Raw genomic sequence first — 52920 nt, forward strand, 5'->3', positions numbered from 1 at the left:
TCCCCCCTCTCTCTCCTACCCCCCCCCCCCGCTCCCCCCCCCCCCCCCCCCCCCCCCCACCCCGCCCCCCCCCCCCCCCCCCCCCCCCCCCCCCACCCCCCCCCCCCGCCGACGTCTGCCGGCTAGACGTTCTCGCCTTCGGTCGTCGACCGGGGCTTGATCAGGAACGACGCGACCAGCGCCAGCGCCGTCACGGCCACCGAGATCCACAGCGCCGTGTGGTAGTCGCCGCCGTCGACGGTCGGCGCGACGATGCCGATGCCCAGCGAGGCGCCGATGCCGAACGCCGCGCCGTTCATGCCGGGCAGCGCCCCGGGGCTCTCCTTCGGCGAGAGCACCACGCCGAGCCCGCTGAGCGTCGTCATGACCAGGCCGTTGTAACCGATGCCGAGCCCGATGAACGCGGCGAAGACCAGCCACCGCGAGTCGGCGAAGGCCGCGGCGAAGACCAGCGAGGCGATGCTCAGCGCGAGCCCCACGCGCAGCACCAGCCGCCAGCCGACGCGCGGCGCGAGCCAGCCGGCCAACGGCCCGGACGCGAGCCCGATCACCGCGGGCGGCGCCAGGAACATCAGGGCCGACAGGGTCGCGTTCATGCCGTAGCCGAGCTGCTCGTCCTGGCTGAGCAGCACGACGGTGAAGTTGATCGCGCAGAAGACGCCGGTGAGGGCGAGCAGCGTGGTCGCCACCAGCGGCCACACCTGCCGGGACCGCAGGTGGCGGGCGGCCATCAGCGGCTCGCCGACGCGGTTCTCGACCCGCCAGAACACGGCCAGCAGCACGGCGCCGCCGATCAGCAGGCCGAGCGCGAGCGGGCTGAGCCAGCCCTGGTCGTTGCCCTGGCTGATGCCGAGGTTGAGGGCCGCGAGCGCGCCGGTCAGCGCGACCGCACCGGCCCAGTCCATCCGGCCGCCGGTGCCGGCGTGGGTCTCGGGCACGAACCTGCCCGCCATCAGCGCGGCGATCACGCCCAGGCCGAGGATCACCGCGAACACCGCGCGGAAGCCGACGGTGTCGGCCAGCGCGCCGCCGGCCAGCCCGTCGAGGCCGCCGACGCCGCCGTTGATCGCGGTGACGAGGCCGAGGGCATGGCCGAACTGCTTCGGCGACAGGACGTCGCGCAGGATCAGGTAGGTGAGCTGGAACGTCGCGCCGGACGCGCCCTGCAGCACCCGGGCCGCGATCAGCACGCCGATGTTCGGCGCGAGCATCGCGATCAGCGAGCCTGCGGACATCACCAGCAACGAGATCACCAGGACCTTGCGCCGCCCGACGTGGTCGCTCAGCCGCGACAGCACGACGCCCGCGAGCCCGCCGATCAGCAGGAACATGGTCTGCGACAGGCCGACCAGGTCGGTGGTGGTGCCCAGGGTGCGGGCGATGTCCGGCATGGCCGGGGTGACCATGGTGGCGTTGAGCTGGAAGCTCACCACACCGATGATCAGCGCTGTGAGCACCAGCCCGGTGCGTTGCCGCGTTGCCGCGGGCCGATCCACGACGGACCCGACCATGATCACTCCCGTAGTGATGGAATCGATTTCCGTAGAAGGTAGGCATCGGTCACCATAACGTCAATAATTCGCCTAACTTTTTGTTGAAACAGCTGATAGAACTAGATCCAACTGTGCGGATAACGATTGCCGCGATTTGACCAGAGTGAGGTGGCGACTTGGCCAAGATCATCTTTGATGGCGACTACGGGATCGACGACGCGCTCGCGACGCTGTTCCTCCTGGGCCGGGACGACGTCGAGCTCGTCGCGGTCGGCACGGTGCACGGCAACGCGCCGGCCGACGCTGCCGCCGCCAACGCCCTGCAGGTGCTCGACGTCGCCGGTCGGCGGGACATCCCGGTCGCCGTCGGCGCGCAGCGCCCGCTGGCGCAACCGCTGGACATCTCCGCGCTCGTGCACGGCGAGGACGGCCTCGGCGGACACGCGAGCCCCGTACCCGAGCTTCGCCCCGAGCCGGTGTCGGCGGCCGAGCAGCTCGTCCGGCTCGCGCGGGAGCTGCCAGGCGAGTGCACCGTCGTGGCCACCGGGCCGCTGACGAACCTGGCGCTGGCGCTGCTGCTCGAACCGCGGCTGCCGGAACTCGTGCGCAACGTGGTCGTCATGGGCGGCACGACGCGGGAACCCGGCAACATCGGCCCGTTCGCCGAGGCCAACATCTGGCACGACCCGGAGGCCGCCGCGCTGGTGCTCGGCGCGGGCTGGCCGCTGACGCTGGTCGGCCTGGACGTCACGATGCGCACCTGGCTCGACCAGCCCGATGTGGACCGGATCGCCGCGGCGCCCGGCCGCAAGGCCGAGTTCGCGCACGCGATCCTCCAGCACTACCTGCAGTTCTACCGCGGCAGGCACGCCAGGCCCGGCTGCCCGCTGCACGACCCGAGCGCCGCCGTGCTCGCGGTGCGGCCCGATCTCGCGCGCTGCGAGAAGGCCCCGGTCCGGGTGGAGCTCCGCGGCGAGCGCACCCGCGGCATGCTCGTCGTCGACCGCCGCGAGTTCGCCAAGCCGGACGGCCCGCTGGTCGACGTGGCGGCCGAGATCGACCGCGACGGCCTCGTCGCGGAGTTCCTCACGGGCCTGGTGGACTAGTCAGCGGCTGGCGACGCGGCGGTAGCGGGCGACCGCGAGCGGCATGAAGATCGCCAGGATGACCAGCGCGGATCCGATCGAGTAGAGCACCGCGTGCTGCGCCGGCCAGCTGTCCGGCGGCGGGCCGGTGACCCGCAGCGGGTTGCCGTAGAGCCGACGCAGCGCGTCCGCGGTGACGGTGATCGGGTTCCACTCCGCGAAGGCGCGCAGCGGCGCGGGCATCGCCTCCGCCGGCACGAACGCCGACGAGACGAAGGTGACCGGGAACAGCCAGAGCAGCCCCGCGCTCTGCGCCACCTCGACGCTGCGCGAGATCAGCCCGATGAACGCACCGACCCAGGACATCGCGAACGAGAACAGCAGCAGGATGAAGAACGCGAGCAGCGCTTCGAACAGGCTGCCGCGGATCCGCCAGCCCACCAGCAGCCCGCACACCGACATGATGACCACGGTCAGCACGCTGATCACGAGGTCCGACGAGGTGCGGCCCAGCAGCACCGCGATCCGCGACATCGGCAGCGACCGGAACCGGTCCACGATGCCCTTGTTCAGGTCGTTGGCCAGCCCGATCACGGTGAACGCGCTGTTGAACGCGACGGTCTGCACGAAGATCCCGCCGATCAGGAACTCCCGGTACGCCTCGCCGCCGAGGCTGCCGCCGAAGACGTAGGCGAACAGCAGCACGAACATGATCGGCTGCGCGGTGCTGGACAGCAGCCAGTCCGGGTTGCGCTTGATGTTCACCAGGTTCCGCCACGCGACGACGCTGCTGTCGCGGATGCTGGTGGCGAGCGCGCTCATGCCCGTTCCGCCTCTCCGCGCTTCACAGTTGTGGTTGCGTCCGGCTCGATCTCGCGTTTCGCGGTTTCTTGTGGCTGGTTCGCGTCACGTTCCCCTGAGGCGCGGTTGAGCAGGACCGGGGTTGACACAGGGCTGCTCATGGCTGCCCCTCCTGCTCCTCGGTGCGGCGGCCGGTCAGGCCCAGGAACACGTCGTCCAGGGTCGGCCGGTGCAGCGCGACGTCGTGCACCGCGACGTCTTCGGCGTCCAGCCGGCGCAGCGCCTCGATCAGCGACTTCGGCCCGCTGTCCACGGCGACGAACGCCTTCCGCAGGTGCTCCTCGACCTCCGGCTCCCCGGCGCCGACCTCGCCGAGCACCCGCGCGACGACCGGCAGGTCGGCCGCGTCCTGCACGACCAGTTCGAGGCGCTCGCCGCCGACCTCCGACTTGAGCTCGTCGGCGGTGCCGCTGGCGATCACCCGGCCGCGGTCGATCACCGCGATGCTGTCGGCCAGCTGGTCGGCCTCCTCCAGGTACTGCGTGGTCAGCAGGACGGTGGTGCCGTCGGCGACGAGTTCGCCGATGACCTGCCAGGTGTCCATCCGGCCGCGCGGGTCCAGGCCGGTGGTGGGCTCGTCGAGCACCACGACGGCCGGGGCGGCGACCAGCGCGCCGGCCAGGTCGAGCCGTCGCCGCATGCCGCCGGAGTAGCCCTTCGACGGCCGGTCGGCGGCCTCCTGCAGGCGGAACCGGTCCAGCAGCCGCCGGGCTCGCGCGCTCGCGTCGGCGCGGGTCATGCCGTACAGCCGGCCGACCATGTAGAGGTTCTCGTAGCCGGTGAGGTTCTCGTCGACCGCCGCGTACTGCCCGGACAGGCCGATCGAGCGGCGGACCGCCTGCGGGTCGGCGAGCACGTCGTGCCCGGCCACGAAGGCCCGCCCGGAGTCCGGCTTGAGCAGCGTGGTGAGGATCCGCACGGCGGTGGTCTTGCCCGCGCCGTTGGGTCCGAGCAGGCCGAGCACCTGGCCGGTCGGGATCTCCAGGTCCACGCCGTCGAGCGCGCGGTTCGCGCCGAAGGTCTTCACCAGGGCTTCCGCGCGCACCGCCGTCATCGGGACCTCCGCTGGGATAGTCGCCGGAATGTGAGCGCAACTCTAAGTGTCCGGTCCGGCACACCGCTGCTGCTTTCAGGCGATCGATCGCCCGTGAACGGGATTTTTCCGTCGGAACGCCCCTGGTCGCGGCCCGATTCGGGGAAGCCGTCCGGAAGGCCGCTTGGCAGAAGTTACCGTCAGGTAATACCCTCTTGTTACCGACGAGTAAGGGCCGGGCCGGGCCCGCCCGCACCAGCGCGCAAGAGGGAGCCTTCGATGGGCCACTACAAGAGCAACGTCCGAGACCTGGAGTTCAACCTCTTCGAGGTCTTCAAGGTGCAGGAACGGCTGGGCAAGGGCGCCTTCGAGCAGTCCGACGAGGACACCGTGCGGGGCGTGCTCAGCGAACTCAACGAGCTGGCCACCGGACCGCTGGCCGACTCCTTCGTCGAAGGCGACCGCACTCCCGCCAAATTCGACCCGGCCACCCACTCGGTGACGCTGCCCGAGGCGTTCAAGAAGTCCTACCAGCAGGTCATGGACGGCGAATGGTGGCGGCTGAGCCTGCCGGACGAGCTCGGCGGCTACGGCACCCCGCCCAGCGTCATCTGGTCCGCCGCCGAACTCATGCTCGGCGCCAACCCGGCCATCTACATGTACATGGCGGGCCCGAACTTCGCGACGATCCTGTGGCGCAACGGCACCGAGGAGCAGCGCCGCTGGGCCGAGCTGATGATCGAGCGCGGCTGGGGCGCCACCATGGTGCTCACCGAGCCGGACGCGGGCTCCGACGTCGGCGCCGGCCGCACCAAGGCCATCAAGCAGGAGGACGGCTCCTGGCACCTGGACGGCGTGAAGCGGTTCATCACCTCCGCCGACCAGGACATGACCGAGAACATCATGCACCTGGTGCTGGCCCGCCCCGAAGGTCCCGGCATCGAGGCCAAGCCCGGCACCAAGGGCCTGAGCCTGTTCCTGGTGCCCAAGTTCCACTTCGACGGCACCACCGGCGAGGCAGGCGAGCGCAACGGCGCCTTCGTCACCAACGTCGAGCACAAGATGGGCCTGAACGCCTCGGCCACCTGCGAGCTGACCTTCGGCCAGCACGGCGTACCGGCCAAGGGCTGGCTGCTCGGCGAGGTGCACGACGGCATCGCGCAGATGTTCCAGGTCATCGAGTACGCCCGGATGATGGTCGGCACCAAGGCCATCGGCACCCTGTCCACCGGCTACCTCAACGCGCTGGACTACGCCAAGGAGCGCGTGCAGGGCGCCGACCTGACCAGGGCCGCCGACAAGACCGCGCCGCGCGTGGCCATCACCAATCACCCGGACGTGCGCCGCATCCTGATGCTGCAGAAGGCCTACGCCGAAGGCCTGCGCTCGGTCTACCTCTACACCGCGACCTTCCAGGACCAGGTCTTCCAGGGCCAGCACGATGGCACCGACTTCAGCGTCGCCGAGCAGGTCAACGACCTGCTGCTGCCCATCGTCAAGGGCGTCGGCTCGGAGCGGGCCTACGAGATGCTGACCCTGTCGCTGCAAACCCTCGGCGGCTCCGGCTTCCTGCAGGACTACCCGATCGAGCAGTACATCCGCGACTCCAAGATCGACAGCCTGTACGAGGGCACCACCGCGATCCAGGCCCAGGACTTCTTCTTCCGCAAGATCGTCCGCAACAACGGCGCCGCGCTCGGCCACATCGCCGCCGAGATCCAGGCGACGCTGGAGGCCGAGGGCGCCGACGAGCGGCTCAAGGAGGAGCGCGCGCTGGTCGCCCGGGCGCTGCAGGACGCCCAGGGCATGCTCGGCACGCTGATCGAGTTCCTGACCTCCTCGCAGGAGGACGTCAAGAACATCTACAAGGTCGGTCAGCACGCGGTGTCGTTCCTGATGAGCATGGGCGACGTGCTGATCGGCTGGCTGCTGCTGCGCCAGGCCGAGATCGCCCTCGCGGCGCTGGACGCGGGCGCCTCGGCCAAGGACCAGCCGTTCTACCAGGGCAAGGTGGCGGTGGCCCGGTTCTTCGCCAAGAACGTGCTGCCGGAGCTCACCGGTCGCCGCAAGATCATCGAGGCGGCGGACAACTCCCTGATGGAGCTGGACGAGTCCGTCTTCTGACGCGCCGGGTGGACCGCAGTTTCAATTGAAACTGCGGACTCCCAGGGCACCTCGGGGTGCAGTTTCAATTGAAACTGCACCCCTTCGTCCTAAGTGGACTTGGGCTCAGTCCGAGGTGTAGTCGAAGGTGTAGGGCACCGTGAGCTCGCCGCTGGTGGCCGTGTAGCGGCCGGTTCCGCGCAGCCCGGACAGCTCGCCGGAGCCCGAGTCCGGCACCACCTCGAAGGTCGAGTGGATCGAGCCGTCGCCGCCGAAGTGACCGCGCTCCTCGATGGCGAAGGCGCCCTCGCGCCCGTCCAGCGTCCCGCGGATCAGCTGCATCCCGGTGAACGAACCGGTCAGCTCGGTGCTGTACACGAGGGTGTACTCGCAGGCGACCTCGGCCGCCTCGATGCCACCGGTGAACTTGTTGGTGATCGCGGCGCGCGCGAGCTTCGGGTGCTGCTCGCCGTCGCCGATGACGCTCTCGTCCCAGCGGACGACGGTGAAACTGCCGGTGGTCATGGACATCCCTTCGATCGGTCTTGCGACCAGCCTGAACGCCGTACCTGACATCTCCTGTCAGGTACACCGGGCAGAATCCGGCCCATGCGCGCCGACCGGCTCCTCTCCGTGCTCCTGCTGCTGCAGAACCGCGGCCGGATGACCGCGACCGAACTCGCCGAGGCGCTGGAGGTGTCGGTCCGCACCGTCTACCGCGACATCGAGGCCCTCGGCGCGGCCGGCATCCCGGTCTGCGCCGACCGCGGACCCGACGGCGGCTACCGCCTGATGGACGGCTACCGCACCCGGCTGACCGGCCTCACCGACGCCGAAGCCGACTCCCTCTTCCTCGCCGGCGCGCCCGGACCGGCCCGGGAACTCGGCCTCGGCGCGGTCCTGGCCACCGCGCAGCTGAAGGTCCAAGCCGCGCTGCCCGTCGAACTGGCCGAGCGGGCCCGCCGCATCCAGGACCGGTTCCACCTCGATGCGAAGGGCTGGTTCCGGGACGCCGACGACGTGCCGCACCTGGCCGAGATCGCCCAGGCGGTGTGGGAACAACGCGTCCTGCGCGTGCACTACCGCCGCTGGCGCGGCGAGGTGCACCGAGAGCTCAACCCGCTGGGCATCGTCCTGAAAGGCGGGATCTGGTACCTCGTGGCCCAGGCCGGCGAAGCCATCCGCACCTACCGGATCTCCCGCTTCCTGGCCGCGGAGATCACCCCGGGCGCCTTCGCCCGGCCCGCGGGCTTCGACCTCGCCGCCAGCTGGGCGGAATCCGCCCGGCGCATGGAAGCCGAGATGTACCGCGGAACAGCGCGCCTGCGGATCTCGCCGCTCGCGCAGAAACTGCTGCCCGCGAAGTTCGGCTCCCTCGGCACCGGCGCCCTCGCCGCCGCCGGGCCGCCCGACGAGCACGGCTGGGTGGAGGTCGACCTGCTCGTCGAACGGCAGGACGTCGCCGTCCACGACGTGCTCCGCCTCGGCGCCGAAGCCGAGGTGCTCGGCCCGCCCGAACTCCGCGCCGCGGTCGCCGAAGCCGTTACCGCGCTGGCGACTCGCTACGCAACCTGAACGCGCTCCGCACCGGGCGGAAATCGTCCACAGTGGAGCGCGCGGCGAGGAACGCCACGAACAGGCCCACCAGCAGCGCCGCCCGGCCCCAGACGCCGATCATCAGCGCCTGCGACGTGAAACCGTCGTGGATGCCGTTCGGTTCGCCCGCCATGTTCAGGTAGAACCAGCGGAAGATGCTGATGCCCATCGCCAGGTCCGCCACCAGGTACGCCACGATCCAGCCCCAGCGCACCGCCACCAGCACGAAGAACGGCAGCAGCCACAACGTGTACTGCGGCGAATGCACCTTGTGCAGCAACAGGAAACCGCACAACATCGCCGCCGACACCTGGATCCAGGGATACGTCCCGGTGCGCTCGTAGCGCAACCAGCCGACCGCGCAAGCCACCGCGAACGACAACAGCATCAGCAGCGGCGACACCACGCCCATCGCCGACTGGAAACCCTCGTACTCGGTCCAATGCCGGAAACCCCAGTACCAGATCGAGTTCGTGCTGATGTCCACCTGCCGCCGGGACTGGAAGTCGAACGACGCCAACCAGCCGCCGAACCCGGCCAGCATGAACGGCACGTTCGCCAGCACCGCCGTCCCGACCGCGGCCCCCACCACCTGCAGCGCGCCGCGCACGTCGAACCGCCGCTCGTCGCGGCCCTCGGTCAGCACGTACAACGCCAGCGGCAGCACGAAAAGCGCCGGGTACAGCTTCAGCGCGAAACCCAAGCCCAGCAGCACCGCGGCCGCCGTCGCCCGCCGGCGCAACGACACCGACGTCCACCGGTGCACGACGAACACCGCGGCCACCGCGCACGCCACCACCGGCAGATCCCAGTTGTGGAAGGCGTAGAGCACCAGCGGCGGGCTCAACGCCCACAACAGCGCCCGCCAGCCGCTCAACCGGCCCAGCCACCACGCGACGGCCAACCCGAACGGCGCCATCAACAACGCCGACGAGGCCAGGAATCCCGCGTCCGTGTCGGCGAACAACGCGCCCACCCAGATCAGCACGCCGGTCAGCACCGGGTACTCGACCACGCCGCCGTACAACGTCCCGTCGGGCTCGATCCCGCCGTGCACGTAGGGGAAGACGTGCCGGTCGATGTCCCGGCCGATCCACAGGTTCTGGATGTCGGAGTAGCACACGTCGCCGTACGCCCGCTCCTGGTACGCGGGCTCCGAACGCCCCGACTCGTCGAAGAGCGGGCCGGTGCAACGCGCCTTGTTGGCATACCCCAGCGCCAACGCCAACGCGGTGAACATGCACAGCGCGACCAAGCCGGAGATCGTTAACCTGCGGGCCGTCTTGACGCCGATGCCGATCACTCCCGTTCGATACCGCGAAGAAGTCGATGCGTTCAGGCGACCTTGCCGCGGAGGAACGCGATGTCGTCGGCCTGGCCCTCGTCCGGCGTCTCCACCACCACCGGCGCCCCGGCGCTCGCGCACACCGCGACCAGCAGATCCGGATCGATGTTGCCCGCGCCGATGTTGGCGTGCCGGTCCCGCGAGGAGCCGAACTCGTCCCGCGAATCGTTGAGGTGCACCAGATCGATCCGCCCGGTGATCGCCTTCACCCGGTCGACGATGTCCAGCAGCTCCTCGCCCGCGGCGTGCGCGTGGCAGGTGTCCAGGCAGAAACCCGCCCCGAACTCGCCGACCGCATCCCACAACCGCGCCAGCGCATCGAACCGCCGCGCCATCGCGTTGGCGCCGCCCGCGGTGTTCTCGATCAGGATCGGCACGTCGAAACCGCCGTCAGCGGCCTGCCGCTCGAACAGCTTCCGCCAGTTCGACACACCCTCGGCCGGGGCATCGTCCTTGGTCACGTGCCCGCCGTGCACGATCAGGCCCGTCGCGCCCACCGCGGCCGCCGCCGTCGCCTGCTGCGCCACGGCCTTGCGGGACGGGATCCGGATCCGGTTGTTCAGCGAGGCCACGTTGATCACGTACGGCGAGTGGATGAACACCTCGACGTCGCTGTCGCGCAACTGCTCCGCCTGCGGATGCGGCTTCGGGGCCTTCCAGCCCTGCGGGTCCGACAGGAAGAACTGCACGACCTCCGCGCCGCGCTCGGCGGCGGCGGCCAACGGGTCATCATCGCGAACGTGGGCGCCGATACGCATACCCGAAGTCTAGGCGGCCGACCGGACCGCCTCCCGGCGGCGTGAACGGCCCGGTCCCACAGCGCGGGAAGCCACGGGTTTTCCCCGGGGCCGTCACCAATGGCGGTGTCCGGGCGTTATTAATCTTGAGAGAGTGATCGGCATTCGCACGGCCGTGGGGAGACGAGACATGGGAGCACGGGGGAAACCCAATCCGCTGGTCCGGCCGAACGCGCTCGGCCGGAGCGTGTCCGCGGGGCTGGTCGGCTTAGCGATCACCGCGAGCACCTTCCTCGGCGCCGGCGCCGCCTACGCGGCCGACCCGCTGATCGTCGACCAGCCCCTGGCCATCGTCGACGCGGAACCCGGCCAGCAGATCACCATCGCGCCGTCCACGCTCGACTTCAAGGTCCGCGAGGCCGTGCTGCTCGCCATGCCGCTGGCCTTCGGCCCGGCCGACGACGCCGCCAAGAAGTTCGCCGCCCTGACGCCGATCCCGCTCGGGCCCGCGCGGGAAGGCCGCACCTTCTACTCCGGCAAGGACATCGCCGAGGCCGCCGCACCCCGGCTCGCCGAGATCGGCCTGCCCGAGAAGAAGGTCGACGCGGTCACCTGGCACTTCACGAACCTCGTCAGCCTCGGCAACGCCCTCACGGTGAAGGTCGCGAAGCCCGCCGTCGAACCGCCGCCGACCACGCAGCAGCCGACGCCCGAGCAGCCCAAGCCGACGCCGAAGCCGCCGCCCAGCACGAACCCGGCGCCGCCGAGCCCCAGCCTGCCGCCGCCCACGACGCCGCCACCGGCCCTGACGCCCAGCGGCGGGGCACCGGGAGCGCTCAGCGTCCTGCCGCCCAGCCTGCGGGACCTCCAAGGCGGCTCGCTGCCGTGGGCGCAGGCCCGCTACGGCCAGGTGCCGGGCCTGACGCCGGACATCGGCGACCTCCAGAGGCAGTCCCAGGAGCAGCAGAAGGCACGTGAGCAGCAGGAGGAGATCCGCGCCGCGGGCAAGGCGGAGGCGTTGCCGACGGAGGTGACGGAGCGGGTGGCGGCCCCGGTGCTGCTCGCCGCGATCTCGCTGGCGGTGGTCACGGCGACCCTCGTCCGCAGCTGGGTCCTCCGCCGCCACTGACCCCGAGCCTCCCCCCGGCCCCGAGCCTCCCTCGGCCCCACCCGGTGTCCCGCGGTTTCAACTGAAACTGCGGGACACCGGCGTGTCGCACCCCGACACGCCGACGGCTGTGGACAACTTCCGCAATTTCAATGGAAATCGGATCTTCGATTTCCATTGAAATTGCGGAACCACGAACGTCGGCGGGGGTGGGGCGGGGTGATGGCGGGGGTGTCGGTGCCGCTTGCTAGCCTTGTTCAGTTCGTCGACGCGAACGACCCTCCTGCCACGGAAAGCCCGTGGCCGTGAGTCCACAGGAGGTGAATGGTCTTCATGCGTCACTACGAGCTCATGGTCATCCTGGACCCGAGCCTGGACGAGCGCACCGTCGCTCCGTCCCTGGAGAACTTCCTCAACGTTGTCCGCAACGACGGTGGCACCGTCGAGAAGGTCGACGTCTGGGGCCGCCGGCGTCTCTCGTTCGAGATCGAGAAGAACGCCGAGGGCATCTACGTCGTCCTGGACCTCAACAGCGAGCCGGCCACCATCAAAGAACTGGACCGGCAGCTGAACCTCAACGAGTCGATCCTGCGGACGAAGGTCATCCGCAAGATCGTCGAGCCCCGCAAGGCCGCGCGCGCCGCCAAGGCCCGCGCCGCTCAGGCGTCCGCCTGACCGGCCCGATTCCGCTAACGACCAGACTGGAGTCCCCAGGTCATGGCTGGTGAAACGGTAATCACGGTGGTCGGCAACCTGACCGCCGACCCGGAGCTGCGGTTCACGCCTTCCGGTGCCGCGGTCGCGAACTTCACGGTCGCGTCCACGCCCCGGACCTTCGATCGCCAGTCCGGCGAGTGGAAGGACGGCGAGGCCCTGTTCCTGCGCTGCAACATCTGGCGGCAGGCCGCGGAGAACGTGGCCGAGTCGCTGACCCGCGGCATGCGGGTGGTCGTGCAGGGCAGGCTGCGGCAGCGTTCCTTCGAAACGAAGGAAGGCGAGAAGCGCACGGTCGTCGAGCTCGAGGTCGATGAGATCGGGCCGTCCCTGCGCTACGCGACCGCCAAGGTGAACAAGGTCAGCCGCGGTGGCAGTGGCTTCAGCGGTGGCGGGGGCCCGTCCGGTCCCCCGGCCGACGACCCGTGGGGTTCCGCGCCGCCCGCCGGCTCCGGTGGTGGGTTCAGCGACGAGCCGCCGTTCTAAACGGCGCAGCAACGCTTACGAAGTTTTCGCTCAGGAGGAAGACCGATGGCCAAGGCGCCCGTGCGCAAGCCGAAGAAGAAGGTCTGCGTGTTCTGCAAGGACAAGGCGGCGCAGATCGACTACAAGGACACGACGCTGCTGCGGAAGTACATCTCCGACCGCGGCAAGATCCGTGCCCGTCGCGTGACCGGCAACTGCAGCCAGCACCAGCGCGACGTCGCCATCGCGGTGAAGAACGCCCGCGAGATGGCCCTGCTGCCCTACACCTCGACCGCTCGCTGACCCGGAAGGAGACACGTCGTGAAGATCATCCTCACTGCTGACGTGACCGGTCTCGGCGAGTCTGGCGACATCGTCGAGGTCAAGGACGGTTACGCGCGCAACTACCTGCTGCCCCGCAGCCTGGCCATCGTGGCCACCAAGGGCGCGCAGAAGCAGATCGAAACGATCCGCCGCGTGCAGGAGAACCGCCGGGTGCGCAACCTGGAGCACGCCCACGAGCTCAAGCAGCAGCTGAAGGACCTCGGCGCGGTCACTCTGACCGCGAAGGTGTCCTCGCAGGGCAAGCTGTTCGGCTCGATCACCAGCGGCGACATCGTCGCCGCGGTCCGCAAGGCCGGTGGCCCGAACCTGGACAAGCGCTCCGTCGAGCTGCGCGGCCACATCAAGTCGCTCGGCAAGCACGTCGTCGACGTGCAGCTGCACCCGGACGTGACGGCCAACGTCAGCGTCCAGGTCGCCGGCGAGCAGTGACCCGGTAGTACCGGTTTCCACAACGCGGCATCGTCCACTCCGGCATTCGTGTGACGGGTGGACGATGCTGCGTTCGGTGCGCGCACCGGTTGTCACGGCGGTGGCCGAGCCCCGCCGAGTCCCGACACGCCGACGAGAGCGACACACCGGGACTTTTCCACGGATTTCTTCCACAGCCTTCGCACAGGGGCTGAACTGGGGTTTTTTGTCGATCATGCCGACTTGTCCCCAAGTTGTCCCCAGCTGCGTGGAAGGCTGCCGCGAGTTATCCCCAGCTCGATTCGATCTATCCACAGGTTGTCCCGAGCTTTGTCCACAGCTTGACTTGCCTGCTCCAGGCGGGCGATCTAGCTTCGCGCGCGGGCGTTCACGCACACCACGCGTGAACGCCCTGTGCCGGAGGAGGTGACGGGTCCGGTGGCGGTGCCCGACGAGCAGGAAGATCCGTACTTCGACAGCGACGGCGGGTCGAGCAGCAGCACCACCTTCGAACGGCAGCCCCCACAGGACCTCGCCGCGGAGCAATCGGTGCTCGGCGGCATGATGCTGAGCAAGGACGCCATCGCCGACGTCGTCGAGGTGCTCAGCCCCAACGACTTCTACCGCCCGGCGCACCAGGCGATCTACGACTGCGTCCTCGACCTCTACGGCCGCGGCGAACCGGCGGACGCGATCACCGTGTCGGCCGAGCTGGAACGCCGCCAGGAGCTGCTCAAGGTCGGCGGCGCGCCGTACCTGCACACCCTGATCGCCACGGTGCCCACGGCGGCGAACGCCGGCTACTACGCGGAGATCGTCTCGGAGAAGGCGATCCTGCGGCGCCTGGTGGAGGCGGGCACCCGGATCGTCCAGCTCGGCTACCACGGCTCCGAGGGCGCGGCGATCGAAGAGGTCGTCGACCGGGCCCAGTCCGCGATCTACGACGTGACGGAGCGCAAGGCCAGCGAGGACTACCACGTCCTCGAAGAGCTCCTCCAGCCGACGATGGACGAGATCGACGCCATCGCCTCCCGAGGAGGAGAATCCCAAGGCATCCCAACGGGTTTCGCGGACCTCGACGCCCTGACCAACGGCCTCCACGCGGGCCAGATGATCATCATCGCGGCCCGGCCCGGTGTCGGTAAATCGACCCTGGGGCTGGACATCGCCAGGTCGGTGTCGGTGAAGCACGGGCTCGGCAGCGTCATCTTCTCGCTGGAAATGGGGCGCACCGAGATCGTCATGCGCATGCTCTCCGCCGAGGCCCGGATCCGGCTCGGCGACATGCGCGGTGGCCGGATGACCGACGACGACTGGACGCGGTTGGCGCGGCGGATGAGCGAGATCAGCGAGGCGCCGCTGTTCGTCGACGACTCGCCGAACCTCACCATGATGGAGATCCGCGCGAAGGCCCGGCGGCTCAAGCAGCGCCACGACATCCAGCTGATCGTGCTGGACTACATGCAGCTGATGACCTCCGGCAAGCGCGTCGAGTCCCGGCAGCAGGAGGTCTCGGAGTTCTCCCGAAACCTCAAGCTGCTGGCCAAGGAACTCGAAGTGCCGCTGATCGCGATCTCCCAGCTGAACCGAGGCCCGGAACAGCGCACGGACAAGCGCCCGCAGCTCTCGGACCTCCGCGAATCCGGTTCGCTGGAGCAGGACGCGGACATGGTGATCCTGATCCACCGGCCGGACGCGTTCGAGCGGGACGACCCGCGGATGGGCGAGGCGGACCTGATCCTGGCGAAGCACCGTGCGGGCCCGACGGCCACGATCACGGTCGCCCACCAGCTGCACTACAGCCGCTTCGTCGACATGGCCCAGGAGTAGTTTCGGGTAGGTCCTCAAATCTGATGGCGGATTCTCAGTTTGAATGGCGGACCGATGGCGGATCCGCCATCGGATTGAGACGTGACGTGTGGCGGAGCTAGATCGTCACACGATCGTGTAGTGATCGACTGGAACCAGTCGAGCCGATCACGTTCCACGCCACGCTTGCCCCGATCCACCTTGTGCGGTCGTTGTGAAGGCTTGGGGTAGGCATGATCGATCAGAGCGGGCTTCGGTAACGGTCAGCTTCCAGCGTGCTGACGGTGGCACAGCGAACGGCCAGGCCTGGAGCGCTGTTGCCGCGGATGCGCTGGAGACAGCACGACTGTGGCGGCATTTCCGCTGGTACAAGGGGCAAAAGCACTACTCGGGAACTTTCTGGTCGAGCACTGAACGTGACCACGTGATCTATGAGTCGCGACTAGAACTGGCCCGATTACTGTTCGCCGACTTCGATACCTCAGTCCGGCGCATAGTGGCGCAACCCTTCCTCTTGAAACGCCGAGTTGACGGAGTCGAGCGCAAGCACATCCCGGACTACTTGCTGTTCACCGGCGACAGCCCGGTCGTGGTCGACGTCAAACCTCGGCAGAGGCTGAACAAGCCCAAGGTGGCTTCTACGTTCGCTTGAACCGTGACGCGGTGGAAGAGCGTGGCTGGACATACGAAGTCGCCTGCGGGCGCTGGCAGCACGAATTCTTCGCTACGCAGACCGGGACGACCTGAACATCTTGCCCCGGGATGTGCTGGACGCCTATGACCAGGCCCTGACCCAGCCGGCCGGATACGGGCGGCCTGCACACGCCGAAAACCGCCGCGGCACCATCACCCGGCTCTTCGACGACTACGGCATCGACCGCACTCGTCGGCGAAGGAGCATGGGACCGGCTGACCTGCTTCGCCGCCGCTTCCCGATACCGCACCATCACCGAAGCCGCCCAAGCCCTCGGCCTGAACCAACCCACGCTGACCACCCAGATCAACCGTCTCGAACACGACCTCGGCGGACCACTCCTGGAACGCGCCCAACGCGCGCGGCCTTTGCAGCTCACGCCATTGGGACGCCGGGTCGCCGCCGCAGTCGTCAGACACAAACGGTTCAAGGGCGACAGTGACGGGCAGGGGGAATCCGGCATTTCGCGTCAGCGCCCGGAAAAGAAATGCCCGGCCCCCGCGTGAGCGGGGAACCGGGTGGTGTGACCCCAGCCGAGCGCACCTTCGCCTGGCTGCATGGCTTCCGACGCCTCCGCATCCGCTAGGAACGCAGAGCCGACATCCATAAAGCGTTCCTCGGGCTGGCCTGCTGCCTGATCACCCGCAGGCAGGTCCAGTCGCTGTGTTGACCGTTCTCAGAACTTGGCCGTCCGTGCCCTCTCGTCCTGTTGCAGGACGGTGTTCAGCTCGTTGTGGCCTGGGTGCGGCGGGCATAGGCGCGGGCCGCGCGTGCGCGGTCACCGCAGCGGGTGGAGCACCAGTGGCGGCGCCCGCTGCGCAGCAGGTAGCGGCTGCACGGGGCGGAGCCGCAGGCGGTGAGGCGTTCGGCGTCGGGGCTGGCAAGAAGGTCGGCGGTGTCGGCGGCGAGGACGGCCAGGGCGTGCTCGACGATCTGGGTGGTGGGGTGGGCGGTTTCGCGGTAGTGGCCATGGGCCGGATCCCAGCGCAGCAGGGAGGCGGCGGGGGCACGGGTGAGCGCGTCGTTGACCGCGGCCAGCGCCCCGTCGGGGGCGGGCAGGCCGGCGGTGTGGGCGGCGAGGAGTGCCCGGACCTGCTCGCGCAGGGAGCGCAGCAGGGTGGCGCACATGTCCATCATGCCGGTGCCGACGGGCGCGAGGTCGCGCTCGACGAGCCACCGCTCGGCGGTCTCGGAGAAGCCGAGGAGGTCGACGTGCCCGCCGGGCAGCTCGATGGCGCTGTTGGCGAGGTCGAGGGCGAGGTACTGCTCCGCGCCGGGGGCGGGCGGCAGCGGCGCGGCGGTCGCGGGCTCCTGCATGGTTCTCATGGTACAGGTTGCGCTCATCCGTGAAGTATGCTTAGGCTGGTTCACGGATACACAGTCAACTATCCGTGAGGATGCCTCTTTATGTCTGCCACCAGTCCAGCCACCGGGCAGTTCCCCGTCCGCGTCTTCGGCGGCCCGACCGCCCTCTTCGACTACGGCGGCCTGCGGTTCCTGACCGACCCGACCTTCGATGCCCCCGGCGACTACCAGGGGGCCACCGGCTCGGTCCTGACCAAGACGGCCCCCGCCGCCGGCACCCCCGCCGACCTCGGCCGCGTCGACGTGGTGCTGCTCTCCCACGACGAGCACCCCGACAACCTCGACCACTCCGGACGCGCGCTGCTCGCCGACGTCCCGCTCACCCTCACCACACCCGGCGGCGGGCAACGCCTGGGCGAACGGGCCAGAGGGCTGGCAGACTGGCAAGCGATCGAGCTGGAGCGTCCCGACGGCGGCACGCTCACCGTCACCGGCGTGCCCGCGCTCCACGGCCCCGGAGCGCGCGAGGAGGTCGAAGCGATCACCGGCGAGGTCGTCGGCTTCGTCCTGACCGCCGAGGATCTGCCCACGGTCTACGTCAGCGGCGACAACGCGCAGCTCGCCCTGGTCGAACAGATCGCCCAGCGCTTCGCCCCGGTGGACACCGCCATCCTCTTCGCCGGCGCACCACGCTTCTCCGCCATCTACGACGGCGAACCGATCGTCCTCGACAGCGCCCAGGCCGCGGAGGCGGCGAAGATCCTCAAGGCCCGTCGCGTCGTCCCCATCCACTGCGACAGCTGGGCCCACTTCACCGAAGGCCGCGACGACCTGATCGCCGCCTTCACCACCGCCGGACTGATGGACCGCGTCGAACTGAACTGACCCCTGCACTTACCGAGTGGGTGCGCCGACGGCGCACCCACTCTCCCTCGCGCGCCCCTGCGCCCGCCCGTGATGCCGCGCCCGCTCACCGGCGCGCCCGCACCGGAGACACGATGTATTCCCACACCGCCGAGACCACCCCCACACCCCCGCACGCCGCAGCCGGGGCGCAACAGCGCATCCTGACCGTCCTGCTGATCTCCCAGATCCTCAGCGGTGTCGGCCTCGCGGCCGGAGTCACCGTCGGCGCCCTCCTGGCCCAGGACATGCTCCACTCCACCAGCCTGGCCGGACTGCCCAGCGCCCTTCTCACCGCCGGGTCCGCACTCGCCGCCGTCACCATCGGCCGCATCTCCCAGCACGGCGGCCGCCGTCCCGGACTGGCCGCCGGGTACCTCGCCGGCGCGCTCGGCGGTGCAGGAGTGATCGCCGCCGCCGCGCTCAGCAGCCCCGCCCTGCTGTTCATCGCGCTGTTCCTTTACGGCGCCGGCACCGCCGCGAACCTCCAGGTCCGCTACGCCGCAGCCGATGTCGCGCCACCCCAACGGCGCGCCCGCGCCGTCTCCACCGTCCTGGTCGCCACCACCCTCGGCGGCGTCCTCGGCCCCAACCTCACCGCGCCCGCGGGTCAGCTCGCCGCCGCGCTCGGCCTGCCCCCACTCACCGGCCTGTTCCTCATCTCCAGCATCGCCTTCGCCCTGGCCGCCGTCACCCTGCTCGCCTGGCTGCGCCCTGATCCCCTCCTGCTCGCCCGCACGCTGCCCGCAGAACCGCAGTCGGCCACGCCCGAGACCGGCTCCGGGCGCTCTGGCCCCGGCGTGCCGCTCGGCATCCTCGTGATGGTCCTCAGCCAACTCGTCATGGTCGCCGTGATGACCATGACGCCCATCCACATGCACGCCTACGGCCACGGCACCGCTGCCTCCGGCCTGGTCATCGCCCTGCACATCGGCGCCATGTACCTGCCCTCGCCACTGTCCGGCTGGCTCGTCGACCGCTACGGCTCCACCGCTATCGCCATCGCTGCCGCTCTCACCCTGCTCGCCTCCGGCGTCATCGCCGCCGCGCCCGGCAACTCCATCGGGCTGCTCGCCCTCGCCCTGATCCTCCTCGGCGTCGGCTGGAACTTCGGACTAGTCAGCGGCACCGCAATCATTACCGACGCCGTCCCCCTGGCCACCCGCGCGAAGACCCAGGGCATCGTCGACGTCGGTATCGCCATCGCAGGCGCCACCGGCGGCATGGCCTCCGGCATCATGGTCGCCGTCACCAGCTACGCCGTCCTCGCCGTCACCGGCGGCGCCCTCGCCCTCGCCGTCATCCCCGCAGCCTTCGCCACCGCCCAGAAAGGCTCCCAACGCGGGTAGCCGGCCCGCCGCCCCGCAAGCCAAGACACCTGGAGTACTGCGCACCTCGGCAAGCCTCGTTGGTCAGCACGGCGGACCACCCGCCTGCCAACCTCCTGAAGAAATGCCATCGAAGTGAGACACCGAGGTGCGCATACCGACCGAGAAACCGCGCAAAACCCCAGGTCAAACAAGATCAACATGTCACGGGATTTGAGACCCTACAGGTTCTTGTAGGTCCTCAAATCTGATGGCCATGACGGAAGCCTGGGACGACGTCCGTCGCCACCTTCATCGAAGTCGCCAGATTCGACGAGGGGTGCATCGACCTTCTGGCCGAAGCTTTCTTCTCCGGTGTCGGATCCCAGGACGAGGGCAATGCCGTCTGGGGCGCACATCTCGACGAGGCGGTCCGACGCCGGTCGGCCGCGTCGGACAGGCCGTGGCCGACTCAACGCCTTCATCTACCGCTCGATGTGCTGCGACCGGTGCCTCCGCTTCGATGGCTGGTCACGGAGAGGCGAGCGCCGGCCCGGTTCCGGTAGTGGCCGCCGTCGCCAAGGCCCGGACCATGACCGCCGAGCCGTGCTCGACGAACTCGGTGATGGGTGCGGCGAGGATGTCGGGCAGGACGTCGGTGTGCCAGACGAGTCTGGTCCGGCCGTCCGGTTCGGCGAGAGCCTGCATCCAGGCGTGGTGGTGCGAGGGGTGCAGGCTCCCGCTGACGACGGTGTAGGCGATGCGTCTGCTCGCGGCATCGAGGTCGACGAGCCTTTCGTAGACGATGGTGCCGTCGGCGAAGGTGACGGCACGGGTGTCCGAGATCACGTGGGTGTCGGTGACGAAGCCGGGTGCAAGGCGTTCGTGCACCGCGCCGTAGTCGCTGAGCACGTCCCAAACCTCGTCGGGCGTGGCGTCGATGATGAGTTCCTTGTGGATGGAGGCCATCGGTACTCCTGATCAGGCTGCGGCGATGCAGAACGGGTGGCCCTCGGGGTCGGTGAGGACGATCCACTCGCCCTCGCCGGGCTGGAAGTCGGGCTTGGTCGCGCCGAGCGCGAGTAGTGCCTCGGTCGCGGCTTCCAGGTCGGCGACGTGGAAATCGAGATGGGCGTGCTTGGCGGTGTCCGGCCAGCCAGGCCCCCGGTAGTCGGCCACCCGCTGGAAGGCGAGCTGGACCGAACCGCCGCCCAGGAAGGCCGAGTCGTCGTCGACGTGGGTGATTTCCCAGCCGGTGAGGTTCCGGTAGAACTCGGCGAGCTCCTTCGGGGCGGTGCAGTCGATGATGGTCGCGGTCAGCTCCGCGTGGACGGTCATGTCGATGACTCCTCGGTGTCGTCGCTTGCACGCCCAGCTTCGGCTCCCGGAGGCGAAACGTCTTGAAGATCCTTGCGGGCCAGTTCGTCGGCCCCGCGGCCTAGGGTTCGCAGTGTGCTGTCAGCCGCGACCCTCGCCGCCCGGCCGGAGTTCACCGTGACCGAGGTGGCGTGCCGCTCCGACCACACCCGGTGGTCGGAGCCGGAGGCACGCGACGACCACCGGGTGGTGCTCGTGCGGCGCGGCAGGTTCCGGCGGTTGAACGACGGGGCCGATGCCGATCTGGATCCGACGGTGGGCTACCTGGGTGCGCCGGGCGAGGAGGAGCGGTTCGCGCACCCGGTCGGCGGCGACGTCTGCACTTCGGTCAGCTTCGCGCCTCGGCTCTGGGAGCGGCCCGCGGGTGGGACGACGGTGTACGTCGACGCACGAGTCGACCTGGCCCACCACCGTCTGCTCGCCGCCGCGCACGGCGGCGACATCGACTACGCGCTCGCGGAGAACTTGCTCCGCCTCGTCGCGTTGGCCGCCGGGCAACCGGCCGAGCGGCCGAGGCCCGCCGACCGGGAGCTGGTCGCGGCGGCCCGCGAGGCGATCATCGAGGAGGTGCCGGAGGCGGCGGGGCTGTGCTCGCTGGCCGGATTGCTGGAGATCTCGCCGTACCGACTGAGCCGCGCGTTCTCCCGGGAGATGGGCACATCGCTGACCCGCTTCCGCAACCGGGTCCGCGTCGGCCGGGTCATGGACCGGCTCGTGGCGGGCGAATCCCGCCTCGCAGACCTGGCCGCAGAGCTCGGCTTCGCCGACCAGGCGCACCTGACGCGCACCGTCCGTGAGCACGTGGGGCACACACCGACCGCGCTGTGTCGACTGCTCGCATCGGGATGAACCAGCACCGAGTTGCTGCCCGCCGACTCGAACGCGACCTCGGCGGACAGCTCCTGGTTCGTGCGAAACGCGGGCATCCCATGCAGCTAACCCCTGGGCAAAGGCCATCGCGGTCATCGAGGCGCACTTTCCGCTGCACTTTCTCATGTGCGACTGGACTTGTGCGGTGGGTTGCGAGATTGGACCATTCATCGTGGCCCTTCTGGTGGGCCGGGGGCCGCTGGTGCCCCCCGGAGCCCGACATTTCGTGGAGTCCAGTGCTCGGTGCGTCAGGCCAACTCGACCAGTAGCCCGGCGAGTCGTTCCGGCGCAGACCAGAACGGCGAGTGTCCGGCGTCGATCTCGCGGACCGCGGCACCGAGCAAATCCTGGGCCACAGCGGCGTTCCATCTACGGCATCACGTTTTGCCCGAACGGGCACACCTGCGCCCGAACAGTCGACGGCCTGTGGAAGGTCTTCCGCGCTCGTTGCCTGGTCCTTGGATCCACCGCGCACGATGGCTGGCTCCGGCGAACGGAAGTGCTCGCGGGTGACGAAGGCGAGCGGTAAGGGGCGGCATCGGCCAGGGCCGATGCCCGTTGGCCCTCATTCTTCGGTGCGCCGGGGTGGGACGTCGGTGCGGGTCGCGGTGAGGCCCCAGGTGGCGTACGGCAGCGTGACGATGCCGCCCAACTCGTCGACCGCCGTACCCAGGACAGCCAGCACCTCCGCCACTTGGTCTGGTGGCAGGTTGGTGAGGCTGCCGGAGGTCGGTACCAGGTCCAGCAGTTCGTCGCGGCTGTACGTGCGCTCCCAGTCGTAGCGCCACAGCACGGGCTCGTCGAACCCGCCCGCCTCGCGGATTCCGTCTGCGGCCCTGGCGTACAGCCCCTGGTAGGCGTCCAGGATCGACGCCCCGGACCGGCCGTTGAAGCCCACCGGCGAGTCGGGAGCCACCCGCCGGTATGCCGCGGCAAGGGCATCCGCCACAGTGGACGGAAGCTGGTACACGTGCCCGAACGGTGCCAGCACACCTCCCGGCCGCAGGACTCGCGCCGCCTTGGCCGCGCCCGCGACCGGGTCGACCCAGTGCCAGGCCGTACCGGAAACGACCGCGTCGAAAGCGCGTCCGGCCGGCTCCCACGCCTCGAAGGTCGCTACCTCGACCTCAACGCCGGTACCCCGCGCGAAGTCGGCCATCCGCGGGTCGGGCTCGACACCGAGCACCGTGCGGCCGGCGGCCCGGAACTGACGGGCCTCGATGCCGCTACCGCAGCCGACGTTGAGGAAGTCGGGGCCGGGACTGGCGGCCACGACCCGCTCGATCATGTCCTCGGGATACGCGGCCCGGGTCCGGTCGTACCGTTCGGGGTCGACCCCGAACGACTCTGCCATGCGACGGTGCAGGTGCGGTTCCGGCGTGGCCGGCGGCGGTATAGTGGTCATGTGCCCACTCTAATGGGCATGTGCCCACTAGGGCGGCGACGTTCGCTTTCGGTGAAAGGAGGGGATGCGCGGTGCCGACTGGCGTGGCGCTGCGTGACCCGCGCCAGCAGCTCTTCGACGCGGCCGAGCGAGTCCTGGTCCGAGACGGGGTCATCGGTCTGACCAGCCGAGCGGTCACCACCGAGGCGGGCGTCGCCAAAGGGGTCCTGCATCGGTACTTCGCTGACTTCGACGCTTTCCTCACCGAGCTGGTGCTGGACCGCATCGCGCGGATCGAGGTCCACGCCACCGCCCTGCGGGACGCGGCCGGGACCGGCATCGTCGCCGACAACCTGACCAGCGCTCTGGTGGCCAGCTTCGATCCGGTCATGGTGGCGATCGTGGTCCTCATCACCGCCCGGGACGAGCTGCGCAAGCAGCTGCGCGCGGCCGGCACCGCCCGGTTCCCGCTCATCGGCGAGGGCGCGGCCATGATCGTTGGGTACCTGACGGCCGAGCGCGACCTCGGCCGGATCGCGCCCGACGCCGACATCGACACGCTCGCGCCCACATTGATCGGTGCCGCGCACCTGCTGTTCACCGAGCGGGCGGACGGCCCGCCGGACCCCGAGGCCGTGCGGAAAGTCGTGACCACAGTCCTGGCCGGCGCCATGCGGTAGTCAAGACGAGGTCAGGCCGGGGATGGCCGGAAGAAATGCCATGAACCTGAGACCGATCTTGACGATGTCACTGTGAGGCAAGCTGAGAACCGCAGGCCGAACAAGATCGACACCTCGCGCGAGCCGCGGCCCTGCAGTTCTGCAGTTCTGCAGGGTTGCACGGCTGACTCCATCTCAACCTCATTCATGAAGTGGTCGTGAGGCGCTGCCTGGTGCGGTGTCGATGGGAAGTGGTTCGCGGTGGTCGGGGCGCAGGCCGTCGAGGGAGATGTGCAGCAGCCTGTTCCACATCTGTGGGCGGCACTCGTCGGTGAGCTGGACGGCGTGGCCCAGCGAGACCAGCAGGAGCAGCAGGTCGTCGGTGGTCACGCCGGGGCGCAGCAGGCCCGCCGCGGTGGTGCGGGCGCACAGTTCCTCGATGACGAGGCGGAGCTGCTGGATGCCCTCCAGATCGGGGACCGACCAGGTCAGCGCGAAGTTCTCCATGATCGCGCGGTGGCGTGCGTAGCCGGTCAGGGCCTGCTGGTAGAAGTCGGTCAGTGCCGCCCAGGGGTCCTCGGAGTCGATCGCGGCCTGGCGCGCGGATTCCGCCCATTCCGAGAAGTCCTTGCGCAGGACCGTGTGGACGAGATCTTCCTTCTTCGGGAAATGCCGGTAGAGGGTGCCCATGCCCACCCCGCTGCGGCGGGCGATCTCGCGCACGTCCACTGCGGTGCCCTGCTCGGCCAGCACCTCGGCGGCGGCCTCGACGATCGCTTCCCGGTTGCGGATCGCGTCCACGCGCGGCGCGCGGCGCCGGGCGGTGCTTTCCGGTTCAGCCGCTGTCATGAGGCCCAGCATACCGTCTTATGCGGAGCAGTTGCTCCTCTCCGTGCTATTTTGAGGAGCAAGTGCTCCGTATAGTGAAGGGGATGTGCATGTCCGACCCGTCCACGACCACCGCGACCGAGGCCAAGGCCCCCGCCATCGACAGCTGGAACGACCGGATCATCGCCGAGTTCCGGGCGAACGCCGGGTACGTCTCTTGGAGCAGCGAAGAGGATTTCGCGGCGGGACGGCCCGTGCCGCCCCGGATTCCCGGGTTCGACGAGCAAGGCATGCCGCTGATCTTGGTGCACCACACCGGGGCCAAGACCGGACGCGAGCGGATCAGCCCGTTGTTCTTCCAGCCGGTCGGCGATGGCTGGGCCGTCTTTGGAACCCACGGTGGCAGTCCGCGTCATCCGGTCTGGTACCACAACCTCATGGCGAACCCGCAGACCACAGTCGAGGTGGGCACGGAACGAGTGCCGGTCGTAGCCCGGCTCGCGGAGGGCGCGGAGCGCGAGCGGATCTGGGCGAAAGAGGTAGCACTCGTCCCGAAGTTCGCCGAGTTCGAGGCAGCCGCCGGCAGGCAGATCCCCGTCGTCGTGCTGGAGCGTGTCCCCGCACAAGCCTCCGCCCCGCCCACCGCCGAGAAATGACCCCGCCAACCTGCTCGGCACCCGACCACCCCGCTGGAGCGACCTGAACCAGCTACGCCACCCAACCCCCGTCCACGCGGAGAACTCGCGACACCGCAATTCGCGATACCCTCAGAAGTCGTTATCTCACAGCCGATGTCGTACGGATGTCGCGTACGACATCGCGGTGAGATTCTGCAGTTTCCGCGCCGGTTTGAACATTTCCGCGTGTATGTGAGCACCGCGTGAGCATGAGCTCGAGTGCCGCGGAAACCTCGGCAGGTGAGTCCGTGGCTGGTCAGCCGCCGAGCAGGCCCTCCGGGACGCCCAATTCCTGCGGTTTCCGGTCGGTGTGCATGGTCCAGAGCAGTTCGGCCAGTTCGACCGGGTCGGCGACGGTTCCGATGATGCGTGCGCCGATGTACAGCGTGCCGACGTACACGCCCTGGTCGGCGACTTCGGCCGCGAGGGACTGGAGGTAGTTGCGCTGGGCGGCCAGCGCCGGCGGCCAGCCGCTCATGTGTGGGCGGCCTTGGACAGCGGCGGCTCCCTGGGCGTTGAGGATCGCGCCGTCCCCGCGTTCGAGCATGGCGGGGAGGAACTCGTTGACCAACGCGAGCAGGGTGTAGAGCGTCATCGGCATCAGCTCCTGCAAGCGTTCAGGGCGCAGGTCGACGGCATCGGTGAACTCCGGGACCGCGCAGGTGCGGGACCGTAGTAGAGGGCAGTGGGGTCACCGACCTGCGCGCGAATGCGCTCGGCGAGTGCGGGGACGAGGCCGGTCTCGGACAGATCGGCCGTCACCACGTGCGCGGTGATTCCGGCCAGTTCCCCGGTGAACTGGTCCGCGCGCCGGTGGACGGTCGCGTAACTGGCCGCCAACTTCGGCCTGTCCCGCGCCGCGTTCGCCGCCCGGTTCGCCTCTCTGGTCGGCGAACCCCCACTCACGTACCTGACCGGCTGGCGAATGACACTGGCGGCGGATCTGTTGCGGGACACCGAGAAGACGGTCGCCGTGGCCGGCGAGGCCGGCTACGCGGACGCGTTCGCTTTCAGCGTGGCGTTCAAACGCGCCCGCGGCGTCAGCCCCTCAACCTGGCGCCGCCAGGCGCGCTGACCAACAGCCCGGGCTCTAAGGGCAAGCACGTCGTTGAAGCGTTCCACGTGGTCGAGAGCGCGATGACATCCCACCTCGCACTCTGCAACATGTCGCGCGCAACATGTCAGGCGATCTGGGAACCTGCAGATTTTGCAGGTTCTCGCGGCTGGCTTCAGTTCTCAGCAGCGATTTCACCTGACTTCGTTTGTGCAGCGGGCCAGAGCGATCCCTGATTGGCCGGGCCCTCGTCCGAAGACTCCGGAGAGATCGCGAGCGTTGTGCTCACCGATGCGGTTCTGCGTACCGCTCGCTCGCGCGAGCAGTACGCGTCCGCGGGTTGATGCGCGGGGTGCGGTGAGGCTGGCCACGAGAGTTCAGCGGTCCGGGCCAGCCCCACGCGATGTCGTCGACCGCGAGAAACGGCTCGTTGACCACGGCCGTGGGGGTCAACGAGGTGAACGCCACGACGTCCCGATGCAGGTGGGACTGGTCGACGTAGCCGCCATCGGCCGCGACTCCGGCCGCGTCCTGGCCCGCGACCAGGCTGTGGACAGCGTGGTCGAAGCGGACCAGCTTCGCGGCACGCTTGGGCGGCAGACCGATCTGCGCGCAGAACCGGGACCACAGGCGTTTTCGACTCCAGCCGAGTTCGGCCGCGAGGTGCTCGATCCGCCCCATGCCACGGTCGGCGACGATCCGGCGCCAGGCCCAGGCCACCTCCGGGTCGACCCGCGAGGCCGCCGCGCACCGGCGAGCGAGCCACGCGTCGGTCCACGCGAAGCGTTCGTCCCAGGAGGAAAGGTCGCCCAGCCGCTCACTGAGCCGTGCCGCCTCCCGTCCCCACAGGTCATCAAGGGTCACCGCGGCATCCAGGTCGGCCGTGGCGGCACCCAGGACCGCGTGTGCGACCACCGGTGACAGGCGCACCTGCAGGCAATCGAAGGTCTCCACCCGCAGCACGCGGAGGACATCGCCGAACCCGAGCCCGGTGACGAAGCTGCCCTGCCGCTGCCGCCCGGCGGCGTCTTCCACGGCAATCGTGCCGCCGAACACCAGAATCAGGGTCACGGCCGGGTGCGGGATCAGCCGGAGGCCGGGAGGGGTGATGCCACGGTCGCTGAACCCGGCCATGGTGACACCGGGCACGCGGCTGGGCCGTTCCGGGCATGCGATGTCCCACAACACCCCGTCGTCCCGCCCGGACCCGCCAGACCACACTCCGCCATGCTACGCAGCGTCGGCTGAGGAAGAACATTTGTCCAAGCCGCCGGCACGCGCCGGCGGCGACAGTGCACTCATGACTGTTTCCAACGGCAAATCGCACGCCGAGGCCACGCAGGAGTCGACCCTGCGGCTGGACGACGGCGAGATCCACGTGTGCCAGGACGGCCCCCGCGACGCCCCCGCACTCCTGCTCATCCACGGGACCGCCGTATCGGCTCGCTCGTGGGAGCCGATGGTCCCGCTGCTGACCGGATCCCATCGCGTCATCCGGATCGACCTGCTCGGCTGCGGCCGGTCGGCCAAACCGAACGGCGCGAGCTACGCGGTCCCGGACCAGGCTCGCCGGGCCGCCGCGGCACTGGACCGGCTCGGCGTCGAGCACGCCGTCGTCGTCGGCCATTCCAGCGGTGGGACGGTCGCCACCGCCCTCATCGAGCAAAGACCCGACCTCGTGACCGCGGTCGTGCTCATCAACACCGGACCCGACATGGCCGCCTGCATCGCGAAGGAAGCCAACCTCCGGGCGGCATCGTCGGCGGATCTGACCGACGAACAGATCCGTCAGGCCATCAGCGACGGATTCCGCCCGGGCTACGAGATCCCCCAAGCGTTCGTGGACCAGTTCCGCGACATCGACTTCCACGTGTTCGCCGCGACATCGCAGGCGGTCCGCGCATACCTGGACGAGCGGTCGATCCCGGAACGGCTGGCGCCCCTCGGCAAGCCGCTGCTGGTGATCTTCGGCGAGGAGGACCGCAGATGGCGCCCCTCGTCCGCCGCCGACTACCGCGTCGTTCCCGGCGCGACAGTCGCGATGCTGCCCGGTGTCGGGCACTCGCCCACCCTCGAGGACCCGCCGCGGACCGCCGTGCCCCTCCTGGCCTTCACCGCGAACCACACCCCGCAGGCCGGCTGACACCGGAGAAACCGGATCACCGGCACCGCCGCAGCACGCGGATCGTCACCGCTGCCGCGCGCCTCCTGCAGCGCCAGGGCTACGTGGCACGGGTATCAAGCAGATCGCCAGGGAGGCGCAGGCCACCCTCGGCTCGGTCTACCACTTCTTCCCAGATGGCAAGGGGGCCGTCGCCGCCGCCGCTATCGAGCACAGCGGTCAGGAGTTCGAGGCCCGGATGAGCTGTGCGTGCTGAAGAAGCGCCAAGATTTTGAGACGCAACCTGATGGGACAACGTCAAACCGGCTGGTCGCTCAATCGTGGTTGGTCGTCCTTGCGTCACGGTCGCTGTGCGGCGGCGCACGTCTCGATCCACGTCGCGAGGTCGGGCACGTCATCGATCGTGAGCAAGGAGTACGGCGGGCAGCCCGGCAGGGGTGTTACTCCGGTGAACGCGTGGTCCTGCGCGAAGAGCAGGAGCTGACCGTTCTGACGGTGGGCCAGCGTCAGTTTTCCGTTGGCTTCGGTCGCGACGATGTAGTACTCGTCGGGCTGAATGGGGATGTCCAGCCCCTCGTCGTCCCAAAGCCAGATGCAGGCGGCGAGTACTTCGGAAAGCCGTATGCCCGTAGCGGAAACGGTGAGCACCTCATCCTGGTTGAGCCACCAGGCACCGGGCTCGCCGAACCACTCGGTGATCCCGCCGCATGCGGTCCAGAAAGCCTGGTGAGCCGGGTGGACCTCCTCGCCTCCCTCTTGTCGAGGAGGGCGGCAGAGCCATCCGCGCCGATCGTCGCGTGATCCCCACGCCAGTAGCTCGTACGTCTCTCCGTCCACGGAGACCGGCGTGACAGTCGCCGATTCGAGCAAGGCTGAGAGCACGGGCAGCCCTGGGATCGGCCCGCGTCGCCACGGTTGGGCTTCGCCTACGACCGCGGTCTCGTCGCCTTGGACGAACCAGGGGACTTGATCGAGGAACTGCTCCCAGTCGGACACGGGCCGACCCTAGCGGCGGTCCCGTGCTGTCCGTTCTCGGTGGATCTTGCGAAGTCTCGCTGTGGCGCGGGCCGGCCCGGGCTCACGCCGAGGCCGAGTCCGCGTGGTGTGGCTGGCGTTGGGTGAGCACCAGGGGGCCGTCTTCGGTGATCGCGACCGTGTGCTCGGAGTGGGCGGTGCGCGAGCCGTCGGCCGAGCGGATGGTCCAGCCATCGGGGTCGAAGACGATCCGGTCGGTGGTGCGGGCGAACCAGGGTTCGAGTGCCAGGGTCAGCCCCGGCCGGAGCTTCAGGCCGCGGCCTGCCTTGCCCTTGTTGGGAACGTGGAGATCCTCGTGCATGGTGCGGCCAATGCCGTGACCACCGAACTCGGTGTTGACCGGGTAACCGTAGTCGCGGGCCACCGCCCAGATCGCCGCCGAGATGTCACCCAGGCGGTTGCCCGGACGTGCCACCCCGATCGCCGCCTCCAGCGCTTCCTCGGTGGCGCGGATGATCCGCAGGTCCTCCTCGGCAGCGGTGCCAACGACGATCGTTCGCGCCGAGTCGGCCGCCCAGCCGTCGATGCTGACTGCGAGGTCCGCGCTGAGCACGTCCCCGTCGCGCAGTGCGTAGTCGTGGGGCAAGCCGTGCAGGACGGCGTCGTTGACGGACAGGCAGATGACGTTGCGGAACGGGCCCTTGCCGAAGGACGGAGCGTAGTCCCAGTAGCACGACTCCGCCCCGCGCCGTTTGATCATGCCGCGCACGTGGTGCTCCAGGTCCAAGAGGTTGACGCCCACGTCAGCGAGCCGGCCGACCTCGGAGAGCACCTCGGCGACAAAGCGCCCGGCCACATGCATGCGCTGGATCTCCGCGGGCGACTTCAACTCGATCATGGGTACCTCACGCGTCGTACATCGGTATAATAATACCAACGTAGCACTGGCGGTATTAAAATACCAACCGTACGCTGGTGCCGTGGTCCGCAATCCGCTCACGCCCGAACAGATCGAGGCCGGCAGGCGCCTCGGGAGGCTGCTGCGTGAAGCGCGAGCGGGCCGCGATCTCGGTGACGTGGCGCAGGCGGCCGGCATGTCGCCGGAGACGTTGCGCAAGATCGAAACCGGTCGGCTCCCGACCCCCGCGTTCGGCACGATCGTCTGCCTGAGCGAGGTGCTCGACCTGCCGGTGCAAGACCTGGCTGCCGCATGGCGCAATGGCCCGCGACTCGAGGCGGCGTCGTGACGACTGCCTCCGCCCGCCAACGTCTGCCGCGCCATGCTCGCCGCGCCTGACATGCCGATCTCGTCCGACCGGCGCCGTGCCCCACGCGGAACGCCGGTTTCGCGCGAAAGCGCCGCCCCGCACTCCGGGCGGCCACGTCCCATATGGCCGACAGCTGGAGACTTCCGGTGTCCGTCAGAGCGGTGGTGAGTTCCGCGCGTGGTGGCGCACGCGTGCCGCTTCGCGGGTGAGGTGGTCGCGCTCCGCCAGGCTGGTGGCGGCGCGGGCGGCTTCGGCGTACAGGTCGGCGGCGGGGCCGAGATCTCCGGCGCGTTCGCGGAGGTATGCCGCCACCGCGGTGTAGCGGGGCAGGGTGGGGTCGATTTCGGCGAGCTCCGCGAGGCCGGCCTGCGGTCCGTCGGCTTCGCCGACCGCCACGGCGCGGTTGAGCCGCACGATCGGACTGCCGGTGAGGAGCAGCAGTTCGTCGTACCACTCCACGATCTGCACCCAGTCCGTCTCGGACGCGGTGGGGGAGTCGGCGTGCAGGGCGGCGATCGCGGCCTGGGCCTGGTACTCGCCGAGCCGGTCGCGGGCCAGCGCGGTCTGCAGGATCGCCACCCCTTCCGCGATCAGCTCGGTGTCCCAGCACGAGCGGTCCTGCTCCGCCAGCGGCACCAGGCGACCGCCGGGCCCGGTGCGGGAAGCCCGGCGCGCGTGGTGCAGCAGCATGAGCGCGAGCAACCCGGCCGCTTCGGGCTCGTCGGAGAGGGCGGCGAGTTGGCGGGCGAGCCGGATCGCCTCGGCCGCCAGGTCGACATCCCCGCCGTACCCCTCGTTGAACACCAGGTAGAGCACTCGCAACACGGTCGCGAGGTCGCCGGGCTCGTCGAGCCGCGCCTCGGCGATGCGCCGTTTGGCCCGGCTGATCCGCTGGGCCATCGTCGCTTCCGGGACCAGGTACGCCGCCGCGATCTGCCTGGTCGTCAGGCCGCCGACCGCGCGCAGGGTCAGCGCGACCGCCGAACTCGGCGGCAAGGTGGGATGCGCGCACAGGAAGTACATGCGCAGCGTGTCGTCCGAGGCAGGCACCGGGCCGCCGGGCGGTTCGGCCTCCACTGCGAGCTCTCGTTCGCGCCGGGCCTTCTCCGCTCGGGTGGCGTCGAGGAATTTGCGCCACGCGACCGAGATCAGCCACGCTTTCAGATCGCGTGGCTGCTCCCCCGGGCCGGCTTCGAGCGCCCGGATCAGGGCCTCCTGCACGGCGTCCTCGGCCGCGGCGAAGTCGGCTCCGCGACGGACGAGGACGCCGATCACCGCGGGCACGAGCTCCCGCAGCTGCGGCTCGTTCATTCGGCCACCGCGGGCGGCTCGGTGAGGAACGGCCGCACTTCGAGCCATTCGTGAATCGGTTCGCCGCCGGGCCCGGGCGCCGCGGACAGCTCGCCGGCCAGTTCGACCGCGCGATCCCAGGACTCCACGTCGATGATCATCCAGCCCGCGACGAGATCCTTGGTCTCGGCGAACGGGCCGTCGGTCACCGGCGGACGTCCCGCGCCGTCGTGCCGCACGAAGGCGCCCTCGGGGGCCAGTGCCTGGGAGTCCACGAACTCGCCGGTCTCCTCCAGGCGGGCGGCGAAGTCGTTCATGTACTGGATGTGCGCGTCGACTTCCTGCGGGGTCCACCGATCCATCGGCGGGTAGTCCACAGCCGGTGCCGGTCCGCCCCGGTAGTGCTTGAGCAGCAGGTACTTCATGGTCAGCTCCCTCTCGGTGGTACGGCCCGTTGGGGCCGATCGTGCCCCAGGGACGGAGCCGGCGTGCCGTTCTCGACAGCCGCACCGGAAATCCGCGCATCTTTTTCGATGCGATGCGGACCGCTGTTCGCCGGAGGGAACCTCAGCGCGCCTAGCCGGCCGGGTCTTGGCGCGCCTGCTCCGCCGCGTGGGAGGCGAGGCCGTCGGCCATCTGCTGCATGACCCGCCGCATGACGCGCTTCATCATCCAGCCCATTCCCCATCGGGTGGAGTAGGTGCCGTGCCAGTGGATGGCCGTGCCCCCGCCGGGTGCGGGCGTGAGGTCGATGACCGCCCGGTAGTCGTGGATGGCCGAGTTGAAGGCGTCCTCGTACGTCAGCTGCTTCTCCTCGTCGAGCCCGGTCAGCCGTTCCCCGGTGACCGTCCGCCCGGTGCGGAACGCGCGGACCGCGCCGACGGGATCGCGGCCGTCGGGGTCGAGGCCGCTGGAACGCTCGGTGACCAGGCTGTCGACGGTCGACCAGGTGGGCCAGGTGCGTGCGTCGACGAGCAGGCGCCAGACGACGGCCGGAGGCGCTGTCGAGGTCGCGGTCGCGTCGTAGCGGAGCATGGTCGGAATCCTTTCGTTCGCCGCCGCACCCACCGTTCTCATCGCGGGACCGTGTCCGGGGTGAGTGCGCGGCAACGCCGAAGCTGCTTGGCACGGCCGAAACTAGGTGACGCGGACGGCCGGGTACATGCGCTGGATTGCCGACCTTCGATCAGATCTTGCGGTACGCCGACGGCCGGACGCCGACGTGGCTCAGGAAGGCCGTCGACAGCGCTCCAGGACTGGCGAAACCGCAACGCTCGGCGACCTGCGCGACGGTGTGGGCGTCGTCGGAAAGCAGCCGCTTCGCCCGCTCGATCCGCAGCCGGGTGAGGAACCGGTGGGGCGTTTCGCCGGTCGCCGCCCGGAAGACGCGGATGAAGTGGTACACGCTGAGGTGCGCTTCGGCGGCGATGTCGGCCAGCGTCAGCGGCTCGGCCAGCCGGTCCCGCATGACGGCGATGCCCGCGCGGACGGCGGCGTGTTCGGGCCCCGGCAGGCGTTCGTGCCGGCCCCGGGTCAGCAGGTGCGTCGCGAGGAACGCCCCGGCGGATTCCGCGTAGAGATCGTTCGAGCCACCAGCGGCGGGCAGTGCGCGGATGATCTGCTCGACGACCGGATCGCCCGTGCCCACCGCGGCCGACAGCGCTTCGAAGTCCGGTCCCGAACCGCCCAATTGCGCTGCGGCCCGCTCGACGGTCGCCGATGGAATGTGCACCTGGATGGTGCGCATCGCGGACGTCGTCCGGTAGTCGCGCACGCTCGTCCGGCCGGGAACCATGAGCTCCAGATCGCCGGGAAACCAGCGGCGGCGGACCGGTTTTCCGTCGGCGCGCGTTCGCGTGGCCACGTCCCCGGCCACGAAGAGCACGAGATGCAGGTCGGACACCCCGGGCATCGGGACGTGGTGGGCCTCGGGCGCGTGGTCGAAGCACTGCACGAGCAGCGACCGCCAGCCCGCGTCGCCCCAGCTGCAGTAGGTGCGCCGCACCAGCTCCGACGTGTCGAACTCCGCGTACGGCGCCAGATCGAAGTCAGGCGAGTCGAACACCGCACCAGGCTAGTCGATCGACGTGTCGCGCCCGTGCCACGCGATGTCGTCCACCGCCAGCCAGGTCTCGCCGGCCACGGTCGTCGGGGTCACCCCGGTGAACGCCAGGACGTCCCGGTGCAGGTGGGACTGGTCGACGTAGCCGGACTCCGCCGCGATCAGGGCCGCGTTCCCGCCCGCCGCCAGGCGGTGCGCGGCGTGGTCGAAGCGGACCAGCTTCGCGGCGCGCTTGGGCGGCAGGCCGATCTGCGCCCGGAACCGGGACCACAGGCGCTTGCGGCTCCACCCGATCTCGGCCGCCAGTCCGTCGACCCGGACCCGGCCGCGGCTGACGGCGATCTGCTGCCAGGCCCAGGCCACCTGGGGATCCACGGGCCGCCCTGCCTCGCGGCGACGGGCGAGCAGGGCGTCCGCCAGGGCGAAGCGGTCCTGCCACGACCGGGTTTCGCCGAGCTGCTCCCGGATCCGCGCCGCGTCGCGGCCCCACAGGTCGTCGAGGGTCACCACCAGGTGGTCCAGCTCCGCCGGGGAGATGCCCAGCACCTCGTGCGCGACCACCGGGGACAGGCGCACCTGCACGCACTCGACCTTCTCGCCCCGCACGCGAACAGCGCCGTGCATGAACCCGGTGACGAGATTTCCCCGCCGCTGCCGACCGGTTTCGGCATCAACGACGAGCGGGCCGTCACCGAATTCCAGCGCCAGCGTGACGGCCGGGTGCGGGACCACTCGCACGTCGACCGGGCCCGTGCCGCGGTCGCGGAACCCGGCCATGCTGACGCCGGCCATCCGGCTGGGCCTCGGCGGCCTCGCGACGCACCACCTGGCCACCGCCTCGCGCTCGTTCCCGACGGATCGCATCAACCCATGCTATGGAGGCTGTTTTGGATGTCGTGGTGTTGAGGTGTGGTAGCGGGGGTTTTGTCTTTGAAGCGGCGGAGCCGCTTAGCCCATCTACTCAGCTTGCACCGCTGCGGGTTCTCAGGTGTTTTCTCGCGAGGACAGCCCCGACGTGGTGAATTGGCATTCATGAGTCGGGGATCCAACAGCGAGAAGACGCCCGAGGTTCCGCTACCCGCACCGCCACGCAGAGCAAGTTCGGAAACAGCCTCTATGGGCGGATCGACGGGAACATTCGTCCAAGACATCGGCCTGCGCCAAGGGAAACAGTGGGCTCCATGAGCATCGTCCAGAACGCCTTCCAAACGCTCGCCGGCAACGACCCCGACGAGATCTCCGCAGTTCTCACCGAGGACGCCGAATGGCTGTCGCCACCCGGGAACGCCACGGCCGTCGCGCTCGGGGCGCCCGACCACATGGTGGGCAGGGAGGCGATCGTGCGTTTCTTCGCCGAGGACTTCCCCCGCTTGTACGCGCGTGACGTCGACGTCGTCTTCCACGGGCTGCACACCGACGGTGCGCGGGTGGTCGTGGAGGCGACCATGACGGCGACCCTCGCCAACGGCAACCACTACAGCAACGACCACTGCTTCGTCCTCGAACTCCGGGACGGGCTGATCCACCGTGTCCGCGAGTACGCGGACACGGCGCGCGGGCATCGCATGATCTTCGGCGAGGCACGGCAGTAGTCAGCGGCGCCGCAGGGACGGGTCGAGCAGCGCGGGTGGGGTGGATCGACCTCTTCGTCGATTTCCTGGTCACCAAGCACGGTCTCGCTGCCGTGCTGCAGTCCGACAACGCCGGTTTCGAAGCGCTGCACGCCTACTTCGTCGACCACCTCGTGCCCGTGTGCGCCCAACTACGGCCGGTTCCGGCGGGATCCGGTCCGATGTGGACGCTTACGAGCTGATGCGCGGCGTCGGGAACCTCTGCATCGGCGCGGACAGCGATCCCCGCTACGACGCGCGTCGACTGGTCGAGCTCCTCATCGCGGGGTTGCGCCGGCCAGCGCTCGGTTTTCGGGCGCGGGCGGCGAAAAGCGGGGTGCGGGCGGCCGCACCCCGCTGCGCGTCACCGCCGCTTCGGGAGCAACTCGAACAGGCTGGAGAAGCCCTGATCGCCGTGGCCTTCGGCGATCCGGCGGTCCATCAGCTCCTTGACCTCCCGCATCCGCACGGCCTCCACGCCGATGGATTCCCGGTGGTCGATCATGTCGTCCATCAGCGCGGCCTGGACGTTGAGCGGGCCGAGATCCGGCGCGTACTCGCCGCTGCCGACCGCCTTGCCCATCGCGGTCAGCAGCGGCGGGTAGGCGGCCACCGAGCCGGCGACGCGCTCGGTGAACTCCACCACGTCGACCCCTTCGGCCTGGACCAGCTTGAGCGTGTGCAGGAAGCCGATGAGCATCTCGTAGCCCACCGCGACCTGGGCCATGAACTCCACGGCCGCCAGGCCGGCGTCCTCGCCGTGGTACGCGATGCTGCCCAGCTCCTGCAGCACCGGCTCGTGGGCCTGGAAGGCGCTGCGGGAGCCGCTGAACGGGAACATGATGTTCGGCGTGCCGACGTACGGCGGATCTCCCATGATCTTGCCGTCGATGTACTCGGCGCCGCGCTCGGTCGCCCAGCGCTCGTTCTCCCGCGCCTGGGCGGGAGAGCCGCTCGTGACGTTCACCAGCACCTTGCCCGCGACCGCGGTTTCGACGGCGCCCAGCACCTCGTCGACCGCCGTGCTGTCGAGCAGGCAGATCACGACCAACGGGCTCGCCGCCACCGCCTCCGCGGCCGTCGCGGCCGCCGTGGCACCGGCGGCGACGAGCGGCTCGCTCTTGCTCGCGGTCCGGTTCCAGACCGTCGTGCGGTAGCCGCGGTCGACGAACGTCCTGGCGATCGCCGATCCCATGTCACCGAGGCCGAGCACGGTGACCTGGCGGGAGTCGTCGGTTGTCGTTGTCGTCATGGGGTTCCTTCCCAACCAGTCGCTCCCGGTCTATCGCCGAGGCGAACACCGAGAGCTTGTTACTTCAAGTTAAGTCGAGGTCAATGCCCTTCGGGCAAATCCGGTCGGGAATCCGTGACGATCGTTCTGACCTGGCTCGATAGGGCCGCCATCTGGTCCTTCGGGCCGCCGGGGCGAGTGTCTGGAGTAGTTGACAACGTCAGGGTGACGGTGTCACTGTGATCTCGTGCAAGATGGATGCGACCCGATGTCGGACCTGTGCGAACCGGTGCCGGGCAGGCGGGTGCGGGCCAATCCGGGCGAGGGCGGGCGGCTGCGCGAGGAGATCCTCCTCGTGGCCGAGCGGATGCTCGTCGAGGCGGGCACCGAGGAGGCGCTCACGCTGCGGGCCGTGGCCGAGCGCGCGGGCGTCACCACGCCGTCGGTGTACCGGCATTTCGCGAGCAAGGACCGGCTGGTCGAGGCGGTGTGCCTGCGGGCGTGGGACGGGCTGGGCAGCCGGATCCGCGAAGCCTGCGCGCGGCTGACGGATCCGTTCATCGCGCTGGGCCAATGCGGACGCGCCTACGTCCGGTTCGCCCTCGATCATCCGGTGCAGTACCGCGTTCTGATGCTGCACCGGCCCGGTGGCCCGGAGCTCTCGCCCGCGGCGGAGGAGTGCTTCGCGCACATGGTGGATGCGGTCACCGCGTGCGTGGACGGCGGAGTGCTGCGCGGGGATCCCCGCACGCTGGCGCTGAGCCTGTGGTCCGCGATGCACGGGTGCGTGTCGCTGCTGATCAACCAGCCTTCGCTGCCGTGGCCCGAGGATCTCGACGAGTTCGTCAACGACGTGGTGCGGATCGCCGGTTTCGGTGCGGCCGTGAGCACCCGGCTGGCGCGGACCGCGGTGCCGCGCAGCGCGGACGTGGCCGCCGGCGCGGACGCGATGGTCATGCGGATGAAGAGGGCATGAGCAGCCCTGTGCCAACCCGAGTCCTCCTCAACCGCGCCTCAGGGGAACGTGACGCGAACCGGCCACGAGAAACTGCGAAACGCGGGATTGAGCCGGACGCGACCACAACTGTGAAACGGTGAGAGGCGGAACTGGCATGAGCACGAGCCTCGCTGGGCGGATCGCGCTGGTGACGGGAGGATCCCGGGGGATCGGCGCCGAGACGGCCCGGTTGCTGGGGGCCGCGGGCGCCCGGGTTTTCGTGAACTACCGGGAGAAGGTCAAGCGCGCTCAACGGGTCGTCGACGAGATCGCCCGCGCGGGCGGTGCTGCCTCGGCCGTGCGCGCGGACCTCACCGACCGGGCCGATGTCGCGGCCATGACCGGCGAGATCCGCGACCTGTGCGGCCGCCTGGACCTGCTGGTCCTCAACGCCTCCGGCGGGATGGAGCGCGACGTCCCGCCCGACTACGCGCTCCGGTTGAACCGCGACGCCCAAGTGTCCCTTGTGGACGCTGCGCTGCCGTTGCTGCCGCCGTCGGCGCGGATCGTCTTCGTCACCAGCCACCAGGCGCACTTCCACGGCAGGCGGCCCACCTACGACGAGTACGAACCGGTGGCCGCGAGCAAACGGGCCGGTGAGGACGCGCTGCGCGACCGGATCCCCGACCTGGCGGGGCGCGGGATCGGCCTGGTGGTCGTGTCGGGCGACATGATCGAGGGCACGATCACCCCGACGCTCCTGGAGCGCGCCCGCCCCGGCATCATCGACGCCCGCCGCGCGGAGGCCGGTTCCCTGCCGACGGTCTCCGAGTTCGCCGCCGGAATCGTGTCCGCGGCAACCGCCCCGCTGGAGACCGGGCACACCGCCTACGTCGGCGGCGAGGACTACCTGGTCGACCGGGGCTGAATCTCGGGAGCTCGTGGTTCACGCGCGGTCGCGCAGGGTCGCGACGCCGTCGCCGTCGAGCTCGTCGAAGTAGGCCGTGCGGCCGGTCATCGCCATGGTCAGCGCCAGGGTGGTGCCGGACACCAGCGGCCCGGCGCCGGTGGCGAAGGGGCCGTCGGTCGCGGCGAGCCGGAGCCCGGCGATCCGCTTCTTGGTGGGAACGACGAGGTCGGAGCCCCGGTAGTACTCGGCCAGCCGCGTGATGGCGTCGATCGGGTAGTCGCGGTGGATGCCCAGCGGTCGCCGGATGTCCTCGGCGTGCACGATCGCTTCGCCGAGCATCGCCACGACCGGCAGCGGCGGCTTGGTGGTGCTGGTGGTGACCCGGCGGAACCTCGTGAGCGTTTCCGCCGGGGTGGCGCCCAGCTGCTCCGCCAGTCGCATGGCCACCTGCCTGTCGAAGTCGAACCGGCAGCGGATCACGCCCGCGAACCACCGGACGGGGGTGAGGCTCGCCCCCGCTGTGAGGTGCGCAAGCACCTCGCGCACCGTGAGCTCCGTGCACAGCGACGGCGTCGTCCACTGCTCGTCGGTCAGGTCGGCGAGGTCGGCGGCCAGGGCCGCCCGCTCGGCGTGCACCAGCGGCCAGATTCCTGGCGCGCTTTCTGCTCTGGTCACGGCTGAATCTCCTGTGCTTCAGGTCGGTCGCGAGTAGGACCGCAGAGGTCGCGCCGAATCGTCGCTCCGGCGCGAACTCCTTCAGGGCATCCGCGACCAGAAGTCGAGGGCGTGCCCGGCCGCGTAGTCCGTGCCGCCGATCCGTTCCGGCGCCAGCGACTGGACGTGGCCGGTGGCGGCGTCGGGCCAGGCCGGCAGGTCGGCGCAGGCAGGGTCGCCGTTGGCCGCGAAGGCGGTCCAGTAGTGGTTCATCCGGCCGGCGAGCTCGCGCTGCGCCGCGGTCAGCGGCGGCGCGCCGGGGATGTCGAACTGGTACGCCAGCTCGCTGGAGTGCTGCGCGCCGGTCAGGGCTCCAGCGAGCGGCACGAGCGGCGGCGCGTCCCGGTCGGCGAACTCGTAGAACCAGGTGTCGGTGTGCGCGGCGAGGGCACGGCCCAGTTCCCAGGCCGGTCGCGCCCACGCCCGGTCGGTGCAGATCTGCGCCCAGGCGAGGCTCGGCGTGGGGAAGCGGTCGAGCGCGTAGCGCGCGGCGACATCGCCCGCCGCGTCGCCGAAGGCCTCCGCGAGCAGGCGCGGGTAGCTCTCGGTGGTGACCGGGTTTCCGGCGAGTCCGACGAAGAACCGGGCCTCGTCGAGCGTGGTGCCCAGCATCACCGGCATCCGGTGGAAACGCCCGGCGAGCAGTGCTTCCGCAGGTGATTCGGGCAGCGTGGTGCCGCCGAAGGCGGGCCGGATGAAGTTGCCGGACACCTGCAGCAACTCCTCCGCCGGAACCCGCCGGAGCTGCGCGAGCGCCGATTCGGCATCGCTGCCGGGCGTGATCCAGCCGTGCTCGGCGGCGGTGGTGGCGCCGAGCCGGTCCAACTCGGCCACCGGTGTCCACATTGGAGGAAGCGCCGGCACGCCGGGCATGAAGGTGTGCGCCGGTGCCGGGCCCAGCACGCCGAACGCGCTCTGCAGGATCGCGCGGTGGAACAGCCCGGCCGAGGCGGGTGACGTCAGGTGCGCCGCGACCGCGAGGGCCCCGTTGGACTCCCCGATCAGCGTCACGTTCGCCGGGTCGCCGCCGAATCGTGCGATCTCCCGCCGCACCCAGCGGAGTGCGGCCTGCTGGTCCTGCAGGCCGAAGGTGCCGCCGTCGGCGAGGCCCGGATGCCCGAAGCAGCCGAACACGCCGAGCCGGAAGTTCGGCGCCACGACGACGACGTCGCCGGAGATGGCGAGTCGCCGCGGGTCGTAGCTGGCGGCGGTGCCGTTCGTCCCGCCGCCGCCGTGCAGCCACACCAGCACCGGGCGCCCGGTGCCCGCGGTTGAGGGCGCGGTGACCTCGAGCGTCAGGCAGTCCTCGTCGACGGAGGTCACGTCCGCGAAGGACTGCGCCAGCTGCGGCGCGGGATTCCCGGGGACGGTCGCGTCGCGGATTCCGGACCACGGCTCGACCGGCGCGGGCGGCCGCCACCGCCGCTCACCGGTCGGTGGGGCGGCGTACGGGATGCCTCGGAACGAGAGGTGTTCGTCGAGCCTGCGGCCGCGGATGGCGCCGCTGCTCAGCTGCACGGTCACGTGTTCGGTCATCGGGAGCGCCCCTCCACGAGCAATAACAATACGAGCATATTGCTACGATAGCCGGACGGTCATGTTGTCGTCGCGAGGTTTTGCCCGCGGTGAGGAGATCAGCGATGCCCGGTGAACACCGCGGCGATGACCGGGCGCAACGCGTCCCGCGCCGAGAAGGCGTCCGCGCCCGAGAGCGCGACCTGATCGGCCAGGCCCTGCACGGTCGCGAGGATCGTGCGGGCGGCGAGCACGGCGTCGACACCGGCCTCGACCTCGCCGCGCTCCACGCCGTCCTGGACGGCCTTCGTGACGTAGTCGAGGATGGCGCCGCCCGACTGCCGGGCGACCTCGGCGAGGCCGGTGTGGTGCAGCGCCTGCGCCTGCAGGCCCTGCCGGACGCGGTACTCGACGTCCCGTTCCTCGTCGAGCGGCAGCAGTTCGACGAGGCTGTCGAGCAGCACCTCGGCGGTCGGGAGGCGGGCGGCCTCACCGTCGCGGACGCGAATCCGGACCCGCTCGCCCATGCGGCGCGTGGCGTCTTCGTAGGCGAAGTGCAGCAGCGCGTCCTTGCCCGCGAAGTAGTGCTGGATGAGCCCGACCGAGATCCCGGCCTCGGTCGCCACCCGCGAGAACGAGACGCCCGCGAAGCCCTCCGCGGCGAGCAGGCGCTGGAAGGCACGCGCGATCTGGGCGCGACGCTGATCATGATCGGCAACCCGCGGCACCCGAATATCGTACAGCCGTACTGCTATCGAAGGCAGGCCGGCGACACCCGGATTGGAGTCCCGGCACATGCGCGCCAGCCTGCGTGACGACCTGAAAACGGCCCTCAAGGCCCGGAACAACGTCGCCGTCGCGGCGCTCCGCTCTGCGCTGGCGGCGATCGACAACGCCGAGGCCGTGCCCGCGGACTGCTCGCTGAGCGGCGGGAACGAACACGTCGCGGGTGCGGCGCTGGGAGTTGGCGCGGCGGAGGCGCAACGCCGCCGGCTCACCGAGTCCGACATGCGGTCGATCGTGGCGAACGAGGCGCGGGAGCGATCGGCCGCGGCGGAGGAGTACGAGCAGGCCGGGCGCGACGACCTCGCCGAACGGCTCCGCGCGGAGGCCGCGGTGCTGAGCCGCCACCTGGGAACTCCCTGACGCATTTGCTGTTCCCGCAAACAGCGTTGCCGGATTTCGGATCGCGGGACCATGTTGGTGTCGGAGGTGGTCGAGATGACCGAACGACAAGCCGCGCGGGATCCCTTCTCGAACGAACTGGAAGCGCGCATCTGCGAACTCGTCATGGGAGACAGGCGTCATGGCATCTGAGGCGACCGGGCAGGAGTTCTGGGACGAGCGCTACAGCAGCCAGGACCAGCTGTTCAGCGGCGAGCCGAACGGGGCGCTCGTCGCCGAAGCGGCCGACCTGCCGCCCGGGCAAGCGCTCGACGTGGGATGCGGCGAAGGCGCGGACGCGCTCTGGCTGGCCCGGCGCGGGTGGCAGGTCACCGCGGTGGACGTCTCGCAGGTCGCGCTGGAGCGCGCCGCCCGAGTCGCGACGGGCGGTCCAGGAGTCGCCTGGACGCGCGCCGACCTGAACACCGCCGCGCCGCCGGCCGGCGCGTTCGACCTGGTGTCGGCGCACTACTTCCCGCTCGTGAAGCAGCCCGGGCACGCGGCCCTGCGCGGCTTGCTGGCCTCGGTCTCCCCGGGCGGCACGCTCCTGTTCGTCGGCCACGACATGACGGACATGCCGCCGGAAGCCGCGCACGGCTTCGAGCCGAGCGAGTTCTACCAGCCCCACGAGATCGCCGAACTCCTCGACGGCGATTGGACCGTGCTGGTCGACGAATCCCGCCTGCGGAACCCCCCGTCGCCCGGCGGCCACACCCACGACACCGTCCTCCGGGCGAAACGCCTGCGGTGAGGCGTCTGTCCTATTCGGACCAGGTGAGGTTTCAAAAGGCTCATCCCGGAGGCGCCCGGTGCCTGGCTCCGATGGCGATTTCGCGCGAAATCGCCATCCCGCCCCCACGAGGAGCGGCGGTTTCGCGCGAAATCGTCGAGGGTGATGTTGTCGTGGTGCCGCACCCGACGTCGACCACCGGGCCGCCGTCGACGAGCTCGGCGAACGTGCCGAGCATGGCACGGCCGAAGGGCCTCTCGGCGAGCTCGTTCTTGGCGTGTTCGGCGCACTCGACGGCTAGGGCGTCATAGCCGGCGCGGGTGGAGGAAGAGGTAAGAGGCTTCGGCCACGGTTGGGGAGCTTGGCCGCCGGGGACGTCCCTTTTTGTGGACATGAGCAACTTTCCGGCGCGCGGAACGTCTTCTCGGATATGAACACCTATCAGTTCCGGAACGACTGGGACGCGTCGAACCGCGGTGCCGGAAGACCACGCCGGAGGGGCCGCAAGATCTTCGCGGTCGTGGTGGTCCTGGTGCTGTTACCGGTGGTGTTCGGGGGGTGGCTGTGGTTCCACGTCGACTCCTCGATCCGGCGGGTCGACGCCTTCCCGGACTACGCGGGCCGCCCCTCGGCGGGCGCGGGCACGAATTGGCTGATCGTGGGCTCGGACAGCCGCGAGGGGCTGGATCCGGAGACGGTGGCCGGGCTGCACGTCGGCGAGGCGGCGGGCCAGCGCACGGACACGATCATGATCGCGCACCTGCCGGACAACTCCACGGCCCCGACGCTGATCAGCCTCCCTCGCGACTCGCGGGTGCCGGTCCCCGGCCACGGGCGGACGATGATCAACGCGGCCTTCGCGGAAGGCGGCCCGCAGCTGCTGGCGCAGACGGTGGAGCAGGCCACGGGCCTGCGCATCGACCACTACGCCGAGATCGGCTTCGGCGGGTTCGCGGAGATCGTCGAGGCGGTCGGCGGCGTCGAGATGTGCCTGGACCAGGAGATGCACGACGTCAAGACCGGCCAGACGCTGCAGGCGGGCTGCCAGCGCTTGGACGGCGCGAACGCCCTGACCTTCGTCCGCATGCGCTACAGCGATGCGACCCCGCGTTCGGACCTGGACCGGGTCGCGAACCAGCGCAAGTTCATCGGCGCCCTGGCGCAGGAGGCGTCCAGCGCGACCACCCTGATCAACCCGTTCGCCACCTACGCACTGGCGGACGCGGGCGCCCAGGCGATGACGATGACCAGCGACGACGGGCCGGGCGACCTGCTGTCGCTGGCGTGGGTGATGCGCGGCATCTCCTCGGGCGCGGTGGTGACGACGACGGTCCCGGTGACCGACGGCACCGCGAAGAGCTGGGACAAGAAGAAGGCCACCGAACTCTTCGAGACCGTGAACGCCGACCAGCCCATCCCGGAGGACCTGATCGTCGACTGAGCGCATACTCGTCGGATGTTCCCGGAACCCACGGATCCCGCGGCCTCGCGCGGCGAGGTGCTCCTCGGCTACCTCGACTTCTTCCGGGGCCGCGTGATCGACAAGGTGGCGGCCCTGCCGGATGCGGAGCTGCGATCCAGCCGGGTCCCGTCGGGGTGGACGCCGCTGGAACTGGTCAAGCACCTGACCTTCGCCGAACTGCGCTGGATCGAATGGGGATTCGAGGGTCGTCGGTTCGAAAACCCCTGGGGTGACAGGACGAACGGCCGCTGGCACGTGGCCCCGGAGGAAACCCGCGACGATCTGGTGGCGGCCCTCCGCGACCAGGGACGGCGAACCGCCGAAGTCGTGGCGATCACGCCCCTGGAGAAGGCGGGCGAGCCGGGACCGCGCTGGAAGGGCGCGGAACCGGCGACCCTGGAAAGGGTGCTGCTGCACCTCGTCCAGGAATACGCCCGCCACCTGGGCCAGCTCGACATCGTCGTGGAACAGGCCGGCGGCCCGACCGGCGAGTGAACTCCCCGTGTGCACTTTCTGTCGCTATAAAGCCTGTTTCCGAACTTGCTTTGCGTGGCGGTGCGGGTGGCGGAACCTCAGGGGTCTTCTCGCTGTGGGATCCCCGACATCATGAATGACCAATTCACCACGTCGGGGCTGTCCTCGCGAGAAGACCCCTGAGAACCCGCGGCGGTGCCGGTTGCAGGGGTGGGCTAAGCGGCTCCGCCGCTTCAAAGACAAAACCCCGCTACCACACCTCAACACCACGACATCCAAAACAGCCTCTACAGCAGCAGAAAGTGCACACGGGCTCCTGCGGCCTCAGCGGCGCGGCGGCTTCATCTGCAGCGGGACACCGATGAGGTTCAGCGCGTTGATCAGCGCGACCTGGGCGACCAGGTGACCGAGCTCGGCCTCGTCCGGGAACGCCTTGCGCAGCGCCTCCCACTGGTCGTCGCCGATGTGCTCGCGGCGGGTGGCCGCCTCGGCGTAGCCCAGCGCGGCGCGCTCCCGCTCGTCGTAGAGCTCCGACTCCTGCCACACGGCCAGTTGGAGGAGCCGGTCCTCGGTCTCGCCGATCCGGCGCGCCTCCCGGCCGTGCATGTCGACGCAGAAGACGCAGCCGTTGATCTGCGAGACCCGGATCTTGACCAGCTCCCGCACCTTGTCGTCCAGCGGACCCTTGCGGATCGCGGCATCGGCGTCCTTGAAGCCCTTGTAGGGCTCCGGTGCCGCTTCGCCGAGGTTCAGACGTGCCATCGTTGTCTCCCTGTGGTTCTCAGCTGCCACCAGGGAGACGAGCGGGCCTATCCGGATGTGACCGCCTTGAGGTGGGCGAGTTTCCGCGGGTTGAGCACCCGCCGGTAGGCGACGATCCGGCCATCGGCGAACCCGAACGTGTCGACGGACAGGATCCCGCCGTCGCGGTGGGACACCAGTGCCGGCTCGCCGCCGATCTCGACGATGTCGATGCGATCGGCCCGCCACCGGCGACCCACCCGGACCAGGACCTCGGCGATGCGCTGCCCGCCGAGGATGGGCACGCGGGCCGCGCTGACCTGCCCGCCGCCGTCGGTGAGGTAGACGGCATCGGGATGCATCAGCTCTACAAGCGCGGCGAGGTCCCCGGTCTCGTAGGCGGCGCGGAACGCGATGACCAGGCGATCCAGCTCGGCGCGCGGCACGTCCGGCGCGCTGCCCCGCGCCTCGGCGACCCGGTGCCGCGCCCGCGAGGCCAGCTTCCGGGCGGCGGGCACCGAGCCGCCCAGCACCTCGGCGATCCGCGCGAACTCCAGCCCGAACACGTCGTGCAGCACGAGGGCCACCCGCTCCGGCGGGCTCAGCTCCTCCATGATCAGCAGCATCGCGGAGCCGACCGACTCGTCGACGAGCACCGGCTCGGCGGCATCCGGCCCGGTCAGCAGGGGTTCCGGCAACCACGGCCCGAAGTAGCTCTCCCGCTGCACCCGAGCGGATTTGAGGATGTCGTAGGACCGCCGAGCGGCGACGGTGACCAGCCAGGCCCGCAGGTCGTCGACCTCGTCCAGATCCGCCCGCGCGGCCCGCAGCCACACGTCCTGCACGACGTCCTCGGCATCGGCGACGCTGCCGAGCAGCCGGTAGGCCACGCCGAAGACGGAAGGCCGGTGCTCCTGCCACTCGGCGCCCAACCGCTCGCGGTGCCCGACACCCATTGCAGACCTCCCGAGCAGAGCATTACGAGAACAATTTCGATCATTAACTCTATTGGTCTAATGATTATTACGCCAAGTAGTCCAGTAATGTTCTCCGCATCCGCTGCGGCGGACGTTCATCCGGAAGCGTTCCCGGATCTTATCGGGTAGGCGCACCTCGGCCTGCACTCCCCGATGCCCAGCGCGTTCGCGCACAGTTCTGATCGAAAGGTTGCGGAAGTTGTTGGCGAAACTCACCCGTCGCGTCCTGCTCGCCACTGCCCTGACCGCCGGAACGATGGCGACGGTCGCGACGGTGGCCCCGGCACAGGGCGAAACCCCCAGCACGGTCCGGCTTTCGCTGGACAACGGCCGCGGAGCGGCGCTCGGCAACACGGTCCTGACGTGCCACCCGGCGGGCGGCATGCACAAGAACGCGGCGAAGGCGTGCAGCGACCTGGACGTGGTCGGGGCGGATTTCCGCCTGATGACGGCGAAGCCGGCGATGGCCTGCACCCTCCAGTACCAGCCGGTGACGGCGAAGCTGGAAGGGAACTGGCGCGGGCGGACGGTGACCTTCACCGAGACCTACCCGAACAGCTGCGTCCTGACGGTAGAGACCGGCGTCGTCTTCGACTTCTGAGCCGCTAGCCGAAGTCCTCGGTCTGCCACCGATCCAGCCGGATCCCGACGTACTCGGGTTCGCCGCCGCTATCGACGTACGTACTCCGGTCGTGCCGAACGACCGGAGTACGCTGCCCTCCGTCCAAACAGGAGGGTGCAGGATGTCGCTGATCGAGTGGGCGGACTTCGAGAAGGTAGAACTGCGCGTGGGCACGATCGTGCAGGCGAAGCCGAACGAGAAGGCGCGCAAACCGGCATACGTGCTGACCGTCGACCTCGGCGAGATGGGGCTGAAGACGTCGAGCGCGCAGATCACGGACCACTACGAACCGGAAGCCCTGATCGGCCGACAGGTGTTGTGCGTGTGCAACTTCGAGCCGAAGCGAATCGCGGGAGTCAAGTCCGAAGTACTGGTAACGGGAGCCCACGACGACCAGAACAGCGTGGTCCTAGCGGGCTTCGACCACCAGGTCCCGAACGGCACCCGCCTCCTCTGACCGGGCCACCCCGGCGTCCCGGGCAACCCGCCGAGCCCACAGAACGACGTCGAGGATGCAGCCTTCCCGTACTCGATTCCCTAGAGAAGCGGATCAACTTCGTCGCACTCCGCGCGAGCCCCGTAGGCTCCGGTGTGTGCACAGGACCCTGGCCGAGCATGCCCGTTGCCTCTACGGCGACGAGTACCGGTCCGTGCCCGAGTGCGATCTTGACCATCGCGAGCAGTACTTCGTTGAGGAACTGACCTTTGCTGACGCCGAATCGATCTTGGCGATGTTGCGGGAGTTGTCTCCTCATTTGGTCGATGGGTACCTCCCCGTGTGGATTCGCAACCTGGCATACCGGCTCGTTCTGCTCCAGCGGCCTGACGAGCCACTGCTGATGCGGGAGGCGGCGGACAGTCTCCACCTGCATGGCCCGGACTGGGACGACGTTGCCGCCGAGCTGCGGAAGAGGGCTGACGCCTTGGAAGCGAGGCCTTGAGGATCGGCAGGCCACCAGCGCCGCATCCGCCTCAGCCGGCGGCCGGGTGGTGGTCGGCGCGCGAACGGCCGCCATGACCCGCGCACCACTGTCCGGTCTGGGCTCGCTCGCCTGCGCAAAGTTGCGCTGTTGAGCGGATTCGTGCGACGGCCGGCCCGCCTAACATCGGAACATGGGAGGCGCGCGCGACGAAGACGAGAGCGTCGAGAACGAGATTTCTGGGGGAACCTTCGACGGGCCGGTGTCGCAGATCGGTCGTGTTAGCGGCGACTACACGATCAACTGGAAATCGCCGAAGACCGACGAAGAGGCCTCGTTCGACGCCGAGTACATGGCCTACATGCGGGCGCGGATGGCGGCTGAAGCAGCCACGCAGCGCAGGCGCAGGACCGCGTCCACCGTCCGGTCCCTGATCATCGTTGGAGCCATCGTCACCGCGCTCGTCCTCGGGTGGCAAAACCCGACGGCGGGCATCGTCGCTGCGTTCTGCGCGATCGTCGTGATCGGCTGGCTGCTGCCGTTCGGGAAAGGGTGAACCGTGGCCGGAATGCTGTTCCTGCTCATCATCGTCGTGGGCGGCGTGGCGCTGGCTCGGATAGGGAAAGCCGCGGGTTGCGGGCCGGTCGGGATCGGACTGTTGGTGATCTTCGGCCTCGCGGCGATCTTCGGATTCCTCGAGGCAGCTGACCTCATGGACTGAACCGGCCCACGGACTTCGAAGAATCCACGGGCAACGAAAAGGCTGGTCACTGAGCAGGCCGGAAACGCTCCGTGAATCCACCCAGCCGCCGATTCGGCGGGCAACGAAAAGGCTGGTCACTGAGCAGGCCGGGAACGCTCCGCTCGCAAGGAGCCGGCGAAGGGCGACCACCGCACCGTGGGGGGTTTGGGGGGCTCGGCCCCCCATGCAAAGGCGAAGAGCCCCGGTCCGCGCATTCCGCGAACACAGGGCTCCCAGCTCTGAGCGGATGACGGGAATCGAACCCGCGTTCTCAGCTTGGGAAGCTGATGTTCTACCATTGAACTACATCCGCCTGAACTCTTCTTCTGAAGAGCGCTGTCAGCCTAACACGGTGGGGCACGAAGATCATCACCGGGTTGCCGATACGCTGGGGGCGTGTTGCTGAGTGACCGGGACCTGCGCAAAGAGCTCGATGACGGCCGCCTCGAACTTGATCCGTTCGAAGCCGCCATGATCCAGCCGTCGAGCATCGACGTCCGGCTGGATCGTTTCTTCCGGGTCTTCGACAACACCCGGTACACCCACATCGATCCGTCGAAGCAGCAGGACGAGCTGACGTCGCTGGTGGAGACGCCCGACGACGATCCGTTCGTGCTGCACCCGGGCGAGTTCGTGCTCGGCTCGACCTTCGAGTCGGTGCGGTTGCCCGATGATCTGGCCGGCCGACTGGAGGGCAAGTCTTCGTTGGGCCGGCTGGGGTTGCTGACGCACTCCACCGCCGGGTTCATCGATCCCGGGTTCACCGGTCACATCACCCTCGAACTGTCCAACGTGGCCAATCTGCCGATCACGTTGTGGCCGGGGATGAAGATCGGCCAGCTGTGCCTGTTCCGGTTGTCGAGCCCCGCGGACTTCCCGTACGGCTCGAAGGAAGCCGGGTCGCGCTACCAGGGGCAGCGTGGGCCGACGCCGTCGCGGGCGTACCTCAACTTCCGGCGCACCGACACCCGTCGCTGAGCATCGCCACCACCTCGGCCGCTTCCGGGCCGTAGGACTCCTGGGTCGTCTGCGTCGGCTCGGTCGCCGCCGGTCTTCCGGAGGGTTCGCGCCAGGCGGCCGATGTTCGGCACGATGCCTCGGCAGTAGGGGTTGCCGGTCACGAAGAACGGCACCATGTCGATGACCACCAGCGCCTTCTCCGGCGCGTCCATGTCTGGGCTCCTGACTGAGCAGATGATCACGGTAGGTAGTGATATCAACACGCGCGGGGTGGCGTTTTCCAGGTATTGCCTGTTTTGTGCCGCGTTGTCCCGGCTTGTGGTGACTGTGAGTTAGTTCATCCTGAATCGAGTAAGCAAGATGGGGATTCAGAATTTACGATCCCCCTCGCCCGGCGTTCTGGAACGATCCCGCAACGGGGCGGGGTCGGCGAGCGGGCAGCAGGAGTACTCGATGTCCGCATTGCAGTCGCGCGCCTCGGGCACTGCCAACGAGACCCTCGGGCACGTCGTGATGATCGCCGGGGCCGCGGCTCTCGGCGGGTTCCTCTTCGGCTACGACACCTCGGTGATCAACGGCGGCGTGGACGCCATCCAACGGCACTTCAACGTCGGTTCCGCGTTGACCGGCCTGACCGTTTCCTCGGCGCTGCTGGGTTCCGCGGTGGGCGCCGGGATCGCAGGCGGGTTGGCCGACCGGGTCGGCCGGATCCGGGTCATGCAGCTGGCCGCGGTCCTGTTCATCATCAGCGCCGTCGCTTCGGCCGTGCCCTTCGCGATCTGGGACCTCGCCGTCTGGCGGGTCGTCGGCGGCGTCGCCATCGGCATCGCGTCGGTGATCGCGCCCGCCTACATCGCCGAGGTCGCGCCCGCCGCGTACCGCGGGCGATTGGGGTCCTTGCAGCAGTTGGCGATCGTGCTGGGGATCGCCGTTTCGCAGCTGGTCAACTACGCCCTGGCGCAGGCCGCCGGCGGCAGTGCTTCCGGGATGCTCGGGCCGTTGCAGGCCTGGCAGTGGATGCTCGGGGTGGCCGCGATCCCCGCGGTGATCTACCTGGTGGTGGCTTCGACGATTCCCGAGTCGCCGCGGTACCTGGTCGCGGTCGGGAAGGTCGACCGGGCGCGGGAGGTCCTGGCGCAGGTCGACTCCGGTGATCCGGACGCGAAGGTCGCCGAGATCAAGGCGGCGCTGGGCGGCGAGCGCAAGCCGCGGCTGAGCGATCTGCGGGGCCGGTTCGGGGTGCTGCCGATCGTGTGGGTCGGGATGGCCATCGCGGCGTTGCAGCAGTTCGTCGGGATCAACATCATCTTCTACTACTCGTCGTCGCTGTGGCACTCGGTGGGCATCGACGAGAGCAGTTCCCTGCTGCTGAGCCTGTTCACGTCGATCGTGAACATCGTCGGCACGTTCGTCGCGATCGCGCTGGTCGACAAGATCGGCCGCAAGCCGCTGCTGGTGATCGGTTCGCTCGGGATGGCCGTGTCGCTGGCCGTGACCGGGTGGGCGTTCAGCTTCGCCGAGGTCGTCGGCGACGAGGCGCACCTGCCGTTCCAGTGGGGCGCCGTGGCGCTGGTGTCGGCGAGCGCTTTCGTGCTGTTCTTCGCCGCCTCCTGGGGCGTGGTGATGTGGGTGCTGCTGGGCGAGATGTTCCCGGCGCGCATCCGGGCCGCCGCGCTGGCGGTCGGCACCGCGACGAACTGGATCGCGAACTGGCTGGTGACGGTGAGCTTCCCGAGCATGCGGGACTGGAACCTGCCGGTCACCTACTTCATCTACGCCGCGTTCGCGCTGATCTCGGTGGTGTTCGTGGTGAAGTACCTGAAGGAGACCAAGGGGCGCTCGTTGGAGGAAATGGGCAGCTGACCTGGTCCGATGTTCGAGGGGCGTCCCCGGTGGGGGCGCCCCTCGAAACTTTTTCCGCGGGTTCGGGAACAAAGCCGGGGCGTTGCGCGTATCTAGTACCGTACAACGTACGAAGGAGCGTGCATGGCCTCTCGCGACATCACCCGGTTCCGCCTCGACATCCCGCAGCACGATCTGGACGACCTCCAGGGGCGGCTGGCCCGCGTCCGCTGGGCCGACGAGGTGCCCGGGCCGGGCTGGAGCTACGGCCCGCCGCTGGGTTACCTGCGGGAGTTGGCGGAGTACTGGCGCAGCGGCTACGACTGGCGGGCGCAGGAGGCGCGGCTGAACGAATTCCCGCAGTACACCACCGAAATCGACGGCGAGAACATCCACTTCCTGCACGTCCGGTCGTCCCGGCCGGACGCGTTGCCGCTGCTGATCACGCACGGCTGGCCCAGTTCGATCGCCGAGTACCTGGACGTCATCGGGCCGCTCGGCGAGTCGTTCCACCTGGTCATCCCGTCGCTGCCGGGATACGGCCTGTCCGGGCCGACGCGCTCGGTCGGCTGGGGCGCCACCCGGATCGCGCGGGCCTGGGCCGGGCTGATGAGCCGGCTCGGCTACGAGCGGTACGGCCTGCAGGGCGGCGATTGGGGCACGTGGATCTCCCGCGAGCTGGCGATCCTCGCGCCGGACAACGTGATCGGCCTGCACACCAACGGGATGATCACGTTCCCGGGCGGCGATCCGGCGGAGATGGCCGGGCTCACCGAGGCCGATCACGCGCGGATGGGCGCGTGGCAGCGCTACACCGACGAGCTGTACGGCTACAAGCTGATCCAGTCGACGAAGCCGCAGGCGCTGGCGTACTCGCTGGCGGACTCGCCGGTCGGGCTGCTGGGCTGGATCGTCGGAGTGCTCAAGGAGTGGACCGACTGCGCGGACACCCCGGAGGACGCCATCGACCGCGACCGCATCCTGACGACGGTGATGCTGTACTGGCTCACCAACACGGCGGGTTCGGCAGCTCGGTCCTTTGTGGATACTCCGGACAACTCCTCGAAGGCGGAGGAGGAAGGCGTCATCGCGGAGCTGCAGAACGGCACCGTGCCGCACGGCGTCGCGGTGTTCCCGAAGGACATCCTCGCGCCGGTCCGCCCGTTCGCGGAGCGCATCAACAACATCGTGCGCTGGACGGAGTACGACCGCGGCGGAACGTTCCCGGCGATGGAGCAGCCGGACCTGTACGTCCGCGACGTCCAGGAGTTCTTCGCGTCGCTGCGCGGCTGACGCGTGGGGGTCGATTTCGCGCGAAATCGCCATACGCCAGGCGTCGCGAACGGCGATTTCGCGCGAAATCGCCGTTCCTCACGGCCAGCGCAGGGCGAGGTCGAAGAGGGCGCCGAAGTGGGAGCAGTACCGGAAACAACTGCATCGAAGTCGCGTTTGCGGGGCCTGCCGTTGCGGTGCGGGACTCGAAGGATCCCGA

61 protein-coding genes, 1 tRNA gene and 3 pseudogenes (1 of these 65 only partly in view) are annotated in these 52920 nt (G+C 69.5%); 37 read left to right on the forward strand and 28 right to left on the reverse strand.

Annotated features, from left to right (window positions below; genetic code table 11):
• Positions 1 to 122: 122 nt before the first annotated feature.
• Positions 123 to 1511 (reverse strand): MFS transporter, encoded by a 1389-nt coding sequence (locus AC07EQ_RS29080; protein WP_478391061.1) that lies wholly within the window; start codon positions 1509 to 1511, stop codon positions 123 to 125.
• A gap of 158 nt (positions 1512 to 1669) precedes the next feature.
• Between AC07EQ_RS29080 and AC07EQ_RS29085 the strand changes: the two genes are divergently transcribed.
• A complete protein-coding gene (locus AC07EQ_RS29085) occupies positions 1670 to 2599 on the forward strand; it encodes a nucleoside hydrolase (RefSeq protein WP_478391062.1) in 930 nt (309 codons plus the stop codon).
• Here AC07EQ_RS29085 and AC07EQ_RS29090 read toward each other — a convergent pair whose 3' ends face one another.
• Together AC07EQ_RS29090 and AC07EQ_RS29095 are read right to left on the reverse strand one after the other, a co-directional pair.
• The gene (locus AC07EQ_RS29090; RefSeq protein WP_478391063.1) at positions 2600 to 3400 is read right to left on the reverse strand and encodes an ABC transporter permease; all 801 of its coding nucleotides are present in this window, start codon (positions 3398 to 3400) and stop codon (positions 2600 to 2602) included.
• Positions 3401 to 3536: 136 nt separating this feature from the next.
• Complete coding sequence (locus AC07EQ_RS29095; protein ID WP_478391064.1) at positions 3537 to 4493, reverse strand: ATP-binding cassette domain-containing protein; 957 nt, start codon at positions 4491 to 4493, stop codon at positions 3537 to 3539.
• A 258-nt stretch (positions 4494 to 4751) separates the two neighbouring features.
• Here AC07EQ_RS29095 and AC07EQ_RS29100 point away from each other — a divergent pair, with 258 nt between their 5' ends.
• Positions 4752 to 6596 carry an acyl-CoA dehydrogenase gene (locus tag AC07EQ_RS29100; protein ID WP_478391065.1) on the forward strand — a complete coding sequence of 615 codons (1845 nt, stop codon included), beginning with the start codon at positions 4752 to 4754 and terminating at the stop codon, positions 6594 to 6596.
• Positions 6597 to 6701: 105 nt separating this feature from the next.
• On the opposite strand, the gene AC07EQ_RS29105 is transcribed toward AC07EQ_RS29100, so the two are convergent.
• Complete coding sequence (locus tag AC07EQ_RS29105) at positions 6702 to 7100, reverse strand: DUF3224 domain-containing protein (protein ID WP_478391066.1); 399 nt, start codon at positions 7098 to 7100, stop codon at positions 6702 to 6704.
• 84 nt (positions 7101 to 7184) lie between these two features.
• On the opposite strand from AC07EQ_RS29105, the gene AC07EQ_RS29110 reads away from it, so the two are divergent.
• Positions 7185 to 8150 (forward strand): helix-turn-helix transcriptional regulator, encoded by a 966-nt coding sequence (locus AC07EQ_RS29110; protein ID WP_478391067.1) that lies wholly within the window; start codon positions 7185 to 7187, stop codon positions 8148 to 8150.
• Here the strand turns inward: AC07EQ_RS29110 and AC07EQ_RS29115 are convergent.
• Together AC07EQ_RS29115 and AC07EQ_RS29120 are read right to left on the reverse strand one after the other, a co-directional pair.
• Positions 8119 to 9474: a glycosyltransferase family 87 protein gene (locus AC07EQ_RS29115; protein WP_478391068.1), complete on the reverse strand. Its 1356-nt coding sequence runs from the start codon at positions 9472 to 9474 to the stop codon at positions 8119 to 8121. The two genes, AC07EQ_RS29110 and AC07EQ_RS29115, sit on opposite strands and share 32 nt — an antisense overlap.
• A 32-nt stretch (positions 9475 to 9506) precedes the next feature.
• Positions 9507 to 10274 carry a deoxyribonuclease IV gene (locus AC07EQ_RS29120; RefSeq protein WP_478391069.1) on the reverse strand — a complete coding sequence of 256 codons (768 nt, stop codon included), beginning with the start codon at positions 10272 to 10274 and terminating at the stop codon, positions 9507 to 9509.
• A gap of 169 nt (positions 10275 to 10443) precedes the next feature.
• Here AC07EQ_RS29120 and AC07EQ_RS29125 point away from each other — a divergent pair, with 169 nt between their 5' ends.
• The 9 genes and pseudogenes from AC07EQ_RS29125 to AC07EQ_RS29165 form a co-directional block, all read left to right on the forward strand.
• A complete protein-coding gene (locus AC07EQ_RS29125) occupies positions 10444 to 11382 on the forward strand; it encodes a hypothetical protein (RefSeq protein ID WP_478391070.1) in 939 nt (312 codons plus the stop codon).
• 303 nt (positions 11383 to 11685) lie between these two features.
• Complete coding sequence (gene rpsF, locus AC07EQ_RS29130) at positions 11686 to 12036, forward strand: 30S ribosomal protein S6 (RefSeq protein ID WP_010312877.1); 351 nt, start codon at positions 11686 to 11688, stop codon at positions 12034 to 12036.
• Positions 12037 to 12078: 42 nt separating this feature from the next.
• Complete coding sequence (locus AC07EQ_RS29135) at positions 12079 to 12561, forward strand: single-stranded DNA-binding protein (protein ID WP_093263833.1); 483 nt, start codon at positions 12079 to 12081, stop codon at positions 12559 to 12561.
• Between the two features lie 45 nt (positions 12562 to 12606).
• A complete protein-coding gene (rpsR, locus tag AC07EQ_RS29140) occupies positions 12607 to 12843 on the forward strand; it encodes a 30S ribosomal protein S18 (RefSeq protein ID WP_093151213.1) in 237 nt (78 codons plus the stop codon).
• An 18-nt stretch (positions 12844 to 12861) separates the two neighbouring features.
• Positions 12862 to 13314, forward strand: coding sequence for a 50S ribosomal protein L9 (gene rplI, locus AC07EQ_RS29145; protein ID WP_132481853.1), 453 nt, complete (start codon positions 12862 to 12864; stop codon positions 13312 to 13314).
• A gap of 423 nt (positions 13315 to 13737) precedes the next feature.
• Positions 13738 to 15123 carry a replicative DNA helicase gene (dnaB, locus tag AC07EQ_RS29150; protein ID WP_397527837.1) on the forward strand — a complete coding sequence of 462 codons (1386 nt, stop codon included), beginning with the start codon at positions 13738 to 13740 and terminating at the stop codon, positions 15121 to 15123.
• Positions 15124 to 15316: 193 nt separating this feature from the next.
• Positions 15317 to 15754, forward strand: a complete 438-nt coding sequence (locus tag AC07EQ_RS29155; protein WP_478391071.1) for a TnsA-like heteromeric transposase endonuclease subunit — start codon at positions 15317 to 15319, stop codon at positions 15752 to 15754.
• Positions 15755 to 16011: 257 nt separating this feature from the next.
• Positions 16012 to 16302, forward strand: a complete 291-nt coding sequence (locus AC07EQ_RS29160; RefSeq protein WP_478391180.1) for a LysR family transcriptional regulator — start codon at positions 16012 to 16014, stop codon at positions 16300 to 16302.
• A gap of 29 nt (positions 16303 to 16331) precedes the next feature.
• A pseudogene (locus tag AC07EQ_RS29165) lies at positions 16332 to 16466 on the forward strand (IS5/IS1182 family transposase); the annotation flags it as partial.
• Positions 16467 to 16519: 53 nt separating this feature from the next.
• Here the strand turns inward: AC07EQ_RS29165 and AC07EQ_RS29170 are convergent.
• The gene (locus AC07EQ_RS29170) at positions 16520 to 17113 is read right to left on the reverse strand and encodes a CGNR zinc finger domain-containing protein (RefSeq protein ID WP_478391072.1); all 594 of its coding nucleotides are present in this window, start codon (positions 17111 to 17113) and stop codon (positions 16520 to 16522) included.
• A 90-nt stretch (positions 17114 to 17203) separates the two neighbouring features.
• On the opposite strand from AC07EQ_RS29170, the gene AC07EQ_RS29175 reads away from it, so the two are divergent.
• Positions 17204 to 17986, forward strand: coding sequence for an MBL fold metallo-hydrolase (locus tag AC07EQ_RS29175; RefSeq protein ID WP_478391073.1), 783 nt, complete (start codon positions 17204 to 17206; stop codon positions 17984 to 17986).
• A gap of 113 nt (positions 17987 to 18099) precedes the next feature.
• Positions 18100 to 19353, forward strand: coding sequence for an MFS transporter (locus AC07EQ_RS29180; RefSeq protein ID WP_478391074.1), 1254 nt, complete (start codon positions 18100 to 18102; stop codon positions 19351 to 19353).
• Between the two features lie 489 nt (positions 19354 to 19842).
• On the opposite strand, the gene AC07EQ_RS29185 is transcribed toward AC07EQ_RS29180, so the two are convergent.
• On the reverse strand, positions 19843 to 20280 hold the full coding sequence (locus AC07EQ_RS29185) for an SRPBCC family protein (protein ID WP_478391075.1): 438 nt from the start codon (positions 20278 to 20280) through the stop codon (positions 19843 to 19845).
• 12 nt (positions 20281 to 20292) lie between these two features.
• Positions 20293 to 20649 carry a VOC family protein gene (locus AC07EQ_RS29190; RefSeq protein ID WP_478391076.1) on the reverse strand — a complete coding sequence of 119 codons (357 nt, stop codon included), beginning with the start codon at positions 20647 to 20649 and terminating at the stop codon, positions 20293 to 20295.
• A 114-nt stretch (positions 20650 to 20763) separates the two neighbouring features.
• Between AC07EQ_RS29190 and AC07EQ_RS29195 the strand changes: the two genes are divergently transcribed.
• Positions 20764 to 21537, forward strand: coding sequence for a helix-turn-helix domain-containing protein (locus tag AC07EQ_RS29195; protein ID WP_478391077.1), 774 nt, complete (start codon positions 20764 to 20766; stop codon positions 21535 to 21537).
• Positions 21538 to 22123: 586 nt separating this feature from the next.
• Here AC07EQ_RS29195 and AC07EQ_RS29200 read toward each other — a convergent pair.
• Positions 22124 to 22912, reverse strand: a complete 789-nt coding sequence (locus AC07EQ_RS29200; protein ID WP_478391181.1) for a class I SAM-dependent methyltransferase — start codon at positions 22910 to 22912, stop codon at positions 22124 to 22126.
• Positions 22913 to 23034: 122 nt separating this feature from the next.
• Between AC07EQ_RS29200 and AC07EQ_RS29205 the strand changes: the two genes are divergently transcribed.
• The gene (locus AC07EQ_RS29205; RefSeq protein ID WP_478391078.1) at positions 23035 to 23622 is read left to right on the forward strand and encodes a TetR family transcriptional regulator; all 588 of its coding nucleotides are present in this window, start codon (positions 23035 to 23037) and stop codon (positions 23620 to 23622) included.
• A gap of 180 nt (positions 23623 to 23802) precedes the next feature.
• On the opposite strand, the gene AC07EQ_RS29210 is transcribed toward AC07EQ_RS29205, so the two are convergent.
• Positions 23803 to 24450: a TetR/AcrR family transcriptional regulator gene (locus AC07EQ_RS29210; protein WP_478391079.1), complete on the reverse strand. Its 648-nt coding sequence runs from the start codon at positions 24448 to 24450 to the stop codon at positions 23803 to 23805.
• An 89-nt stretch (positions 24451 to 24539) separates the two neighbouring features.
• Here AC07EQ_RS29210 and AC07EQ_RS29215 point away from each other — a divergent pair, with 89 nt between their 5' ends.
• Positions 24540 to 25085, forward strand: coding sequence for a nitroreductase/quinone reductase family protein (locus AC07EQ_RS29215; RefSeq protein ID WP_478391080.1), 546 nt, complete (start codon positions 24540 to 24542; stop codon positions 25083 to 25085).
• Between the two features lie 277 nt (positions 25086 to 25362).
• Here the strand turns inward: AC07EQ_RS29215 and AC07EQ_RS29220 are convergent, their stop codons facing one another.
• A complete protein-coding gene (locus AC07EQ_RS29220) occupies positions 25363 to 25701 on the reverse strand; it encodes a hypothetical protein (RefSeq protein WP_478391081.1) in 339 nt (112 codons plus the stop codon).
• A 5-nt stretch (positions 25702 to 25706) separates the two neighbouring features.
• Positions 25707 to 26012: a hypothetical protein gene (locus tag AC07EQ_RS29225; protein WP_478391185.1), complete on the reverse strand. Its 306-nt coding sequence runs from the start codon at positions 26010 to 26012 to the stop codon at positions 25707 to 25709.
• Between AC07EQ_RS29225 and AC07EQ_RS29230 the strand changes: the two are divergent.
• A pseudogene (locus AC07EQ_RS29230) lies at positions 25912 to 26181 on the forward strand (helix-turn-helix transcriptional regulator); the annotation flags it as partial. The gene AC07EQ_RS29225 and the pseudogene AC07EQ_RS29230 sit on opposite strands and share 101 nt — an antisense overlap.
• A 264-nt stretch (positions 26182 to 26445) precedes the next feature.
• Here AC07EQ_RS29230 and AC07EQ_RS29235 read toward each other — a convergent pair.
• Positions 26446 to 27381 (reverse strand): AraC family transcriptional regulator, encoded by a 936-nt coding sequence (locus AC07EQ_RS29235; RefSeq protein ID WP_478391082.1) that lies wholly within the window; start codon positions 27379 to 27381, stop codon positions 26446 to 26448.
• A 79-nt stretch (positions 27382 to 27460) separates the two neighbouring features.
• Here AC07EQ_RS29235 and AC07EQ_RS29240 point away from each other — a divergent pair, with 79 nt between their 5' ends.
• On the forward strand, positions 27461 to 28303 hold the full coding sequence (locus AC07EQ_RS29240) for an alpha/beta fold hydrolase (RefSeq protein ID WP_478391083.1): 843 nt from the start codon (positions 27461 to 27463) through the stop codon (positions 28301 to 28303).
• A 318-nt stretch (positions 28304 to 28621) separates the two neighbouring features.
• Here the strand turns inward: AC07EQ_RS29240 and AC07EQ_RS29245 are convergent, their stop codons facing one another.
• Positions 28622 to 29278 carry a hypothetical protein gene (locus tag AC07EQ_RS29245; protein ID WP_478391084.1) on the reverse strand — a complete coding sequence of 219 codons (657 nt, stop codon included), beginning with the start codon at positions 29276 to 29278 and terminating at the stop codon, positions 28622 to 28624.
• An 82-nt stretch (positions 29279 to 29360) separates the two neighbouring features.
• Positions 29361 to 30155: a type I methionyl aminopeptidase gene (gene map, locus AC07EQ_RS29250; RefSeq protein WP_478391085.1), complete on the reverse strand. Its 795-nt coding sequence runs from the start codon at positions 30153 to 30155 to the stop codon at positions 29361 to 29363.
• A gap of 82 nt (positions 30156 to 30237) precedes the next feature.
• Here map and AC07EQ_RS29255 point away from each other — a divergent pair, with 82 nt between their 5' ends.
• Complete coding sequence (locus AC07EQ_RS29255) at positions 30238 to 30504, forward strand: helix-turn-helix transcriptional regulator (protein WP_478391086.1); 267 nt, start codon at positions 30238 to 30240, stop codon at positions 30502 to 30504.
• A gap of 174 nt (positions 30505 to 30678) precedes the next feature.
• Here AC07EQ_RS29255 and AC07EQ_RS29260 read toward each other — a convergent pair whose 3' ends face one another.
• The 5 genes from AC07EQ_RS29260 to AC07EQ_RS29280 form a co-directional block, all read right to left on the reverse strand.
• Positions 30679 to 31836 (reverse strand): RNA polymerase sigma factor, encoded by a 1158-nt coding sequence (locus AC07EQ_RS29260; RefSeq protein WP_478391087.1) that lies wholly within the window; start codon positions 31834 to 31836, stop codon positions 30679 to 30681.
• Positions 31833 to 32240 (reverse strand): YciI family protein, encoded by a 408-nt coding sequence (locus AC07EQ_RS29265; RefSeq protein WP_478391088.1) that lies wholly within the window; start codon positions 32238 to 32240, stop codon positions 31833 to 31835. Before AC07EQ_RS29265 ends, AC07EQ_RS29260 begins: the two co-directional genes overlap by 4 nt.
• 151 nt (positions 32241 to 32391) lie before the next feature.
• A complete protein-coding gene (locus AC07EQ_RS29270; protein WP_478391089.1) occupies positions 32392 to 32892 on the reverse strand; it encodes an SRPBCC family protein in 501 nt (166 codons plus the stop codon).
• A gap of 109 nt (positions 32893 to 33001) precedes the next feature.
• Positions 33002 to 33880, reverse strand: coding sequence for a helix-turn-helix domain-containing protein (locus tag AC07EQ_RS29275; RefSeq protein WP_478391090.1), 879 nt, complete (start codon positions 33878 to 33880; stop codon positions 33002 to 33004).
• 9 nt (positions 33881 to 33889) lie between these two features.
• Positions 33890 to 34741 (reverse strand): helix-turn-helix domain-containing protein, encoded by an 852-nt coding sequence (locus AC07EQ_RS29280; RefSeq protein ID WP_478391091.1) that lies wholly within the window; start codon positions 34739 to 34741, stop codon positions 33890 to 33892.
• 317 nt (positions 34742 to 35058) lie between these two features.
• Between AC07EQ_RS29280 and AC07EQ_RS29285 the strand changes: the two genes are divergently transcribed.
• Both AC07EQ_RS29285 and AC07EQ_RS29290 read left to right on the forward strand, forming a co-directional pair.
• Positions 35059 to 35469: a nuclear transport factor 2 family protein gene (locus AC07EQ_RS29285; RefSeq protein ID WP_478391092.1), complete on the forward strand. Its 411-nt coding sequence runs from the start codon at positions 35059 to 35061 to the stop codon at positions 35467 to 35469.
• Between the two features lie 26 nt (positions 35470 to 35495).
• A pseudogene (locus AC07EQ_RS29290) lies at positions 35496 to 35782 on the forward strand (SbtR family transcriptional regulator); the annotation flags it as partial.
• Between the two features lie 69 nt (positions 35783 to 35851).
• On the opposite strand, the gene AC07EQ_RS29295 reads toward AC07EQ_RS29290, so the two are convergent.
• Positions 35852 to 36739 carry an NAD(P)-dependent oxidoreductase gene (locus AC07EQ_RS29295; protein ID WP_478391093.1) on the reverse strand — a complete coding sequence of 296 codons (888 nt, stop codon included), beginning with the start codon at positions 36737 to 36739 and terminating at the stop codon, positions 35852 to 35854.
• Positions 36740 to 36986: 247 nt separating this feature from the next.
• Between AC07EQ_RS29295 and AC07EQ_RS29300 the strand changes: the two genes are divergently transcribed.
• Entirely contained in the window at positions 36987 to 37694 is a 708-nt protein-coding gene (locus tag AC07EQ_RS29300; RefSeq protein ID WP_478391094.1) for a TetR/AcrR family transcriptional regulator, read from the forward strand.
• A gap of 136 nt (positions 37695 to 37830) precedes the next feature.
• The gene (locus tag AC07EQ_RS29305; protein ID WP_478391095.1) at positions 37831 to 38583 is read left to right on the forward strand and encodes an SDR family oxidoreductase; all 753 of its coding nucleotides are present in this window, start codon (positions 37831 to 37833) and stop codon (positions 38581 to 38583) included.
• 18 nt (positions 38584 to 38601) lie between these two features.
• Here AC07EQ_RS29305 and AC07EQ_RS29310 read toward each other — a convergent pair whose 3' ends face one another.
• The 3 genes from AC07EQ_RS29310 to AC07EQ_RS29320 all read right to left on the reverse strand — a co-directional run bounded on the left by AC07EQ_RS29310 (position 38602) and on the right by AC07EQ_RS29320 (position 41522).
• A complete protein-coding gene (locus AC07EQ_RS29310) occupies positions 38602 to 39240 on the reverse strand; it encodes a maleylpyruvate isomerase family mycothiol-dependent enzyme (RefSeq protein ID WP_478391096.1) in 639 nt (212 codons plus the stop codon).
• 81 nt (positions 39241 to 39321) lie between these two features.
• A complete protein-coding gene (locus AC07EQ_RS29315) occupies positions 39322 to 40815 on the reverse strand; it encodes a carboxylesterase/lipase family protein (RefSeq protein WP_478391097.1) in 1494 nt (497 codons plus the stop codon).
• A 98-nt stretch (positions 40816 to 40913) separates the two neighbouring features.
• Entirely contained in the window at positions 40914 to 41522 is a 609-nt protein-coding gene (locus AC07EQ_RS29320; protein WP_478391098.1) for a TetR/AcrR family transcriptional regulator, read from the reverse strand.
• 67 nt (positions 41523 to 41589) lie between these two features.
• Here AC07EQ_RS29320 and AC07EQ_RS29325 point away from each other — a divergent pair, with 67 nt between their 5' ends.
• The 4 genes from AC07EQ_RS29325 (at position 41590) to AC07EQ_RS29340 (ending at position 44645) form a co-directional block, all read left to right on the forward strand.
• Positions 41590 to 41940: a GatB/YqeY domain-containing protein gene (locus tag AC07EQ_RS29325; protein ID WP_478391099.1), complete on the forward strand. Its 351-nt coding sequence runs from the start codon at positions 41590 to 41592 to the stop codon at positions 41938 to 41940.
• 160 nt (positions 41941 to 42100) lie between these two features.
• Positions 42101 to 42709 carry a class I SAM-dependent methyltransferase gene (locus AC07EQ_RS29330; protein WP_478391100.1) on the forward strand — a complete coding sequence of 203 codons (609 nt, stop codon included), beginning with the start codon at positions 42101 to 42103 and terminating at the stop codon, positions 42707 to 42709.
• A gap of 409 nt (positions 42710 to 43118) precedes the next feature.
• Complete coding sequence (locus AC07EQ_RS29335; RefSeq protein ID WP_478391101.1) at positions 43119 to 44129, forward strand: LCP family protein; 1011 nt, start codon at positions 43119 to 43121, stop codon at positions 44127 to 44129.
• Between the two features lie 15 nt (positions 44130 to 44144).
• A complete protein-coding gene (locus tag AC07EQ_RS29340; protein ID WP_478391102.1) occupies positions 44145 to 44645 on the forward strand; it encodes a DinB family protein in 501 nt (166 codons plus the stop codon).
• Positions 44646 to 44948: 303 nt separating this feature from the next.
• Here the strand turns inward: AC07EQ_RS29340 and AC07EQ_RS29345 are convergent, their stop codons facing one another.
• A complete protein-coding gene (locus AC07EQ_RS29345; RefSeq protein ID WP_478391103.1) occupies positions 44949 to 45386 on the reverse strand; it encodes a carboxymuconolactone decarboxylase family protein in 438 nt (145 codons plus the stop codon).
• Between the two features lie 47 nt (positions 45387 to 45433).
• The gene (gene sigJ, locus AC07EQ_RS29350; protein ID WP_478391104.1) at positions 45434 to 46321 is read right to left on the reverse strand and encodes an RNA polymerase sigma factor SigJ; all 888 of its coding nucleotides are present in this window, start codon (positions 46319 to 46321) and stop codon (positions 45434 to 45436) included.
• Positions 46322 to 46532: 211 nt separating this feature from the next.
• On the opposite strand from sigJ, the gene AC07EQ_RS29355 reads away from it, so the two are divergent.
• The 5 genes from AC07EQ_RS29355 to AC07EQ_RS29375 all read left to right on the forward strand — a co-directional run bounded on the left by AC07EQ_RS29355 (position 46533) and on the right by AC07EQ_RS29375 (position 48605).
• Positions 46533 to 46943 (forward strand): SSI family serine proteinase inhibitor, encoded by a 411-nt coding sequence (locus AC07EQ_RS29355; RefSeq protein WP_478391105.1) that lies wholly within the window; start codon positions 46533 to 46535, stop codon positions 46941 to 46943.
• A 142-nt stretch (positions 46944 to 47085) separates the two neighbouring features.
• Positions 47086 to 47421, forward strand: coding sequence for a tRNA-binding protein (locus AC07EQ_RS29360; protein WP_478391106.1), 336 nt, complete (start codon positions 47086 to 47088; stop codon positions 47419 to 47421).
• A 136-nt stretch (positions 47422 to 47557) separates the two neighbouring features.
• Positions 47558 to 47905 carry a hypothetical protein gene (locus AC07EQ_RS29365; protein WP_478391107.1) on the forward strand — a complete coding sequence of 116 codons (348 nt, stop codon included), beginning with the start codon at positions 47558 to 47560 and terminating at the stop codon, positions 47903 to 47905.
• Positions 47906 to 48077: 172 nt separating this feature from the next.
• On the forward strand, positions 48078 to 48440 hold the full coding sequence (locus AC07EQ_RS29370; protein WP_478391108.1) for a hypothetical protein: 363 nt from the start codon (positions 48078 to 48080) through the stop codon (positions 48438 to 48440).
• Positions 48441 to 48452: 12 nt separating this feature from the next.
• A complete protein-coding gene (locus tag AC07EQ_RS29375) occupies positions 48453 to 48605 on the forward strand; it encodes a hypothetical protein (protein WP_478391109.1) in 153 nt (50 codons plus the stop codon).
• Between the two features lie 263 nt (positions 48606 to 48868).
• Here AC07EQ_RS29375 and AC07EQ_RS29380 read toward each other — a convergent pair.
• Positions 48869 to 48939, reverse strand: a tRNA-Gly gene (locus AC07EQ_RS29380).
• An 83-nt stretch (positions 48940 to 49022) separates the two neighbouring features.
• Here AC07EQ_RS29380 and dcd point away from each other — a divergent pair.
• From dcd to AC07EQ_RS29400, 4 genes are all read left to right on the forward strand, one after another.
• The gene (gene dcd, locus AC07EQ_RS29385; RefSeq protein ID WP_478391110.1) at positions 49023 to 49604 is read left to right on the forward strand and encodes a dCTP deaminase; all 582 of its coding nucleotides are present in this window, start codon (positions 49023 to 49025) and stop codon (positions 49602 to 49604) included.
• 435 nt (positions 49605 to 50039) lie between these two features.
• Positions 50040 to 51449, forward strand: coding sequence for a sugar porter family MFS transporter (locus AC07EQ_RS29390; protein ID WP_478391111.1), 1410 nt, complete (start codon positions 50040 to 50042; stop codon positions 51447 to 51449).
• Positions 51450 to 51572: 123 nt separating this feature from the next.
• Positions 51573 to 52721, forward strand: a complete 1149-nt coding sequence (locus AC07EQ_RS29395; protein WP_478391112.1) for an epoxide hydrolase family protein — start codon at positions 51573 to 51575, stop codon at positions 52719 to 52721.
• Positions 52722 to 52864: 143 nt separating this feature from the next.
• Positions 52865 to 52920, forward strand: partial view of a hypothetical protein gene (locus AC07EQ_RS29400; protein ID WP_478391182.1) — the 5' end (the start) only. The gene runs 82 nt beyond the window's last position; 56 of the gene's 138 nt are visible here — the first part of the coding sequence; it begins with the start codon at positions 52865 to 52867; its stop codon lies beyond the right edge, outside the window.

This window comes from Saccharopolyspora sp. NPDC045839 (assembly GCF_056431645.1).

Excerpts from the sequence above, each read along its gene's own strand:
- AC07EQ_RS29295 (WP_478391093.1), bottom strand. The coding sequence starts at position 36,739 with ATGACGACAACGACAACCGACGACTCCCGCCAGGTCACCGTGCTCGGC.
- AC07EQ_RS29185 (WP_478391075.1), bottom strand. The coding sequence starts at position 20,280 with ATGGCCTCCATCCACAAGGAACTCATCATCGACGCCACGCCCGACGAG.
- AC07EQ_RS29360 (WP_478391106.1), top strand. The coding sequence starts at position 47,086 with ATGTCGCTGATCGAGTGGGCGGACTTCGAGAAGGTAGAACTGCGCGTG.
- AC07EQ_RS29105 (WP_478391066.1), bottom strand. The coding sequence starts at position 7,100 with ATGACCACCGGCAGTTTCACCGTCGTCCGCTGGGACGAGAGCGTCATC.
- AC07EQ_RS29280 (WP_478391091.1), bottom strand. The coding sequence starts at position 34,741 with ATGCGATCCGTCGGGAACGAGCGCGAGGCGGTGGCCAGGTGGTGCGTC.
- AC07EQ_RS29330 (WP_478391100.1), top strand. The coding sequence starts at position 42,101 with ATGGCATCTGAGGCGACCGGGCAGGAGTTCTGGGACGAGCGCTACAGC.
- AC07EQ_RS29180 (WP_478391074.1), top strand. The coding sequence starts at position 18,100 with ATGTATTCCCACACCGCCGAGACCACCCCCACACCCCCGCACGCCGCA.
- AC07EQ_RS29240 (WP_478391083.1), top strand. The coding sequence starts at position 27,461 with ATGACTGTTTCCAACGGCAAATCGCACGCCGAGGCCACGCAGGAGTCG.
- AC07EQ_RS29170 (WP_478391072.1), bottom strand. The coding sequence starts at position 17,113 with ATGCAGGAGCCCGCGACCGCCGCGCCGCTGCCGCCCGCCCCCGGCGCG.
- AC07EQ_RS29125 (WP_478391070.1), top strand. The coding sequence starts at position 10,444 with ATGGGAGCACGGGGGAAACCCAATCCGCTGGTCCGGCCGAACGCGCTC.
- AC07EQ_RS29270 (WP_478391089.1), bottom strand. The coding sequence starts at position 32,892 with ATGAGAACGGTGGGTGCGGCGGCGAACGAAAGGATTCCGACCATGCTC.
- sigJ (WP_478391104.1), bottom strand. The coding sequence starts at position 46,321 with ATGGGTGTCGGGCACCGCGAGCGGTTGGGCGCCGAGTGGCAGGAGCAC.
- AC07EQ_RS29260 (WP_478391087.1), bottom strand. The coding sequence starts at position 31,836 with ATGAACGAGCCGCAGCTGCGGGAGCTCGTGCCCGCGGTGATCGGCGTC.
- AC07EQ_RS29190 (WP_478391076.1), bottom strand. The coding sequence starts at position 20,649 with ATGACCGTCCACGCGGAGCTGACCGCGACCATCATCGACTGCACCGCC.
- AC07EQ_RS29090 (WP_478391063.1), bottom strand. The coding sequence starts at position 3,400 with ATGAGCGCGCTCGCCACCAGCATCCGCGACAGCAGCGTCGTCGCGTGG.
- AC07EQ_RS29220 (WP_478391081.1), bottom strand. The coding sequence starts at position 25,701 with ATGACGCTCTACACCCTGCTCGCGTTGGTCAACGAGTTCCTCCCCGCC.
- AC07EQ_RS29335 (WP_478391101.1), top strand. The coding sequence starts at position 43,119 with ATGAACACCTATCAGTTCCGGAACGACTGGGACGCGTCGAACCGCGGT.
- AC07EQ_RS29285 (WP_478391092.1), top strand. The coding sequence starts at position 35,059 with ATGAGCATCGTCCAGAACGCCTTCCAAACGCTCGCCGGCAACGACCCC.
- AC07EQ_RS29325 (WP_478391099.1), top strand. The coding sequence starts at position 41,590 with ATGCGCGCCAGCCTGCGTGACGACCTGAAAACGGCCCTCAAGGCCCGG.
- AC07EQ_RS29095 (WP_478391064.1), bottom strand. The coding sequence starts at position 4,493 with ATGACGGCGGTGCGCGCGGAAGCCCTGGTGAAGACCTTCGGCGCGAAC.
- AC07EQ_RS29215 (WP_478391080.1), top strand. The coding sequence starts at position 24,540 with ATGTCCGACCCGTCCACGACCACCGCGACCGAGGCCAAGGCCCCCGCC.
- AC07EQ_RS29305 (WP_478391095.1), top strand. The coding sequence starts at position 37,831 with ATGAGCACGAGCCTCGCTGGGCGGATCGCGCTGGTGACGGGAGGATCC.
- AC07EQ_RS29100 (WP_478391065.1), top strand. The coding sequence starts at position 4,752 with ATGGGCCACTACAAGAGCAACGTCCGAGACCTGGAGTTCAACCTCTTC.
- AC07EQ_RS29340 (WP_478391102.1), top strand. The coding sequence starts at position 44,145 with ATGTTCCCGGAACCCACGGATCCCGCGGCCTCGCGCGGCGAGGTGCTC.
- rpsR (WP_093151213.1), top strand. The coding sequence starts at position 12,607 with ATGGCCAAGGCGCCCGTGCGCAAGCCGAAGAAGAAGGTCTGCGTGTTC.
- AC07EQ_RS29135 (WP_093263833.1), top strand. The coding sequence starts at position 12,079 with ATGGCTGGTGAAACGGTAATCACGGTGGTCGGCAACCTGACCGCCGAC.
- rpsF (WP_010312877.1), top strand. The coding sequence starts at position 11,686 with ATGGTCTTCATGCGTCACTACGAGCTCATGGTCATCCTGGACCCGAGC.
- AC07EQ_RS29120 (WP_478391069.1), bottom strand. The coding sequence starts at position 10,274 with ATGCGTATCGGCGCCCACGTTCGCGATGATGACCCGTTGGCCGCCGCC.
- AC07EQ_RS29080 (WP_478391061.1), bottom strand. The coding sequence starts at position 1,511 with ATGGTCGGGTCCGTCGTGGATCGGCCCGCGGCAACGCGGCAACGCACC.
- AC07EQ_RS29265 (WP_478391088.1), bottom strand. The coding sequence starts at position 32,240 with ATGAAGTACCTGCTGCTCAAGCACTACCGGGGCGGACCGGCACCGGCT.
- map (WP_478391085.1), bottom strand. The coding sequence starts at position 30,155 with ATGATCGAGTTGAAGTCGCCCGCGGAGATCCAGCGCATGCATGTGGCC.
- AC07EQ_RS29345 (WP_478391103.1), bottom strand. The coding sequence starts at position 45,386 with ATGGCACGTCTGAACCTCGGCGAAGCGGCACCGGAGCCCTACAAGGGC.
- AC07EQ_RS29175 (WP_478391073.1), top strand. The coding sequence starts at position 17,204 with ATGTCTGCCACCAGTCCAGCCACCGGGCAGTTCCCCGTCCGCGTCTTC.
- AC07EQ_RS29200 (WP_478391181.1), bottom strand. The coding sequence starts at position 22,912 with ATGGCAGAGTCGTTCGGGGTCGACCCCGAACGGTACGACCGGACCCGG.
- AC07EQ_RS29390 (WP_478391111.1), top strand. The coding sequence starts at position 50,040 with ATGTCCGCATTGCAGTCGCGCGCCTCGGGCACTGCCAACGAGACCCTC.
- AC07EQ_RS29375 (WP_478391109.1), top strand. The coding sequence starts at position 48,453 with ATGCTGTTCCTGCTCATCATCGTCGTGGGCGGCGTGGCGCTGGCTCGG.
- AC07EQ_RS29110 (WP_478391067.1), top strand. The coding sequence starts at position 7,185 with ATGCGCGCCGACCGGCTCCTCTCCGTGCTCCTGCTGCTGCAGAACCGC.
- AC07EQ_RS29370 (WP_478391108.1), top strand. The coding sequence starts at position 48,078 with ATGGGAGGCGCGCGCGACGAAGACGAGAGCGTCGAGAACGAGATTTCT.
- AC07EQ_RS29210 (WP_478391079.1), bottom strand. The coding sequence starts at position 24,450 with ATGACAGCGGCTGAACCGGAAAGCACCGCCCGGCGCCGCGCGCCGCGC.
- AC07EQ_RS29300 (WP_478391094.1), top strand. The coding sequence starts at position 36,987 with ATGTCGGACCTGTGCGAACCGGTGCCGGGCAGGCGGGTGCGGGCCAAT.
- AC07EQ_RS29315 (WP_478391097.1), bottom strand. The coding sequence starts at position 40,815 with ATGACCGAACACGTGACCGTGCAGCTGAGCAGCGGCGCCATCCGCGGC.
- AC07EQ_RS29395 (WP_478391112.1), top strand. The coding sequence starts at position 51,573 with ATGGCCTCTCGCGACATCACCCGGTTCCGCCTCGACATCCCGCAGCAC.